Source organism: Streptomyces sp. NPDC000134 (assembly GCF_042899225.1).
GTDB lineage: Bacteria > Actinomycetota > Actinomycetes > Streptomycetales > Streptomycetaceae > Streptomyces.
Genome location: NZ_JBIAZN010000022.1, coordinates 57,672 through 115,342, shown reverse-complemented (window position 1 = coordinate 115,342; position 57,671 = coordinate 57,672). Strand labels below are relative to the sequence as shown.

The window sequence follows — 57,671 nt, the reverse complement described above, 5'->3', positions numbered from 1 at the left end:
TTGTAGGCCAGGACGGTCAGCAGGGCCAGCAGGAGCAGGCCGGCCAGGGCGACGGCGACCGGGTCGCGGTCCTTGACCGGCTTCAGCCTCGGCGGGCGGGAGCGGCGGGGCGCGGGGGCCGGGGTGTCGCGGCGTGCGGGCCGCTGGAGCAGGGTCATGCGCCGCACCTCGCTTCGGTGACCGCGATGCCGGTGGGCGGCTTCTCGCCGGTGGAGGTGGTCACGCCGTCCACGCGGGCCTCGCAGAGGTAGAGGTTGAACCAGGAGCCGTAGGAGGACAGGCGGCCCAGGGCGGTCAGCTTGGCGGGGGTCCGCTCCAGGAAGTCCTCGATCTGCGGGGTGGCGTCGGCGAGGTTGCCGGAGAGCCGTCCCAGTTCGCGGATGTCCTCCTTCAGAGGCGCGCGTCCGTCCTGGAGGAGGTCGGCGGTGACGGTGGTCAGGTCGCCCATGGCGGCGACGGCCTTGCCCAGTGGCTCGCGGTCGTCGTTGAAGCCGGTGACGAGCTTCTGGAGGGTGTCGACGAGGTCGTCGAAGTCGGCTTCGCGGTCGTTGAGGGTGGTCAGGACCGTGTTGAGGTTCTTCACCACCTCGCCGACGACCTGGTCCTTGGCGGCGACCGTGGTGCTGACGGAGCCGATGTGCCTCAGGAGGCTGTCGACGGTGCCGCCCTCGCCCTGGAGGACCTGCACGATGGAGCCGGCGAGTTCGTTGACGTCCTTCGGGGAGAGGCCCTCGAAGAGCGGTTTGAAGCCGTTGAAGAGCAGGGTCAGGTCGAGCGCGGGGGCGGTCCGGTCGAGCGGGATGGTGTCGCCGGCGTCGAGGGCGCCGGTGAGGTCGCCGCTGCCCCGGTCCAGGGCGATGTAGCGCTGCCCGACCATGTTGAGGTACTTCACGGCGGCGGTGGTCGACGCGGGCAGGGTGCGGTCGTCGCGGACGGTGAAGGTGACCTGCGCGGTGCGCCGGTCGACGACGCGGACGTCGGTGACCTCGCCGACCTCGACGCCGGAGATGCGGACGCTGTCGCCGTCGGTGACTCCGGTGGCGTCGGTGAACAGCGCCTTGTAGGTGAGGCTGTCGTCGCCGACGCCGGTGCCGGAGACGCTCAGCCCGAGGACGGTGGTGGCCAGTGCGGTGACCACCAGGAAGGCGAGGGACTTCAGCAGCGGTCCGGTCAGCGGCCGGCGGCGGGTGTGGGCCGTGCGCCGGGGGTCGGCGGTGTGCCGGAACGTCATCGCAGGGTCACCTCCGTGCCGCGCAGCACCGGCCCCGCCAGCAGGCTGCTCCACTCGGGGAGGTCGGCGGGGGCCTTGCCGGTGGCGGGTGCGAGGAGTTCGTTGACGAGGTCGTTCTCCTGCGGGGAGTTGGCCGGCCCCAGGTCCTGTCCGGCCGCCGCGGGCACCTGTGCGGCCGGTCGCGCGGCGACGCCGAGGTAGGGCACGGGGTAGCAGCGGGGGCCGCCGCCGGCGTCGTAGGAGGGGGTGTCGGTGCCGGGGCGGTAGGCGCCGCGCGAGGGCACGGTGGTGACGTCGACGCGCAGGCCGGGGCGGTCGGTGCCCTTGCCGAGGGCCTTGTCCATGGCGGGCACGAAGTCGGCGAGGGTGCGCAGGGTGCAGCCGAAGGCCGAGGAGTACTCGGCGAGCAGTTCCAGGGTCGGCCGGGAGGAGGCGGAGAGCCGGATGATGTTGTCCTTGTTCTGCCGCAGGAAGGCGGTCAGGTCCTCGGCCGTCCTGGTGGTGGCGCCGAAGGTGCCGGCCAGCTCGCTCTCCTTCTCCGCCAGGGTGCCGGTGGTGGTGGTGAAGTCGGTGAGGGCGTCGAGGATGTCCGGGGCGGCGTCGGCGTAGACCTGGCTGACCTTCACGAGCTGTCTGAGGTCGCGGTTGAGGGTGGGCAGGTGGGGGTTGAACTCGCGCAGGTGCGAGTCGAGCAGGGCGAGGGTCTCGCCGAGCCGGTCGCCGCGGCCCTCCAGGGCCTGGGAGACGGCGGAGAGGGTGGCGGAGAGCTTCTGCGGCTGCACGGCGGTGAGCATGGGCAGCACGTTGTCCAGGACCTGCTGGAGTTCGACGGCGCTGGCCGAGCGGTCCTGCGGGATGACGGCACCGGCGGCCAGGCGGCGCGCGGAGGGCGTCGCGGGCGGGACGAGGGCGACGAAGCGTTCGCCGAACAGAGTGGTCGGCAGCATCTGGGCGCGTACGTCGGCCGGTATGTCCTCGCGGGCGCCGGGCCGCAGGGCGAGGGTGAGCCGGGCGCCGTCGTCGGTCGGTTCGATCTCGCGGACCTCGCCGACGACGACGCCGCGCAGCTTCACCTCGGCGCCCAGGTGCATCTCGTTGCCGACGGCGGCGGTCTCCACGACCACCGGGTCGGAGGCGGTGAACCGCTTGTCGTAGACGGCGACGGCGAGCCACACCAGCAGGGCGGGGACCACCAGGAAGACCACTCCGGCGAGCCGGCGGCGCACCGTCGCGCCGCGTGCCGTGTGCGTTGCGGTCATGTCACCCCGCCACCTTCACGGTCGTGGTGGCACCCCACAGGGCCAGGGACAGGAAGAAGTCGGTGACGCTGATCAGCACGATCGCGTTGCGCACCGACCGGCCGACGGCGACGCCGACGCCGGCCGGGCCGCCGGAGGCGCGGTAGCCGTAGTAGCAGTGGGCGACGATCACCATGACGCTGAAGATCAGCACCTTCAGGACGGAGAGCACCACGTCCGTGGGTGACAGGAACAGGTTGAAGTAGTGGTCGTACGTGCCCCGGGACTGGCCGTTGAAGAGGACCGTGACGTAGCGGGAGGCCAGGTAGGAGGAGAGCAGCCCGATCGCGTAGAGCGGGATGATGGCGACGACGCCGGCGATGATGCGGGTGGTGACCAGGTAGGGCAGGGAGCGGATGCCCATGCCTTCGAGGGCGTCGACCTCCTCGTTGATGCGCATGGCGCCGAGCTGGGCGGTGAAGCCGGCACCGACGGTCGCGGAGAGGGCGAGCCCGGCGACCAGCGGGGCGATCTCGCGAGTGTTGAAATACGCGGAGACGAACCCGGTGAACGCGGCGGTGCCGATCTGGTCGAGGGCCGCGTACCCCTGGAGTCCGACGACGGTTCCGGTGAACAGGGTCATCGCGATCATCACGCCGATGGTGCCGCCGACGACCCCGAGGCCGCCGGTGCCGAAGGCGACCTCGGCGAGCAGCCGCTGCACCTCCTTGAGGTAGCGGCGCAGGGTGCGCGGAATCCAGAGCAGGGAGCGTACGTAGAACAGGAGTTGGTCGCCGGAGCGGTCGAGCCAGACGAGCGGGGAGGCCATGGACCTCAGCCTCCCTTCGGCGGTACGAGCTGGAGGTAGACGCCCGTCATCACCATGTTGACGAAGAAGAGGAGCAGGAAGGTGATGACGACGGACTGGTTGACGGCGTCGCCGACGCCCTTGGGGCCGCCGCGCGGGTTGAGGCCCCGGTAGGCGGCGACGACGCCGGCGATGAACCCGAAGACCAGCGCCTTGAGTTCGCTGACGTAGAGGTCGGGAAGCTGGGCGAGGGCGGAGAAGCTGGCGAGGTAGGCACCGGGGGTGCCGTCCTGGAGGAAGACGTTGAAGGCGTAGCCGCCGAGGATGCCGACCACGGAGACCAGGCCGTTGAGCAGGACCGCGACGCCCATGGTGGCCAGGACGCGGGGCACCACCAGGCGCTGCACGGGTGAGACGCCCATGACCTCCATGGCGTCCAGTTCCTCGCGGATGGTGCGCGAGCCGAGGTCGGCGCAGATCGCGGAGCCGGCCGCGCCCGCGATGAGCAGGGCGACGATGAGCGGGCTGGCCTGCTGGACGACGGCCAGCACGCTGGCGCCGCCGGTGAAGGACTGGGCGCCGAGCTGCTGGGTGAGCGAGCCGACCTGGAGGGCGATCACGGCGCCGAACGGGATCGAGACCAGGGCCGCGGGCAGGATGGTGACGCTGGCGATGAACCAGAACTGCTCGACGAACTCCCGGAACTGGAAGGGGCGCCGGAAGATCGCGCGGCCCACCTCGGCGGCGAGCGCGAAGAGCCGGCCGGTCTGCCGCAGGGCGCCGGTGATCATGCGCCGCTCCCGGTGGCCGGCATCGGGAGCGTCGCGGTGGTGCCGCCGGGCGCGGCGGCGCCGGGTGTGCCGGGTGCGGTGGGCGCGCCGGACGCGGCGTACGTGCGCTCGATGGCGGCGCGGGCGGCGGGCGGCAGCGTGTCGAGCATGCCCAGGACCCGCTCCCGGCGCCGGGTGACGGCGCGGCGCGGCGGGAGTCCGGGGGACGGCTCCAACTGCGGGACGATCTCCCGCGGCCGGTCGCCGTCCGCGCCGCCCGGTGCCGCGGCCTCGGCGGCGAGGGTGGCGGCGTCCTTCTCCTCCGACATCCCGATCGGGCCCTCGCGGCGGCCGGCCAGGAACTGCGCCACCACCGGTTCCTCGCTGGTGAGGAGCACCTCGCGCGGGCCGAAGGTGACCAGTTCGCGCCGGAAGAGCATGCCCATGTTGTCGGGGACCGTGGCGGCGATGTCGAGGTTGTGGGTGACGATCAGCATCGTCGCGTCGATCTGCGCGTTCAGGTCGATCAGCAACTGGGAGAGGTAGGCGGTGCGGACGGGGTCGAGCCCGGAGTCGGGTTCGTCGCACAGGATGATCTGCGGGTCGAGCACGAGCGCGCGGGCGAGTCCGGCCCGTTTGCGCATGCCGCCGCTGATCTCCCCCGGCAGTTTGCCCTCGGCGCCCAGCAGCCCGACGACCTCGATCCGCTCCATGACGATGCGGCGGATCTCGGACTCCTTCTTCCGGGTGTGCTCGCGCAGCGGAAAGGCGATGTTGTCGAAGAGGGACATGGAACCGAAAAGGGCGCCGTCCTGGAACATGAGCCCGAACTTTTTCCGGGTCTCGTAAATATCTCGCTCAGGACTGTTCACCATGTCGACGCCGTCGATGAGGACACGGCCGCGCTCCGGCTTCAGCAGTCCGATGAGCGACTTGAGGAACACGGTCTTTCCGGTGCCGGACGGACCGAGCATGACGCTCACCTCGCCGGCCGGCAGCGTGAGGCTCACGTCCTGCCAGATCTTCTGCCTGCCGAATGACTTCGTGAGCCCCTCGACGACCACTTCGATTCCCATATCACCTCCAAAGAGGGTGAAGCCGGTGCGCACCGCGGAGCGCACGTGGAGCCGGTGCCCGGTTCACTGACAACAGGCGGGGCGCCGGCTCCCTCCCCGTTCTTTGTCACCGCGCAGACACCTCCCGCCGCGGACTTGTCCGCCGCGTGCGGGACAGGGTCGCGCGGCCCCCGGGGCCGGGGACTCGCGCGGCCCCGCCGGCGGATGCCCGGCCTGAAGGAGGACAAGGCCGGAAGTCATCCGTCGCGCCTCCTCGGCATGGGGGCACCCACCAGGAGATCAGCGCCGCGCTCGGCACGCTACGGCCGAGTAACCTGAGGGGGCAAGAGACGGATACCGAGTTTCCCGAACGATTCGGTCCGGCCACCGCGACTTTGTCAGCGCGGCGACAAATACCGGGCCTCTTCTTGTCACTCGGTGAGCAGAACGGGCCCAGGCGGAGGCCGGGAACCCGCTTCGGCCCCGCCCGCACGGTCCGGCGCCGGACCCGGCACGGGCGCCGCCCTTAGCAGCGGGTGACTAAGCCGGACAGCGGACTGCTCACCTGGGAGCAGGTATTTCCACCTCTTCAAAGAATCTTGGTCGGCGCCATTGTTCGCTTAAGTTTCTCGCAAGTAACGTCATGGCTCGCGGATATCGAGAGCCGCGGGCCGCCCGTTCTCCCACCCCACGGTCACGGGCGCGATCCTCTTCCGCCGGTCAATTCACAAGGGAGTCCCCACCTCATGAAGAAACCTCTGACCAGAATCGCCGTCGTGGCGGGCGCGGGCGCCGCCGCCTTCGCCATGGCCGTCGCCCCCGCGTCGGCCGTTCCCTCCACGGTCTGGACCGTCACCCCGTCGCCGGCCAACTTCACGGCGACCAACAGCGGGAACATCGTCCTGACCGCCAACATCCCGATGACGTGTACGACGTCCAGCGCCTCGGGCACGATGGCCAGCGCGACCGGCAACCCCGCGACGGTGGCCAGCATCAACGCCATCAACTTCGGCACCAGCGCCCAGCCGTGCACCAGCGTCCTGGGCAACGTCACGACCGTGGCGACCACCCCCTGGACCGTCGTCGCCCAGGACTACACCGCCTCCACCGGTGTGACCAAGGGCTACGTCGGCAACGTCAAGGCCAAGGTGACCGCCGGCGCCTGCGTGTTCAACGTGCAGGGCAAGGCGTCCGCCACCTACACCAACTCCACCGGCATCCTCGCGGTGTCCAGCGTCAGCGGCGAACTGACCGTCACCTCCGCCTCCGGCTGCGGCACCGTGGTCACCACCTCCACCAAGCCCACCTTCAAGGGCAACTACGCGGTCAAGGTCACGGGCACCAGCACCATCCCGAAGATCGTCGGCAGCAACCCGTAAGCGGGGCACGGCTCGCCGCCGCCCGGCCGGTGACCCCGGCCGGGCGGCGGGCCGCCCGCACGCGGTGGCCGGCGCCGGCCACCGCGACCGTGGAACGACCCGAGCGGAGTGACACATGACAGGCCCCCGCAGCGCCGTCCGGCGGACGGCCCGCAGCCGCGCCCGGAGCGCGGTGATAGCCGCGTTCGTCGTGCTGGCCGCCACCGTGCCCGTGGCGGCCGGGGCGACCGGTACGCAGCGGATCGACGCCGCGCTGCCGTACGTATGCCTCTTCCCCTCCGGGGAGCAGTCCGCGACGGTACGCGTATCGGCGGGCCTGCCCGAACGGGTGGCGGCCGGTGAGCCGATCGAGCCGGCGGAGGTGAGCCAGACCGTCGAGCTGCCTCAGGCGGCGGTGGCGGACCTCGCGGCGCTGGGCGCGGCCGACGTACGGGCGGCGACCCGGCTCGCGGTCGGCGTCACCCAGGGCGAGGCCACCGCCGAAGCGACCTGGCGCGGCGAGGCGGAGGCCACGGCGCTGCCCGCGACCGGCCCGCTGGAGCTGACCGCCACGGGGGCCGTGCCCTCCGTGACCGGACAGGGCTCGGGCGAACTGGCCCTGACCGCGGGCGGTTTCGCGCTGGACCTGGCCCTGACCACCGCGGACGGCGGCGCCACCGACCCCGGCTCGGTGACCGTGGACTGCACGCTGGCCGCGGACGCCCCGGACGGGGGCAGGCTGGCCGCCGTGCGGGTCGGCGCCGACGAGGAGGGCGGCGGCAGCACCGCCCCGGGCGGCTCGCCGTCCGGAACACCCTCCGTCTCCGGCACGCCGGACGAACCCGGGACGCACGCCCCGGACGGCGACCCGGCGGACCGGCAGGGCGAGCGCGCCCCCGAGGTCACGCCGCCCGCGCCGGGCGGCGGCACCGCCGCCGAGCGCACCGCGCCGGCCTGCAAGTACGACGAGAAGTACCCGGCCGGGCCGATGTCGCTGAACGCCTACATCACCGGCTACTCCAACGTGAACAAGCTCCGCGGCGCCGCGTTGATTCCGCCGTTCTGCACCCTCATCACCCAGGGCGAGCCGCAGTTCGAGTTCTTCCCGGACTTCAGCGGTGCCACCATCACCCAGCACTCCACCGCCGACCTGTGGTACCAGCAGCGCAAGGAGACGCCGCCGTTCGAGGCGACGTTCCTGACCTTCGACTTCACCCCGACCACGGCCACGATGGTGCTGGAGCAGACGGGTCCGATGACCATCGACTCCAACGGCAGCACCGACTTCCTGTTCACCAGCACGGACACCTACGTCCGGGCACCGGTCGTGCTCCGGGTGACGTCCCTGAAGGTCAACGGCACCCCGCTGGACGTCGGGACCGAGTGCCGCACCAGGACGTCCCTCGCCTCCCAGGACCCGGAGCCGGAGAAGTACCCCGGTGATCACCTGGTGCTGCACGGCCGGGGCGAGCAGACCACCGGCGAGCCCGCCACCGGCTACCTGCTGCTGTCCGGCGGCCCGCTGACCGGAAAGGTCGACATCCCGGCCTTCACGGGCTGCCGCACCGCCGGCGGCGAGAACCTCGACCGCCTGCTCACGGCCTCGGTCTCCGGTCCCGGCAACTACGTCAAGATGATCCAGGGGCAGGCGTGCTTCGTCTCGGCCGACGTGCTCAACCCGGACGAATGCACCGAGGACGGCCAGCCCAAGAAGATCCCCGTAGCCGAACGCTGATCTTTCCCTCCCTCTCCCCCGAACCGGAAGGCCACATGATGCGGTTCTCCCTCAGCGCCAGAGTCGCCACCACCGCCACCGCCCTCGGCACCGCCCTCGGCGCGTTCGCCTCCATGGGCACCGCCACCGCGGCGGCGGCCGTACCGAACGGCGAGTGGGCGCCCTTCACCCGCTGTCCCGTGGACGCCTCGGCGATGCTGGCCGCCGACGGCCTGGCCCGCACCCCGCAGTGCGTGGTGTCCGCCTCGTCGAGCGGCTCCATCAAACTGGGCAAGACCACCGTGACCACGGGCAAGACCAACCTCCAGATCGGGGTCGTGCAGAACTCCGACGGCACCAGTTCCGTGGTGGCCCCCGCCGGCGGCGCCCTCATCGCCGACTCCGCGACCGTCCCCGGCGGACTGCTGGGGCTGATGTGCCCGAGCAACATCCCCGCGATCACGGCCATCTGCGAGCAGCTCAGCAACAGCACCCTCAACAAGATCACGGCGACCGTGGAGTCCGTCGGCGCCCCCTACGCCTTCGACCAGACCGCAGGCATCCTCACCGACCAGCCGATCGTGGCCATACCGGTCCGCATCCACCTGGAGAACCCGTTCCTCGGCAGCAAGTGCTACATCGGCACCGCGGCCAACCCCGTCGTCCTGCGCCCGGAGAACCGGCAGTTCCCCGAGTTCGGCATGTCGTTCTTCCAGGGTGACGGAACGCCCGCCGAGGACGGCGAGATGAGCCGCATCAACCTCACCGGGGCCACGCAGAACGACAGCACCTTCGCCGTGCCCGGCGCCAGCGGCTGCGGACTGGGCCTGCTCGGCCTGATCGACGCGGCGGTCAACGCCAAGACCGGGCTGCCCTCCCCCGCCGGGAACAACAGCCTGACCCTCAACGACACCCGGACCTACCTCGCCGGTCTGAACGCGCCCGGCACCTTCGCCCCCAACGCCGGCAAGCGCCTCGCGCAGAACTGGCACTCCGCCGTCGACTGACCGTCGCCCGAACGGCGATTCTCAGCCGTCCCGGCAGCGTTGTCACGCCCCCCGGCACCGAAATGTGCACGGACTGTGTACGTCTCACCGAACTTGTCTTAGCTTCAGCAGCCGAGACACGCGTACCTCAGGTCCGGTCGTGTGTCCCTTCCGTGAAGGCCGGGGACACACGACCGGTGCACCGTGGGCACCGGAGAGCAAGGGACGGCACTCATGCCTTCAACCACGCGACCGCCGGAAGTCGGTGAACCGCTCGAACCCCTTCCCAAGGAGTTCGCCGCCTTCATGAGACCGGAGTTACCCGGACTCATGAAGGAGATCGGCGCCGAGGTCACCAGGGCCTACCCCGTGTACGGGCGGCTGCTCAACGGCCCCAACGCCGACGCCATCCGGCAGGGCGTCGAGCAGGCCCTGTACGCCTTCGTGGACCGCGTCGCCGACCCCGGCAAGAACGCTGTGCTCCGCGACGAACTGCTGCGCAAGTTCGGCCGCGTGGAAGCCTACGAGGGCCGCGAACTCGACACCCTCCAGGGGGCGTACCGGCTCGGTGCCCGCATCGCCCTGCGCCGCGCCAAGGCCCTGGGCCAGCAGTACCAGCTCTCCCCCGCCCTGATCCTCGCCTTCGCCGACGCGCTCTTCGCCTACGTCGAGGAACTGGAGCGGATCTCCCGCGAGGGTTACGTCGAAGTGCAGTCGCGCGCCTTCTCCGAGGTGCCGGCGCGGCGCAGACGGCTGCTCCACCTCATACTCGCCGCTCCCCCGCTGCCCCAGACGCTCACCGGGCTGTGCGAGGCCGCCGCCTGGCACCTGCCCGCCGACGTCACCATGGTCGCCCTGCGCTCACCGGTGCCCGAGCACCTGGAGGCGGGGCTGGCCGACGACGTCCTGTTCGACCTGGACGTCCCGCAGCCGCACCTGCTGGTGCCCGGCGGCCTCACCCCGGAACGCCTGGCCATGCTCGAAGCCGCCCTGGGCAACTGCCACGCCGTGCTGGGGCTGACCGTGCCCCTGGCGCAGGCGGCCGACTCCATCCGCTGGGCGCGCCGCGTGCTGCAACTGATCGACGAGGGAGTGGTGGCCGACGCCCCCGTGGTCCGCTGCGCGGACCACCTGGTGACGCTGTGGCTGCTGTCGGACCCGGCTCTGGTGTCCCACATCGCGGCCGGGGAGCTGGCCCCGGTCGACGACCTCCCGGCCAGCCGCCGCGACCGGCTCGTGGAGACCCTGCGGGTGCACGTCTCCACGCGGGCGCCGGCGGAACAGGTCGGCGAGCTGCTGGGGGTGCACGCCCAGACCGTCCGGTACCGCCTGCGCAACCTGGACTCCCTGCTGGGCGACCGGCTCGCCGATCCCGACCACCGCTTCGCCCTGGAGGCCGCGCTGCGCGCCCTGCACCTGCTCTCCGGCGGCGCCGGCGAGTAGGGGGCCGGGGGCCTCACGGCCCGCCGGTGCCGTCCGGGGCGGGGGCCCGCGGCAGGCGCAGCTCGAAGCAGGCTCCGAGGGTCCGGGGGGCCAGGGTGAGGGTGCCGCCGTGGCGGTGGGCCAGGTCGCGGGCGATGGCCAGGCCCAGCCCGGTGCCGCCGTGGTCGCGGGAGCGGGCGTCGTCGAGCCGGACGAAGCGTTCGAAGACGCGCTCGGCGTCCTCGGGGGGCACGCCCGGCCCGTCGTCGTGCACGGTGAGGACGGTCCAGGCGTCCTCGCTCCGGACGGTGAGCTGGACGCGGTGGGCGGCGTGGCGGACGGCGTTGTCGAGGAGGTTGCGCAGCAGCCGTTCGTACCCGTCGGGGTCTCCGTGGGCGTACGCGGGGGCGGCGCCGTCGCAGGTCAGGGTCAACGACCGTCCGTCGGGGCGGTGCCGCTCGGTCAGCTCGGCGGCGAGGGCGGTCAGGTCGACGGTCTCGGCGTCGGCCGCGGGGGCGCGGGTGTCGAGGCGGGCCAGGAGCAGCAGGTCCTCGGCGAGGGCCTGGAGGCGGCGGGTCTGCCGGGCGGCGGTGGTGACCGCGGCGGGCCAGTCGGTGCGTTCCGGGTAGGCGAGCGCGACTTCGAGGCTGGCCAGCAGGGTGGTGAGGGGGCTGCGCAGTTCGTGGGCGGCGTCCGCGACGAAGCGGCGCTGCTGGGCGGCGGCGTTCTCCAGGCGTTGCAGGGTGGTGTTGAGGGTGGTGGCCAGGGCGGCGATCTCGTGCCCCGTGGCGGGGACGGTGACGCGTTCGCGGGGGTCGCTCGGGGTGACCGAGGCGGTGAGCACGCGGATGGCCTCGACCGGCCGCAGCGCGATCCGGACGGCGAAGTAGGCGACGGCGGCGGTCAGTACGAGGCCGGCCAGCCCGGCCGGCAGCAGCAGGCGTTCGACGCTCCCGGTGATGGCCTCGGCCGTGTCCGGGAGCACCACCACGTAGACCCGCAGCCTGGCGTCGGCGGCGACACCGAGGGCGGCGGCCTCGCCGGCGGTCAGGTCGCCGGCGCCGAGGTCGCTGGACATGACCAGGTAGGTCCCGCCGGCCCGGTCGAATCCGTCCCCGGGCCTGTCGTCGCGCGGCGCCGGCAGGCGCAGGGGCCGGATGGTCGTGAGCGCGGAGTCGCCGGCCCGGGACGGGGCGGGCAGCACGTGGCGGGTGCCGGGGCGGTAGCTCTCCATGCCTCCGCCGTAGGCGACGGCGGAGCGCCGGCCGCTCGCGACGACCTCGTACGGCACGGCGTTCCTGCGGACCGGGACCACGCCCTCGCCGAGCTGGTCGACGAGGGTCCGGAGCTGCTCCTGCGCCTGCTTCTGCGCGATGTTCGCGGCCTCGCGGGAGAGGTCGTGGTGCACCCACCAGCCGACGGCGGCCAGGACGGCGGCGGCGGCCGAGGCGGCGGCCAGGGCCGCTCGGGCCCGTACCGAGCGCGGCCACCAGCGGCGGCGCGGCTCAGTCGCGGTCACGGTCGTCCACCAGCTTGTAGCCGATGCCCCGTACGGTCTGCAGGGACCGCCGGTGGAACGCGGCGTCCACCTTCTTGCGCAGGGCGCTGACCCGCGCCTCCACCAGGTTGGGGTCCTCCGCCTCGTCGGGCCACGCGTGGTAGAGCAGGTCCGCCTTGGAGACGGCCTGGCCCGCCCGGCGGGCCAGCAGTTCCAGCACGGCGAACTCCCTGGGGGTGAGGTCCACCCGGGTCCCGGCCCGGCGGCAGACCCGGCCGGCGACGTCCAGCGAGAGGTCGCCCACCGCGAGGACCGGCGGGGCCGCGGTGGCGGCCCGTCTGACCAGGGCCCGCAGCCGGGCCACGAGCACCAGGTAGGAGAAGGGTTTGACGAGGTAGTCGTCGGCCCCCGTGTCCAGGGCCTCCGCCTGGTCCCAGTCCCCGTCCTTGGCGGTGAGGATCAGGATGGGGGTCGCGTCGCCCTCCCGGCGCAACTGGGCGCACACCTTGTAGCCGTTGAGTCCGGGCAGCATCAAGTCCAGGACGACCAGGGCGTATTCGCCGGTGCGGGCCATCCACAGCCCCTGCCGGCCGTCATGGGCGAGGTCCACGCTGTAGCCCTCGGCGGTCAGGCCGGTGTGCAGGGTGTGGGCGAGGTCCACCTCGTCTTCGACCACCAGTATGCGCATGCGGTGCAGCCTCGCACAGCGCCGGGCCGCCTTCCTGATCGTCCGGTCAGGTTGGATCAGCAGCCGGTCAACGAGGTCCGGGCACCCTGGCCGGGCGTTTCCGCCGCTGCTGAAAGGCCCCGCCGCCGATGACTCTCGACACCCGTGTCCCCGCCGCGCCCGGCGCGGTCCTCCCTCCCGTACCGGTCCGTCGCCGATCACCGCGCCCGGCCGCGGCCGTCGTCGTCGGCGCGCCCATGGCGCTGACCGTCGCTCTGGGGCTCTGGGGAGTCCGCAGGCAGAACACCCTCTGGGGCGACGAGGTGGTCACCCGGCAGCTCGCGCGGCGCGATCTCTCGCAGATCTGGCACACCGCCCAGCACGTGGACCTGGTCCACGCCCTGTACTACGCCGTGATGCACGGGGTGTTCGGTCTCTTCGGCGACGGGCTGACGGCGCTGCGGCTGCCGTCCGTGCTGGCCATGTCCGTGGCGGCGGGCGGAGTGGGGCTGCTGGCGCTGCGCCTGGCGGGTCCCCGGGCCGCGCTCTGGACCGGGCTGGTGTTCCCGGTCCTGCCGCAGGTGCAGAAGTACGCGCAGGAGGGCCGCTCGTACGCCATGGTCTGTGCCCTGGTCGCCTGGGCCACCTACGTGCTCGTGGCCGGTGTTCGGCACCGCGGCCGGTGGCGGTGGGCGGTCTACGGCTCCCTCATGCTGCTGGCCTGCCTGCTCCATGAGTTCGCGGTCCTCGCCCTGGTCGCGCACGGTGTCACGCTGGCCGTCTCCCGTGTGCCACGGCCGGTGGCCAGGGCGTGGGGCGTGGCCGCCGCGGGCGTCGTGGCCGCGCTGGTGCCGCTGGCGGTGCTCAGTGCGGGGCAGTCGGAGCAGGTGTCCTGGATCGACGGGCCGGTGCGGCCGCGGTACTTCCTGGTGGTGGCGGTGGTGGGCCTGGCGTGCGCCCGGACGGCCCTGGGGACCAGGGGGCCGGTACGGCTTCCCGCGCTGGCCCTGCCGATCCTGGTGCTTCCGGGTCTGCTGCTGCTCATCGCCTCGCCGTTCAAGCCGCTGTTCGTCGACCGGTACGTGCTCTGCGCCGACATCGGGGTCGCCCTGCTGCTGGGCGCCTGGCTGGACCGCTTCCACCGGCGGTCCTCCCGCACCGCGTGGATCGCGGTGGTCGCCGTACTGGCCGCGCTCGTCCCGCCGAGCATCGCGCTGCGGACGCCGCAGAGCCGGAGCAACGACGCCACCGCCGTCGGCGCCGCCGTGCGCGAGGCGGGCCGCCCCGGCGACGGGCTGCTGTACCTCTCCGGCCGGCACCGGGTCCTGACCGGGGCCGACCCCGGTGACACCCGTTTCCTGACGGATCTGGCCCTGGCCCGGGACCCCGTCGCGTCCGGCACCCTCACGGGTGTCGAGTTCCCCGCCCGGGAGATCGCGGCCCGCATGCTGGAGTTCGACCGGATCGTCGCCGTCCGCGCGGCGGACGCGCACGCGTCGGCCGACCCTCGGGAGCGGGCGAAGACGGCCACCCTGCGGCGCCGGGCGGCAGCCGATGCCGAGTGAGAGCGCGATGGCGCTGCTCACCGACCGGCTGCGCCTCCTGGGGGACGACCTGCGCGGCGACCCCGGCGCCCGCGTCCTGCGTCTGCGGCCCGGCATGGACGGCCGCGCGTCGTACGCCGCCGTCCGTGCCCATGGGCCGCTGGTCCGCAGCCGACGCGGCCTGCTCTTCACCGCCACCTGGACGACGGCCAACGCCGTCCTGCGCAGCGGTGAGTTCAGGGCGGTGCCGACCATGGTGTCCGGCCGCAGCGGCGCTCACGCCGACGCCGACTTCGTCCACCCGCTCGACGAGGCGTTCTTCTCCCTGAACCCGCCACGGCACACCGAGCTGCGCGCCATGACCGCCCTCTGGTTCTCCCGTGAACAGACGAAGAAGGTCACCGAGCACCTGGACGAAGACGTGGACGCCTGTCTGCGGACTCTCGCCGGCCGGCACTCGGTCGACCTCGTCAGCGCGCTCGCCGAGCCCGTGCCGAAGCGCAGACCGTGCTGCGCCGCTTCTTCGAGCGGTACCCGGGAGCGACTCTCGCGGTCGGCGTGACACCCAGGGCTTCGCGTGTTCTGCATGGCCCCGCCCGGCTACCCGTCCGCCTCACCGGCCGCAGATGGCGAGCCCGGTGACGGGCGTTCTCCGCAGAAGTCCGCGTCATCGCGGTAACGGGCGACCGGCCCTGTGCCCGCCGGTGTTCAACACCTTCACGCATGCCGTGAGGGAATCGGTTGCCCGTCGCCGCGGGCCGCTCTCCAATGGTTCTCCGGCGGTGTCCCGTGAGTCAGGCGGGCGACAGGAGCAGGAGGCCGTGGTGAGCGTTGTCTTCTCGGTGGATGACGGAATCGCCGACATCACCTTGGACCGTCCCGAGCGGCACAACGCGATGACGCCGCAGATGTACCGGGACCTGGGCGACGCCTTCGCCGCCGTCCGAAGTGATCCGGCGATACGCGTGGCGATCGTGCGGGGTTCCGAGCCGACGGCGTTCTGCGCCGGCGCGGACCTCATCGACTCGGCGCCCGGACTGACGCGGGGCGAGTTCGACATTTCGGCCTGGGACGACGCTCACCAGAAGAACAGCGACGTGTTCAAGCCGGTGATCGCCGCTGTGGACGGCTACTGCCTCGGCGGTGGTCTGGAAATCATGCTGGGCACCGATATCCGGATCGCCGCCCGGACAGCCGTGTTCGGGCTGCCGGAACCCGGTGTCGGACTGGTGCCCGCTGGCGGAACACTGGTCAGACTGATCCGGCAGATCCCCTACGCCTGCGCCATGGACCTGCTGCTGACCGGCCGACGCCTCACCGCGGCGCAGGCCCTGTCGTTCGGGCTCATCAGCAGGGTCGTCGAGCCCGCTGAGCTGCTCACGACGACCAGAGAGGTGGCCACCGCCCTCAGCAGGCTCAGCCAGCGCTCCCTGCACGTCATCAAGATGGCCGTGACGAGACTGAGCGACCTCCCGCCATCGGCGGCTTTCCGGGCCGAGGCGGCCTACGGCGGACTGGCCTTCCGCAGCGCGGACGCGGCCGAGGGCCTGGCCGCCTTCGCGGAGGGCCGCCCGCCGGTCTTCCCCAGCACCGAGAAACCGGGGGCTCCGTCATGACCGCTGCCCCGGAGCCTAGCCAGGTGCGCGGCCCGTCGCATCCGCCGCTCCTCCAGCACACCATCGGGGAGGTCCTGCGACGCACCGCCCGGGAGTTCCCGGACCACGAGGCCGTGGTCGAATGCTGGAGCGGACGCAGGTGGACCTACCACGATCTGCTGGCCGAGGCCGAAGCACTGGCCCGGGGCCTGCTTCTGGACGGCGTCGCCAAGGGCGACCGAGTGGGGGTCTGGTCGCCGAACAGCGCCGAGTGGATCATCACGCAGTACGCGACCGCGCTGGTGGGCGCGATCCTCGTACCGGTCAATCCGGCCTACCGGGCTTCCGAGATGACCCATGTCGTGCGCCAGTCCGGCATGAGCGCGCTGGTCACGGCCGCCGAGTACAAGGGTTCCGTCTATCCCGACCTGGTGCGGGACGTCTCGGCGCGCTGTCCCCGGCTGCGGTGGACGGTCGTGGCCGGCGGCGACGAGTGGCACGAGCTGCTGCGCCGGGGCCGGACCGCCGGGGCCGGGCCGCTCGCCGAAGCCGAGCGGAGGTGCGCTCCCGCCGACGCGATCAATATCCAGTACACCTCGGGCACGAGCGGACTGCCCAAGGGAGCGACGCTGACCCATCAGGGACTCCTCAACAACGCACGGGACGTGGGCGCGGCGCTGGGCTATGACGAGAGCGACCGGCTGTGCCTGTCGGTGCCGCTGTTCCACTGCTTCGGCATGGTGCTGGGCTCGCTCGCCTGCCTGACCGCGGGCGCGGCCGTCGTTCTGCCCTCTCCCGGATTCGAGGCCCCGGCCGCGTTGGAGGCGACGGAAAGGGAGCGCTGCACCTCGCAGTACGGCGTCCCCACCATGTTCCTGGCCCAGGTGGCCGACCCCGGCTTCGCCCGGTACGACCTGTCCTCCCTGCGCACCGGGCTCATGGCGGGCGCGCCCTGTCCGCCGTCCCTGCTCCACGAGGTGGTCACGCGCATGGGAGTCGCGGAGATCACCACGTCCTACGGCCTGACCGAAGCCTCGCCCACGGTGGTCCAGTCTCCGCGTACCGCGCCGCCGGCCCGGCGCTTCGCCACGGCCGGAACGCCGCTGCCGCATGTCGAGGTGAAGGTGACCGACACCGAGAGCGGTCGCATCCTGCCGCGCGGGGACGTCGGTGAGATCTGTGTCCGCGGCTATCTGGTCATGCGCGGATACTGGGAACAGCCGGAGCAGACCGCCGCGGTGATCGACGAGGAGGGCTGGCTGCACACCGGTGACCTCGGCACGGTGACACCGCAGGGGTGTCTCGCCGTCACCGGGCGCATCAGCGACATGGTGATCCGCGGGGGCGAGAACGTCTATCCGCGCGAGGTGGAGGACTGTCTCCTCCAGCACCCCGATGTCGTGGAAGTGGCGGTCGTCGGCGTCCCGGACGCGAATTACGGCGAGCAAGTGATGGCCTGGATCCGGCAGCGACCGGGAAGCCGCCCGCTGGACGCCCCGGCGGTGCGCGAGTTCTGTGCCGGCCGGATCGCCCACTACAAGATCCCGCGCTATGTCCGGCACACCGCGGAGTTCCCCACCACGGCCAACGGGAAGATACGCAAGGTAGCGCTGCGGGAGGCGGCAGAGGCTGATCAGCCGGAGCAGGGCGGGTAGGCCGGTGCCGGACCGGCTGCCGGGCGCCGCGCGGCGCCGGTGGCCCCCGGCGGTCCCCGCCCCCGCCTCGTCAGCGGCGGGTCGGCAGCACTGGACGTCCGAGCCGCTCATGCGCGGCGGCCAGCGCTCCGGACGCGAGCGCGGCCAGCAGCGACAGCTCGCCGGCCAGGACGACGCCGGCCAGGATCTCCGCCAGCCGCAGCGCCCCCTCTCCCGCGGGCGGCGCCGCGTCCGGAACGATGCCGAGGAGCGTCAGTGCTTCGCGCTGGGTGTCCAGCACGGTGCCGCCGCCCGCGGTCGCCAGCGGGACATCGGGCAGGTACACCGAGGCGTAGACGCCGCTGCCGCGGTGCTCCAGGCAGGTGACGCCCTGGCACGCCTCCGCGACCTGTGCCACGTCCTGCCCGGTCGCCAGGAAGAACGCGGCGGTCATGTTGGCGTAGTGCGCGTTGAACCCGCCTTGTGCTCCCGCCATCGCCGAGCCGAGGAGATTCTTGCGGTACTGGACCTCGCAGAGCTGATCGGCGTCGGTCTTGAGTACCTCGCTCAGCGCCGTCTCTCCCAGCTCCACCTCGGCGAAGACGCGCTTCCCGCGTCCTTCGAGCAGGTTGACCGCCGAGGGCTTCTTGTCCGTGCAGTAGTTGCCGGACAGCGCCACGCAGCGCGCCCCGGTGGCCGGCTCGATCAGTTTGTGCACCAACTGCTCGCTGGCCACCGTCGCCAGGTTCATTCCCATGGCGTCACCCGTGGTGAAACGGAACCGCAGGTACACCGAGCGTCCCACGGGCTGCGACCGTACTTCGACGAGGTCCAGCCGGTCGCTGACCTTGCGCGCGGCGCTCCGCAGGTCGCTCTCGTGGTCCTCGACCCATGAGATGACCCGGCGGCTCTGTTCGATACCGGACGTCACCAGGACCGGTGCCCGGGTGATGCCGATGTCCTCGGCCGCCACCGTGGCCCCTCCGCTCTCCCGCAGGGCGCGGCAGCCCCTGGCGACGCTGGCGACGAGGGCTCCCTCCGTCGTGGCGAGCGGGACGAACACCTCCTCGTCCCGGACGTACTGCCCGTGCAGCGGCAGGGGTCCCACCACTCCCACGGGCACCTGGACGGTGCCGATGAGATTCTCGCAGCGGGCCCGCTCCAGGGTCATCGTGTGCCGGCCGATGGCGGTCAGCCGCGTACCGCGGGTGTTCTCCAGATCTTCCCGTCGCCGCCGCGCCGCCGCGTCCGCGGCCTCTGCGCGGGCGGAGGCTGATGGCACTTGTGATTTCATTTCACTTTCCTCTCAGGGCTGGTAGGCGTAGTACGGGACGGCGAGGTCCTGGAAGCTGCCGCCGTACTTTGTGCCGGTGCGTTCGATCACGAACTCGCCCGTCGGCCGCAGGTGTCGGCCGGGAACTTCCCTCCGGTCGTGCAGCGCCTCGTAGGACGCGCGCTCGAGGTCCACCGGGTCCCGCAACGCGTCCGCGAAGCCGATCCGGTGGGCGGCCGCCTGCCAGCCGGGCACCGCGTGTACCGGCACCGCGAGCGCCGCGTCCCCACTCCCGTAGCCCACTGCCAGCATCGACGCGCCGACGAGTTCCTCTTCGTTCGCCGCCGCCTCTTCGAGCCCCGCGGCGAGCCCTGCGGGCAACGACGCGGCGTAGAGGTTGCCCACTTGGTCCAGCAGGGAGGCTCCCCGGTCCAGCTTCTGCCGTGCCGACTCCTGGAAGGCGGGCTGCTTGCGCAGGCAGGCGCTGACGGCGGTCGACGCGGGGTAGGGATCAGGCCGGCCCCCGTCGAGCACCTCGGCGAACAGGTCCGGCTCCCCGCCGACTTCGTCCAGCACGGCGTCGGAGTCGACTCCGGCCGACTCGCTCAGCCGCACCAGTTCCGCACGTCCCTCGGGGGACGCCGCCAACGCCCGGACGTGGAGGAACGACAGCGCCTGCAACGGCATCCGCCGGTAGGGCCGGTGCATGAAGACCGCCCGCACCTCCCGCAGAGCCCGCAGCGGATCGCGCCGCTGCCGTCGCCACAGTGCCTCGACACAGTGACTGACCTCGTCGAGGTAGGCGACGGTGGAGTACCGCCCGCTGAAGACGGGGAAGTCGGCGACGCGCCGGGCGTCCGGGGCGTAGTCGTCCTCGCGGTAGCGCCCCGCGGGCTTGCGGAAGTCGGGGCCGCGGCAGGCCGACGCACTCGTGACGTCGTCCAGGTCGAGCGCGAGGAGCGACGGAGAGCGCTGGACCAGCATGGCGACGGCACCGGCGCCCTGGGTCTGCTCTCCGGAACTGCCCCGCTCGTACTCGGCGATGTCGGCGGCCACGACGACGGCGGTGCGGCCCCGCGGATCGCAGCGCCCGAAGCGGGCGGCTCCGACCAGTGCGTACATACCGCCGAGGCAGGCGTGTTTGTACTCGGGTACTTCCAGGTCACGGGTCAGTCCCGGCAGGCCGCGGCGCCTCAGTTCCCGGTCGACCATGCCCGCGACCGTGACCGTGCCGACGGCGTTGTCGCTGCTGGATTCGGTGCCCAGGGCGATGTAGCCGATGCGACGCACATCGACGTCCTCGCGGAGCACCAGGCGCAGCACGGCGTTCGCGGCCATCGTGTAGACGTCCTCATGGGGGCCGCACATGCGGAAGCTGTGTCCTGTGACGGACCTGACCTTGTCCCACTTCGTGTCCGTCCAGTCGCACCACTGCTGTAACCGGACGCGCTGCCTCGGCACGTAGCAACTCATCGAGCTGATGCCCACGGCAGGGTCCACCGGGCACTGGCCGGATCGCGACATGTCCACCACTCCTTCCGAACGGCTCCCGCACCGTCGGTGCGGTGCGGATCGTGCGCGGTACTCCTTCACTCCTGGCCTGCCGCGCCGATTCGGAACCTGTCGGGGGACGGCACTGCGTGAACGCGTTGCACGGCGGGAACCGGTCGCTCCGGTGGTTCACTCCTCCAGGGTCCGCAGCCGCACCGAGTACCGTTCGCCGACGTCCTCCACGAACTCCGGGCCCCCGCCCGCCGGGACCCTCCGTTCCCACCAGTGGTCGCTCCCGGGCCGGACCAGCGGCCCCTCGCGGATCACCTCCCGGAACCGGTCGTCGATGAGCCCGACCCGCCGGGCGAAGGGCTCGTACGTGGTGCCGTGCCGTGCCTCGGGGTCGCCGAGGACCTTGTGCAGCAGGTTGCGGACGGAGAGGTCGTTCAGGTACTCGGAGAAGTCGAGCGGGTACCCGTGCTCGCACTCCTCGACGAACTCCTCCCACATGCCGAGGGCCTGCGCCGGGCGGGGCGGCAAGGCCCAGCCCGCGGCGCGGGCGATCCGCTGGAACCGCTCGGTGAAATCGGGGTCGGCGAGGGTCACTTGAACTGGCTCCAGAAGTACTCGACCGGGTCGCCCTTGGGCCGGAAGAAGGTGGAGATGGTGCCCGAGGAGTTCATGTAGCCGAAGTATCCGGTCTTCGGGTCGACCCGGAACATTCCGCCGCTCGGGTGCGGCAGGGAGATGGACCCCTTCGGTCCGGCCCCGGACATGAACTGCTGGGCGGCCTCACGGTAGCGCGTCCGGCCGTTGGGTCCCTTGAACTCCGGCATGTTGCCGCCGCCGTCGACGGCCTTCAGCTTGCCCTTGTTGCCCGCCTGCACGCCCAGGACGTGCTTGGAGTAGTGCCGGTTCGCCGACTGGACGGAGTTGAAGTTCGGCCGGCGGGCCGGGGAACTCATGCCCTTGCGCAGCTCGTTGTGCCCGAAGATGGCCGCCATGGCCGAGGGCACCTGGTATTCGTCGCTGTAGACGTCGTACCCGTGCTTGGCGACCCAGATGTCGAACTGGTTGCCGTAGTCGCAGCCCTCGGTCCCGGGACCGCCGCTCCAGCAGTCGTCGTCCCAGATCCAGCCGGCGTACTCGACGGCGTGCGGGACGTTGCTGATGGCGCCGTAGAAGACCTCGCCGACCCCGCGGCAGACCTTGGACAGGATGCCCCAGTCCTTGCAGCCGTCGTCGATGTGGACGGCCTTCTTCTGCGAGGAGTTGCCGCCCCCGCCGCCCGAGGAGCCGGTCCCGCCGCCGCTGTGGCCGCCACCGCCGCCACCGCCGCTCGCGGTGCCGCCGGTGTACTCCGGGCACTGCGGGTTGATCAGGCTCGGGCAGGCGTAGACGGGCTTGACGGCCTCGCCGGGGCGGCCGTTGCCGGGGGTGCCGTCGGGGCGGGTCGGGCAGGCGACGCCGAACTGCGGGCCGCAGGCCAGGCCCAGGCCGCTGGCGTCCGCCTGGGTGACCGGGTTCTGCGAGGCGTAGCTGTAGCCGTTGAGGGTCTGCGGGATGTCGGTCTGCAGAAGCGGGTCGACGCTGATGAACTGGCCGATGGAGGGGTCGTACTCGCGGGCGCCGAGGTGGGTGAGCCCGGTGGCGGCGTCGGCGGACCTGCCGAGGAATCCCTTGTCGTCGGGCCAGTTCGCGGTGCCGCTGCCCCGTTCGGTGCCGAAGGGGGTGAGGTAGCGCTTGGTCAGCGCCTGGGTGTCGGAGGTGATGGCCACCGTGGCGGTGTCGTGCTGGTCGCCCGCCAGGTAGGTGATCTTCTCGGTGCCGGACTGGTTGCTGCGCAGGGCGACGGTGGTGTCCCCGTGCGTGTAGTAGCGGTCGGCCCAGGTCTTGCCGCCCTTGACGTGCACCTCGGTGGCGCCGAGGTGGAGGACGGTCTCGCCGCCGCTGGAGGTGTCGCGGCGGATCAGCAGGTTGCCGTCGGCTCCGTAGAGGTAGTCGGTGGCGCGGGCGGCGCCGGCGGGGTCCTCGGTGAGCCGGGTGAGTCTGCCTTCGCTGTCCCAGTCGAGCTTCTGCCTGGTGCCGCCGTCGGGGCGCGCGGTGGTGTTGCCGTCGGCGTCGTAGGCGTACTCGGTGCTCGCGCCGGCGCAGGTGCCGGTGGTGGTGGCGAGGAGGGTGTGGGGCTGGGTGGTGCCTTCCTTGTAGCAGTAGGAGGTGGTGGTCGTCGAGCCGTCGGTGCCGTGGGTGGTCTCGGTGGTGCGCTGCCCGGCCGAGTCGTAGGTGTAGCTGGTCCAGTAGGGGGCCGCGCCGCCGAGGCCGGCGGTGCTGCGTCCGCTCGCCGCGCAGTCGCCGGTGGCGGGGGTCCACGCCTCGGTCAGGCGCTGGTAGCCGTCGTGCGCGAAGCACTGGGTGTCGGCCTTGCCGGTGCCCGCGAGGGTGGTGCTGTCGGAGATCTTGGTGACGTTGCCGGCGTCGTCGTAGGTGTAGCGCAGGTTCAGCGCGTCGTAGGCGTGGGACTGGGCGTGGACCTGGGTCCGGAGGAGGCGGTGGGTGCCGTCCTCGTAGCCGTTGGCGACGTCGACCTTGTCGGTGCCGGTGGCGTCCGAGACGCCGAGGCGCAGGGTGGAGACCTGGCCCAGGTCGGTGTAGGTGGTGCCCAGGACGATGCCCTTGCCGCCGGCGGTGAGGGTGGTGGGCAGGCCCTGCGCGGAGTAGTCGTACTCGATCGTCTCCGCCGCGAGGCCGCCGGCCGCGGGCTCGGTGGTCTGCTCCAGGGTGCCGTCGGTCTTGTAGTGGGCGGTGGACTCCAGCACGTTGGAGGGCACGGCCTTGGAGGTCACCAGGGCGTCGTCGGCGGGCAGGGTCAGCTTGGAGCCGGTGATGTTGTACCGGCTGTCGTACTCGGTGACGGCCTGGGTGTACGCCTTGCCGCCGGCTCCGCCGACGTACCGGGTGGCGGCGGCGGGCTTGCCCTTGCCCGAGGCCACCGTGTCGTAGGTGAGGTGGGTGAGCTTGTTGGCGTCCGTCTTCTGCGCGGCGAGCACGGCGGAGTCGGTGAGATCGGCGCCGGCGGCCGACTTCCAGGTGTCGGTGACCCGGCCGAGCACGTCGTACGCGGTGATCACGGCCTGGCCGCCGGCCGACTTCGACCACGCCTCCTGGTCCAGTGCCGTGTACCCGGTGGTCGTGGTGCCCTTGTCGGGGTCGGTGGCGGAGACCTCGCGGCCGTGCAGGTCGTAGCCGTAGGACCAGACCGCGCCGTCCGGGCCGGTGATCGTCTTCTGCTTGTCGCCGGGCGTGTACGTGAACCGGGTCCGCGCGTACTCGGCGCCCACGCCGCCGCCGTACTCGCTGTCGGCGGGCGAGGTGCTCGCGTACTGGCGGGTCTCGACGGTGCGGCCGAGCGCGTCGGTGACGGTGCGGCTCGCGGAGCCGCCGGTCACGGCGCTGGTGGCGGTGGAGTCACCGGTGTAGGTGGTGGTGGTCTGCCACTTCTGCACGCCGCCGACCAGGAACGTCGTCGTGGCCGGGCGTCCGGCGGCGTCGTACCCGGTCCGGGTCAGGCTGGGCGCCTCGCCGTACTCGGCCTGGGTGTACGTCCCCGAGGGCGCGGCGCTGTCGAAGATGTCCGCGTACGCCTCGTAGGCCAGGCCCCGGCTGTCGTACCGGGTGTCGGTGAGGATACGGCCGCCGGTGGCGCCGGGCTGCTGGGTCTGCAGGGTGCGCAGCAGCGAGTCGTAGATGGTGTACGAGGTGGAGTAGGTGCTGCCGTCCGCCCGCAGGGTGCCCATGGAGGTCCAGGACGGGGCGTTGCTGGAGACGGAGTAGCCGAAGACGTAGGTGGCGCTCTGCCCGCCGGAGCGGTTGCGGTTGGGCAGCCACACCGATGTGGTGCGGCCGAGCGCGTCGTAGGCCGTCTCGGTGATCCGGTTGTTGGGGTCGAAGGTCTTGGTGGTCAGGCCCCGGGCCGGGTCGATGTAGGCGTAGGTGCTGTAGAGCTTGGCGTCCTTGGTCTGGGTGCGGGTGAGCGGGCCGGTGTCGGCCGGGGTGTAGGTGACCGTGGTCGGGTTGCCGGCCGGGTCGGTGGTGGTGAGGGGGCGGCCGAGGGCGTCGTAGGTGATGCGGCTGACGGTCGCCCAGGCCGACGGGGCGCGTTCGCCGCCGGTGACCGCGGCCGGGTAGCCGGCGGCGCGGCCGTTCCAGGTGGCCTCGCCCTTGGTGGGGGTCTGGGTCGCCGTCCAGGCGGTGGCGTCGGCCTTGTCGAAGACGGTGGCCGTGTCGGTGACCACGTCGCCGGCGGTCGCCGCGGTCGTGGGCAGGGACAGGTCGGCCTCGGCGACCGAGCAGGCCCGGCCGACCGTGCGGGTGCGTGAGGTGAGGGAGTTGATGCCCAGGCTGTCGTTGCGGGCGTACCAGGTGCGGGTGCAGGTCTCGTCGCCGGACTTGCCGGTGTCACCGGTGTCGTCGGACTTCACGGCCATGCCGTAGTCGTCGTAGGTGGTGGTGACGGCGGTGGAGCGCCACTTCTGGGCGGCGGTCAGGTAGGTGTGGGCGGTGGCCCTGCCGGTGCGCACGTGATACGCCTCGGTGTCGGCGTAGGACTTGTGCTGGGTGGCGGTGCGCTTGGACCAGGGGTCGTTGACGCTGACCGATACGGGGGTCGCGCCGTTGTAGGTGATCTCCTGGCGGAGGAACCCGGCGTACTGCTCGCTGTCGGTCTGGTCGGGCACGTCCAGGCCGGTGAGGTCCTTGCCGGGCACGGTGGCGGTGCGGCGGGCGTCGGGGTCCGGCTTGCCGTCGGCGGCCAGGAGGCGGTCGCCGTTCATGCCCTGGAGGTAGACGGCGGTCTTCTTCGACAGGTTGGCGCCGGAGCCCTGGGTGACGGTGACGGTGCGGTAGCCGCGCCAGACCGACCAGGTGCGTTCGTCGGCGGGGGTGAAGGGCGAGTCGTTGTAGTGCCAGGCCGGGCCGTCGTAGGCGTAGTGGCTCTCCATGGTGGCGCCGTGGCCGGTGGGGTCGCTGGTGACCACGTCGGTGACGCGGTACTTGTGGAACCAGTCGAGGGAGGCTTCCTCGGCGCCGTTGACGTGCCAGTACTGCGGGTAGCAGGACGTGGTGTTCCGGTCCTCGGCGGCGGGCATGGCACCGCCCCGGACGCACTCCTGCCCGGAGAGGGTGACGTCGGTGACGGCGCCGGTCTCCGAGGTGACCGTGCGGATGCGGGGCCGGGTCAGCGGCAGGACGTCGTCGCGGTCGCCGTCGACGCGGTTGGGCCGCATGTCGTAGGTGAAGGTGACCGGGGCGAGGGCGATGTCGGTGCCGTCGCGGCCGGTGCGCTCGACGCTTCTGAGGGTGAGGGTCTGGTCGGTGGTGTCGCCGATGTCGCCACCGTCCAGGTACTGCTGGGTCAGCTCCCAGGTGTCGACGGCCGTGAAGGCGCCGGTGGCGGCGGACCAGACGGAGGTGTCGATCTTCGTGAGCCGTTTGCGGGTGAAGAAGGACGGGCCGGTGGCGGGGCAGTCCTTGCCGGCGGCGCAGATCGAGTCGAAGGGCACGTCCGGCCAGTTGGGGGCGGTGGCGTCCGTCAGTTCGGAGCAGTCGGAGGCGGTGCAGCGCTCGGCGTACCCGAAGTCGACCTTGCCCGAGGTGACCCCGGTGAACAGGGCGTCGGCCCGCTGGCCGTAGAGGATCTTCGTGAGGTAGCCGCCCCGGGTGTAGGAGGCGGTGGCGGTGCTCGCGCCGTTCTTGGCGTAGGAGTTGGTCTCCTTGGTGTACCAGTACGACATGGCGTTGTCGTGCGGGTCCTCGACGTAATCGAGGTTCCACCGCCATGCCTGGGTGAGCGCGCGGCCGGCGAACGCGCCGCCCTGGCTGTAGCCGGGCTCGCCGGAGTCGTCGCCGAACACCGGGACCGTCCACACCGAGTTCGTGCGCTCGGAGCCGGCGCCGGGGAGCTTGTCCAGGCCGAAGACGTACCGGGTGCCGTCGCCGGTGGTGACGGTCCAGTGCTCGCCGTTGTCGTCGCCGTTGTCGGCACCGGTGGCGAGGGTCACCGTGGAGGCGTCGTCGTTCTTCAGTCTCCACTTGCCCGTGGTGTCGTCCTTGACCAGCTCGGAGGACTTGCCGTTGAGGACCAGGCTGGCGTTGTCGAACTTCCAGCACAGGTCGAACTTGTCCTTCTGCCCGTCCTCGTCGCAGGAGCCGTAGGTCCGCTCGATGTAGGAGTGGGCGGAGGTGTTGAACCCCTCGCCGACCGGGGTGGTCTGGTTGTTGGTCGACGCCGTCCGGCCGTCCACCGACCCGGAGTCGTAGGCCAGGGACAGGTCGGGAGAGGGGCCCGGCGCCGGGGGGACCTCCATCGGGTAGGACCAGGTGAAGGCGCCGGAGGAGCCCCCCGCCTCCCAGGTGGCCGAGGGCGACAATTGGGTGGCCGCGTAGGTGCCGGTGCCGGCGGCGGACTCGCCCGAGGTGGTGGCGGCGAGGGCCAGCACGGTGGGCGCGCCGGCCGGCAGGGCGACCGTGCCGGTGACGGTCCGCCGGGTGATGTCGTTGGCCGAGGGCACCTCGGTGGTGGTGCGGCACCCGGGCTTCTCGGGCGTGCTCAGCGCGCACCCCGGCAGCTTCACCAGGCCGAGCCGTCCCGACCAGTTGCCGCCGTACGCGGAGGCGAACGCGCCGTAGTCCACGCTGATCTCGGCGGCGCCGGCCCCGGTGGCCTCGGCGGTGAGCAGCACGCCGCGGACACCGGCGTCGGCCGCGGCCCGGTGGCCGAGGACCCGCACCCGTGCGGTGCCCTCGGCGGGCGACTCGGCGGCCTCGGGTGCGGCGACGGCGACGGGCAGGGCGCCGACCGGGGTCGGGGCGGCCCGGTCGGCGGCGGCCACCGGCACCCGGCCGGCGGCGGCGCGCGGCCAGACGGCCCGCTGCTGGGACCGGGCCCGCTCGGCCTGGGCGGCGTTGCGGGCGCGGGCGGACGCGGCCCGCTCGCGTTCGGACCGGGCGCCGAGCCCGGTCACCGCCTCGGTGTCGGTGATCTCCCGCTGCCACAGGGGCTTCAGGCCGTCCGAGGCTTCGGCGGCCTGCGCCACCGGGGTGGGACCGAGCCCGGTCACCGCCACCGCCACCGCCAGGAACAGCCCGTGGGCGGCGCGGACGGGCCGGCGGCCGCCTCGGGACATACGTCGTGCGAACACCAACAACCCCCATCAGGGTCACGGATCGGCTGAGGAAGAGAGCGGCCGGGTGCGGGCGCCGCGCGGTGCGTGTCGGGGAACAGCGGTACGGGGAGGGTGCGGCCGGCGCCACGGGGCGCCGGCCGCGGTGCCGGGTCAGCCGGACACGTCGTCGTTCTCGTCGCCCTGGGCGACGCCGACCAGGTCCCCGACCTGGTCGCCGTCGGCGGCGGCACCGGCCCAGACCCTGATGTCGGTGATCCGGCCGGGCAGGTAGTGGCTCCAGGTCTTGTTCACGAAGCCCTTGCCGGCGGCCAGTTCGCCGGAGCCGATCACCGCGGTGTACGCGGTGTCCACCCCGTTGCGGGTGCCGGCGAGGTAGAGCCGGATCGTGCCCTCCTGGGCGTCGTACACCCCGGTCAGGCGGACCGCGCCGCCGGAGGCGGCCTCCTCGGAGTCGACGGCGGTGAACGAGCCGTCGGTGTCGAGCCGGCCGAACCGCCAGAACCCGACGGGCCGGGTCAGCAGGTCACCGGTCTCCTCGTCGACGTACTCCTCGACGCCGGTGCGCTGGTACCACAGGCCCCAGGCCGAACCGTCCGCGGTGCGCTGGCCGAGGACCTGGGCGGTGTAGCCGTCCGCCTTGCCGTCGAGGACCCTCTGGTCCAGCTCGACCTCGGTGGTGACCGTGAAGGACTCGCGGTCGTCGACGACCGGGCCCGGCGCGGTGACCGCGTCGTCGGTGCCGTCCAGCACGATCGCGTCGTCGGTGACCGCGGCGCCGCCGGTCATCCGCAGGGCCCGGCCGTAGCCGCTGACCGTGTCGGCGAGGTCGGCGGTGCCGGTGCTGCCCTGCGGCTGCCAGGAGGCCACGAGTTCCACGGCACGGGCGCTCTCGTCCGGGGTGAGCAGCTTGGCCACCTTGGCGACCTCGGCGTCCGGCAGCGCGCTCTGGTAGGCGGCGACCTCGTCGACGCGGCCCTTCCAGTAGTTCATGTACGTGCCGTTGTAGCCGCCGGCGCGGCCGATCTGGAAGCTGCCGTCCACCACGGTGGGCCGGGCGGCCTCGGGGACCGGTACCGGGTCGCCCTGCCGTCTGCCGTTGACGAAGAGGCTCAGGGTGTGGGCGTCGCCGTCGTAGACGCCGGCCAGGTGGGTCCAGGTCTTCAGGGTGATGCCGGGGGTGGCGTCGGCGTTGGCGCCGATGTACTTGCGGGTGCCGTTCTCCCACCAGTGCGTCAGGAACACCCAGCGGCCGATGCCCGGCGAGTAGTACAGCGAGAAGCCCTTGTTGTCGCTGCCGGTCTGGGACAGCACCGTGCGGAAGGCCGTGTCGTCCGTCGGGTAGGCCCAGGCCGACACCGTGAAGGAGGACCGGGAGTTGACCACCGGCCCGGCGGAGTCGGCGTATCCGGTCTGCTGGGCGGCGTTGGCGGTGTCGTTCAGCCACAGGGAGCGGCCGTTGCCGCCGGTGCGGGAGAACGAGGACCAGCCCGCCCCGGAGGTGCGCAGGGCGAGGGGGTGCCGGCTGCCCGGTGCCGTGCCGGTGTCGGCCGCCGCGGTCGCCCCGGAGCCGGGGGCGGAGTCGTCGAAGTGCCAGAGCCCGGCGGGGCCCTCGCCCTCGGCGACGTTGAAGCGGACCGCGGTGGTCTCACCCGACTGCCCGCTGCCGACGCTGTCCACGGCGCGGACGTAGAGGACCTGGACGCCGGAGAGGGCCGGTTTGACCGAGCGGGTGAGGGTGCCGGTCGCGGAGACCTTCGTCCAGGATCTGTCGGTGGCGAGCTTGTACTCGAAGGCGACGACATTGGCGTCGGCGGAGTTCTTGGTGAATGTGAACTGGCCCGGGACACCCGGCCCGCCGGTCGCCGCGCCGCAGCCGTCCCCGTCCTCGGGGCAGACCGCGTACAGCGCCCCGGCCGCGGTGGTGACCGCCGGTGCCTTCGGACGGGTGGAGTCGACCGTGAAGTAGCACCAGCCCTTGGTGGTCACCGTGCTGTGGCTCTCGATCTGGGCGGCGCCGTCGTCGTAGTAGGAGCGGGTGAACACGGCCATGCGGTACGCGGTGTTCTGGGCGAGGGTGACCGGGGAGTCCACGCTCACCGTGGCGTTGTCGCCGACGTAGCCGCTGGAGGGGCGGACGGGTTCGGTCGCCACCGCCGTCCAGCCGTCGGAGGTTCTGCGCTGCACGTAGAAGTGGGCGCGCAGGCTGGCTCCGCCCTCGCCGCCGGAGGCGGCCTGCACCCGGGCGCTGAACCTCGGGGTGGGGTCGGAGATCCACGCCGGGTCCGAGGCGTCGGTCTCGCAGGAGGACGCCGCCGTCGGGCTGGTGGGCACGTCCGGCAGCCCCACGTAGGTGACGGCGAGCACCGCGTCGTTGCGGAACCGCTTCCAGGCCGAGGCGTCCGTCTCGTCCTTGGCCTTGAGCATCAGCGTCAGCCGGGAGAACTTGCCGTCGGCGAAGCTCCTGACCGTCGGGGTGAGGTTCTCGTAGCTCTCCTTCGGGTCGTCGTTGAACTCGATGGGAGCCGCCGGGGTGTCGGGGTCGCAGGACGAGCCGCGGCCGGCGGACACGTTCCGGTCCCCCAGCAGGTCCAGCGGGGTGGGCCGGGAGGCCCAGGTGGTGGACGAGGAGATGTTGTTGGTGCGGTAGAGCTGCACCCACCTGGGGTCGCACTGGAACGCCCACGGCTCGGTCACCCGGAAGGTGGCGTCCAGCACCCGCTTGCCCTTGAGGTTCGCCGGGGAGAACTCGAAGTACAGGCGCTGGGTGTAGCCGGGGCCGCAGTAGTAGCCGCCCCAGGTGCCGCACTTGCCGACGCCCTTGCCCAGGTCGTCCTCGCCGTTGCCCCATCCGTAGGACGCGTAGCCGTCCGACCGCAGCAGCGTGCGCTCGGCCTCGCCCCAGCTCACCGTGGGGTCGATGTAGAGCGGGTAGTGCGCGGCCTCGGTGTCGGCCAGCAGGGCCGGGTCGGGGGTGACGGTGAGCGAGTCCGCGTCGACTTGTACGTCCATCGGCTTCACCGTGTCGCCGGCCATCGGCTCGGCGCCGGGCTGCGCGCCGTCGCCGCCCTCGCCGGGGGCGGGCGGGGTGTCGGCGGTCCGGTACGCCGACTTCAGCGCCGTGGGCGTCGGTGCGGCGGCGGCGCCCGCGGAGTCCCACATCTGGGCGCGGGGGGCGCGGAACACCCGGTTGCCGTCGGCGTCCACGGCGTTGTAGCCGCCGCTGTTGTTCTCGACGACGCTCAGCCCGGAGGCGCGCAGCGAGTACTCGACGCGCTTCAGCGCGGGCTGTGCGGCGGCCCCCGGGGTCTTGACGACCAGGACGTGCCGGAAACCCTCGGTGGAGGCCGTCACCAGCAGGTCGACGTCCTTCAGGACCTCGCGGTACACCGCCCTGGTCCCGTCCAGCTCGGGCTCCGGCAGGGCGCCGGGCCAGCCCAGGGCCAGGGACCGGCCGCCTTCCTCGATGCGGGCCAGCGGCCGGCCGGCGCCGCCGCCGGAGAACTCCATGTCCACCGCGGCGGCCCTCGGGGCCACCGTGCCGTCCGCCCGGCGCACCAGGGTCGCGTCCGGTGTCCGCCACCCGCCGTCGGCCGTCGCCACCCGCACCGGCACCGCCGACTGCTCCAGCGTGAACGTCTCGCCGTCCGGGTTGGCGTACACGGTCGTGTCCTCGGACCGCTCGCCCACCACCTCGACGCGCTCGCCCGTCTCACCGGCCCGCGCCAGCGCCCGCGCCGCCTCGTCCGGCGCGGGGCCGGCGGCGGGGGCGGAGTCCGCCGCGGCGGTCGCCGGGGTTGCCGCGGGCAGGGGGCCCAGCAGCAGCGCGGCAGTGGTCAGCACCAGTAGTCCACGACGCGGTCCACCGCGTCTTCGGGAACGCCTCCGCACCGGGCCCCATCCCTTCGTCGCATGCCACCTCGTGGCACCCCAGCCCTTGATCGCCGTCACATGGAACATCAACTTTCTGCACATGACAAGCACAGACTTGAGGCCGGTAAACGGCCTCTGACCTGCGTAAACGCTGGGTGGTCACCGGGTGAACACCCGGGGCCCTCCAGCGTGCGACGGCGCCCGAAAACGCCGGCGGCCCGCCGGCGGGGAGCCGGCGGGCCGCTGCGGGGAAAGGGTCAGGCGGCCCTGCGGCGTACGCCCGCCGCGGCCACCGCCGCGCCGAGGAGGCAGAGCACGCCGGCGACCAGGACGGAGGTGTGCACGCCGTTCATGAACGCCTGGTGGCTGCCGTCGACGACGGCCGCCCTGAGCTGGGCGGGCATGCCGTCGGAGACCGGCGCGACACCCATCGCCACCGCGTCCTTCGCCTCTTCCAGCCCCGTGGCCGCCCGCTCCGGCACCCCGGCGGAGCTCAGCTCACCGGTGAGGGTGGAGCCGACGCGGCTGCTGATCAGCGACACCAGCACGGAGGTGCCGAGCGCGCCGCCGATCTGCAGGGCGGTCGCCTGCAGGCCGCCCGCGACACCGCCGTCCCTGACCGGGGCGTTGCCGACGATGGCGTCGGAGGAGGACGACATCACCATGCCGACGCCGAGGCCGAGCGCGATGAACGGCGGCCACATCGTGGCGTACGAGGAGTCGGCGCTCCAGGTGAGCATGGTGAAGCAGGCGACGGCCTGGAGGGCCATGCCGAGCGGCATGGTCAGCCGCGGCCCGAACCGGTCGGTGAGCGCCGCGCCCAGCGGGGAGGCGACGACCGAGGCGAGGCTGAGCGGCAGGGTGCGCACACCGGCCTCGACGGGGGTGAAGCCGCGGACGTTCTGCAGGTAGAGCATGACGAAGAAGATCACGCCGAGCAGCACGAAGAAGTTCAGCGCGGTGATGACCGTGCCGATGGTCAGCGCCGGGTTGCGGAACAGGCGCATCGGCAGCAGCGGGGCGGCGACGCGGGTCTCGTAGTAGCCGAAGACGAGCAGGACCACCACACCGGCCCCGATGGCGCCCAGGGTGCCGCCGGAGGTCCAGCCCCAGGTCTCGCCCTTGACCACGCCGAAGACGACGGCGAGCAGACCGAGGGCGAGCAGGACGACGCCGGGGATGTCGAACTTCTCGTCCTTGGCGGTGTCGTTCTTGCTCTGCGGCAGCACGAGGACGCTGAAGAGGATGGCGATGACGCCGATGGGGGCGTTGATGTAGAAGACGGACTCCCAGTCGACGTGCTGGACGAGCAGTCCGCCGACGATGGGGCCGAGGGCGGTGGAGACCGAGGAGACCATGGCCCAGATGCCGACCGCCATGCCGAACTTCTTCGGCGGGAAGACGGCCCGCAGCATGCCGAGGGTGTTGGGCATCAGCAGCGCGCCGAAGAAGCCCTGCACGGCGCGGAAGGCGATGACGCCCTCGATGGACCCGGAGAGGCCGATGGCGACGGAGGCGAGGGTGAAGCCGGCCACGCCGATCAGGTAGAAGGTGCGGCGGCCGAAGCGGTCGCCGAGCTTGCCGCCGAGGATCAGGGCGGCGGCGAGGGCCAGCAGATAGGCGTTGGTGACCCACTGGAGGTCGGCGGTGGACGCGTTCAGGTCGCGGCCGATCTCGGGGTTGGCGATGGAGACGACCGAGCCGTCGAGGCCGACCATGAACAGGCCGAAGGCGACGGCGATCAAGGTGAGCCACGGGTTGCCGCGCCGGCCGGCCGCCCGGTCCGGGGGCGGGGCGTGCTGCGGCGGGGCGGAGGGGTTGGCGGGAGCGGAGGGCATGACTGTGCCTGTCCTTCACGGGGTCTGGAACGAAACGCGGACGGAACGCGGGGGCCCGCCCGCGGGGCATGGGGAACCGGTGGCCGAAGCGCGGGAACGCGCCGGCCCGCCACGGCACGCACCGGTCCGGGCAGGGACCGGTGGCGCGGGATCAGTGGCGGGGGCGCAGGTGCCGGTCGAGTGAGTCGAGCGCGCCCAGGGCGGAGCCGAGGGCGTCCAGCTCACCGTCGGTCAGTGCGCGCAGCGCCCGGCTGAGGTGGGCGCTCATCAGGTCCTCGACCTCGGTGAGCGCCTGCCGGGAGGTCGCCGTCAGATGCAGGTGCGCGACCCGCTTGTCGGACGGGTCCTGGCGGCGCTGGAGGAGACCCTGCTCGGTCAACTGGGTGACCAGCGCGCTGACGTTGTTCGGCTTCATCAGCAGGGCCTCGGCGGCGGCGCGGACGGTGACGCCGTCGTGTTCCTCGACGTGCCGCAGCAGGGCCAACTGCGCCTCGGGCGGCTTGGGGTGCGCGTAGTGCCGCGACACCTGCCGGTCCAGGGCCCGAGCGAGCGACGGCAGGGACGACCCGAGGCGCGCGGCCACGTGGTCGATGTCCTGCGCGGACGCGGTGTTCTCGGGCATACCCGGCAATGTATGTATGGACCTATACCTATGTCAAGTCAGGTACTTGCCCGGCCGGGCGGGCGCCGGACCGGGCCGGGCGGGCGCCGGGCCGGGCTGGCGCTGGGCCGGGCAGGCGCTCCGCCGAACTGGGCTGGGCTAAGCTGAAGCGGAACATCGCTCCCGTTACGGGGCGATCCGACCGGAGGGAGAGCGCGGTGGCCACCGCGGACGAGGCCGGCCGGCCGCCGGCCCGGGGCAAGCGGGCCGACGCACAGCGCAACCAGCGCAAACTGCTGACCGCCGCCGCCGAGGTGTTCGCCGTCTCGGGGGTCGACGCGCCGATCCGTGAGATCGCGGCGCGGGCGGGCGTCGGCATGGGCACCATCTACCGCCACTTCCCCACCCGGGCGGACCTCGTCGTCGCCGTCTACCGGCACCAGGTGGAGGCGTGCGCCCAGGCCGGGCCCGAGCTGCTCGCCCGGACCGGCTCGCCGTACGCCGCGCTGCGGGAGTGGATCGACCTCTTCGTCGACTTCCTGGTCACCAAGCACGGCCTGGCCAACGCGCTGATGCCGGACGCGGAGGGCTTCGAGACCCTGCACACCTACTTCGTGGACCGGCTGCTGCCGGTCGCCGAGCGACTGCTCGACGCCGCGGCCGAGGCCGGTGAGATCGAGCCCGGCACCGACCCGTACCACCTGATGCGCGGCGTCGGGAACCTCTGTGTCGGCCGGGACAGCGACCCCCGCTACGACCCCCGCCCGCTGATCGCCCTCCTCCTGCGCGGACTCCGGCGAGCGCCGCGGCCGTCCTGACCCGAGGGGTCAGTGGCCGCCGGTGAGCTGTCCGGCGAGCCTGCCGTGCAGGGCGGCGCTGGGCGCGTCGAACCCGACGAGGGTCACCTTCTTGCCGCGTTCGGCGTACTTGGCCCCGACGGTGTCCAGCGCGGCGACGGACGAGGCGTCCCAGATCCGGGTGCCGGAGAGGTCGATGACCACGTCGTCGGGGTCGTCCCGGTAGTCGAACCGCTGGACGAGACCGTCGGCCGAGGCGAAGAACAGCTCGCCGGTGACCGCGTACACGACCCGCCCGCCGTCCGGGCCGGCGACGGCCGAGACGTCGATCCGGTGGGCGACCCGCCGGGCGAAGATCATCATCGCGGCGACCGACCCGGTCACCACGCCGATGGCGAGATTGCTGGTGGCCACCACGACGATCACCGTGAGGATCATGACGGCCGTCTCGCCCGGCGGCATCCGGCGCAGGGTCCGGGGCCGTACCGAGTGCCAGTCGAAGGTGCCCACCGACACCATGACCATCACGGCGACCAGCGCGGCCATCGGGATGTCGGAGACGACGGGGCCGAAGACGACGCACAGCACCATCAGGAAGACCCCGGCGAGGAAGGTGGACAGCCGGGTGCGGGCCCCGGACACCTTCACGTTGATCATCGTCTGGCCGATCATGGCGCAGCCGCCCATGCCGCCGAAGAAGCCGGTGACGAGGTTGGCGACGCCCTGGCCGATGGACTCGCGGGTCTTGTCGGAGCGGGTGTCGGTGATGTCGTCCACCAGCTTCGCGGTCATCAGCGACTCCATCAGCCCGACCAGCGCCATCGCGAGCGCGTAGGGCGCGACGGTGGTCAGGGTGTCCAGGGTGAACGGCACGTCCGGCAGGCCCGGCACCGGCAGGGCGGACGGCAGCTCGCCCTGGTCGCCGACGGTCGGCACCGCGATGCCGGCGGCGACCGTGACCACCGTCAGGACGACGATGGAGACCAGCGGAGCCGGGACCACCCGGGTGACCCGGGGGAAGAACACCAGCAGGGCCAAGCCGGCGGCGACCAGCGGATAGACCGCCCAGGGCACGTCCCGCATCTGCGGCACCTGCGCCATGAAGATCATGATCGCGAGGGCGTTGACGAACCCGACCATCACCGAACGCGGCACGAACCGCATCAGCCGGGCCACGCCCAGCGCGCCCAGGACGATCTGGAAGACGCCGGCCAGGATGACGGCGGCGACCAGGTACCCCAGCCCGTGCTCGCGGTTGAGCGGGGCGATCACCAGGGCCACCGCCCCGGTGGCGGCGGAGATCATCGCCTTGCGGCCGCCGACGACCGAGATGACGACCGCCATGGTGAACGAGGCGAACAGGCCGATCCGGGGCTCCACCCCGGCGATCACCGAGAAGGAGATGGCCTCGGGGATCAGCGCCAGGCCCACCACCAGACCGGCCAGCACCTCGGTCCGCAGGACCTTCGGGGAGGCGAGCCAGTCCGGCCGGGACAGGCGCGGGGTGCGGGCCGGGGACAGCGGTGAGGACATGCGACCGTTTCCGTTCGGGCGCGGCGGTCCGGCTCTTCGGACGGACACGTGCGCGTCGTGCGTACTGACGAGGGGCCGCCGGGCCCCCTCCGGCAGCGGCAGGGAACTCTACCCCGGCGTCCCGGCCGGGGCGTCCGCCGGTACCCGGGCCGCGGGGCGGGCGGACCGGGCGCGGTGGAGCTGGGCGTACCGGCCGTCGGCGGCGAGGAGTTCGTCGTGGGTGCCGCGTTCCACGATGCGGCCGGCCTCGACGACCAGGATCTGGTCGGCGGCCCGGATCGTGGACAGGCGGTGGGCGATCACCAGGGCCGTCCTGCCCTCCAGCGCCTCGGCGAGGGCCTCCTGGACGGCCGCCTCGGAGGTGTTGTCCAGGTGGGCGGTGGCCTCGTCGAGGATGACCACGCGCTGGCGGGCCAGCAGCAGCCGGGCGATGGTCATCCGCTGGCGTTCGCCGCCGGAGAGCCGGTAGCCGCGCTCGCCGACCACCGTGTCCAGGCCGTCGGGCAGGGACCGTACGAGGGTGTCCAGCCGGGCCCGGCCGAGCGCGGCCCACAGGTCGTCCTCGGCGGCGTCCGGCCGGGCGAGCAGCAGGTTGGCGCGGACGGTGTCGTGGAAGAGGTGGCCGTCCTGGGTGACCATGCCGACGGTGTCCCGCAGCGACCGGGCGGTCAGGTCGCGGACGTCGACGCCGCCGACGCGCACGGTGCCGGAGCCGGCGTCGTACAGGCGCGGCACGAGCTGGGCGATGGTGGACTTGCCCGCGCCGGAGGAGCCGACCAGGGCGACGGTCTGCCCGGGTTCGGCGCGGAAGGAGACGCCGTGCAGGACCTCGGCGCCGCCCCGGGTGTCCAGGGCGGCGGTCTCCTCCAGGGAGGCGAGGGAGACCTTGTCGGCGGACGGGTAGCCGAAGCGGACGTCGTCGAACTCGACGGCCACGGGGCCGTCCGGGACCGTGCGGGCGCCGGGCTTCTCGGCGATGAGCGGTTCCAGGTCGAGCACCTCGAAGACCCGCTCGAAGCTGACGAGGGCGCTCATCACCTCCACGCGCGCCCCGGCGAGCGCGGTGAGCGGCGCGTACAGGCGGGTGAGCAGCAGCGCGAGGGAGACGACGGCGCCGGGCTCCAGGCTGCCGCGCAGGGCGTAGAAGCCGCCGAGGCCGTAGACGAGGGCCAGGGCGAGCGCGGAGACCAGGGTGAGGGCGGTGATGAACGCGGCCTGCGCGGTCGCGGTGCGCACCCCGATGTCGGCGACCCGGCCGGCGCGGAGCGCGAACTGGGCCGACTCCTCCTCGGGGCGGCCGAACAGCTTGATCAGGGTGGCGCCGGGCGCGGAGAACCGCTCGGTCATCCGGGTGCCCATCGACGCGTTCAGGGCGGCGGCCTCGCGCTGCATCCGGGCCATCCGGGTGCCCATCCGCCGGGCCGGGACCACGAAGACCGGCAGCAGCACCAGCGCGAGCAGGGTGATCTGCCAGGACAGGCCGAGCATGACGGCGAGGGTGAGCAGCAGCGTCACCACGTTGCCGACCACCCCGGACAGGGTGTTGCTGAAGGCGCGCTGGGCGCCGATGACGTCGTTGTTGAGGCGGGAGACCAGCGCTCCCGTACGGGTACGCGTGAAGAACGCGACGGGCATGCGCTGCACATGATCGAACACGGTCGTGCGCAGATCGAGGATGAGTCCCTCCCCCAGCGTCGCCGACAGCCTCCGGGAGAGGATGCCGAGCACCGCCTCCGCGACCGCGATCGCGGCGATCAGCAGGGCGAGCCGGACCACGGTGCCCTCGTCGCCGCCCGACACGAGCGCGTCGACGACGTGTCCGGCCAGGACGGGGGTGGCGACGGCGAGCAGCGCGGTCACCACCCCGAGCAGCAGGAAGACGGTGATACGGCGGCGGTGCGGGCGGGCGAAGGCGCCGATGCGGCGCAGGGTGGCGCGGGCGAAGGGGCGGCGGTCCCGCTCGGCGTTCAGCACGCCGTGCAGTTGGGTCCAGGCGGTGGTCTCCATGCTCATGCCGATGACGCTAGAACCTCGACCTTCCTTGGGGTCAAGGACCGGCCGCTGTCCACCCGTAAACCGCCGTCCCCGTGGCTGCCACCCGCCGTTGGGCCGGGGCGGGGAGGCTTCCGGGGTGTGACAGAAGCCGTGACAGCAGCGACAGCGGTACGACGCCCCGACGCTCCCCCGGCACCTCACGCACCGCCGGTCCCCGAAGCCCTGCCGGTCCCCGAAGTACCGCCGATCCCCGGAGCCCCACCGGCCCTCGAAGCCCCACCGCTCCCGGAAGCCTGGCCGGCCCCCGGAGCCCCACCGCTCCCCGAAGCCCCGCCGATGCCCGGAGCCCTCTCGCGGCGGTTGTGCCGTCGCCTCCCCGTCCGGCAGGTGCTCTGTCTCGTTCCGCCGCTGCTCGTCGCCGTGGTGGCGGTGCGGCACCGGTCGGTGCTCGCGCAAGGGTTCGGCCATCTCGCCGAGGCCCGCTGGCCGTGGCTGCTGGCCGCGGCCGGCGTGACCTGTCTGACCTGGGTGGCCGCCGCCTGCACCCGGCAGGGGGCGGTGGTGGAGCGGCTGCCCCGGCGGCGGTTGCTGGCCGCCCAGTTCGCGGCGGGCGCGGCCAACCACCTGCTGCCCACCGGGCTGGGCGCGAGCGCGGTCAACCTGCGGTTCATGACGGTGTGCGGGGTGCCGCTCGCCCGTTCCTCGGCGGCGCTCGCCCTGTATCTGCTGGCCGAGAGCGTCGGCCGGGTGGCCCTGCTGGGCGCGCTGCTGCTCGCGTTCCCCGGGGCGCTGCGCCTGGGGGCACTGCTGCCCGAGGGCTTCCTCGGGCCGCTGCTGCTCGCCGGGGCGGCGGCGCCGGTGGTGGCGGCGGGCGTGCTGGCGCCGGCCCCCCGGGTGCGCGCGGCCGTGGCGTCGTTCCTGCGCACGGCGCTCGGCGAGGCGCGTTCGGTGCACGCCCGGCCGGCGCGGGCGCTGGCCCTGTGGGGCGGTGCGCTGGCCTTCCCGGCGTTGCAGGCGGCCGGGCTGGCGCTGGTGGGCCGGGCCCTGGAACTGCCGGTGCCGGCCGCGCACCTGGCGGTGGCGTACCTCGCGGCGACGGTCGCGGTCGCGCTGGTGCCGGCCCCGGGCGGCATCGGCTCGGTCGAGGCGGCGCTGGTGATGGCCCTGGTCGCGGCGGGCGGCCCGGTTGCGCTGTCCACGGCGGTGGTGCTGGCCTACCGGATCATCACCGTCTGGCTGCCGCTGCCGCCGGGGGCGCTGACCCTGGCGGCGCTGGTGCGGCTGAAGGTGATCTGACGTCCCGGTGGCCGAAGCCGCACCCCGCCCGGCCGGCGCGGTGCGGCCCACCCGGCGGGATGCGGCAGGATGAGCGGTCGCGCCGCTCGGACACTGTGCCGAGCGGCGTGCAAGTCCTACCGGAAACGAGCAGGTGACGACGTGACGAGACTTCACATCCGGCCGTCGGCGAGCACTCTCGCCGCCGTTGCCGTCCCCGGAGGTGACCGGTGACCCGCGACCTCACCGTGGACGACCTGGTGTTCGCCGGCATCGCGCTGGCCGCCGGGCTGATCGGCGCCTTCCTGCTGCGCATGCTGCTGCGCTGGCTGGGCGAGCACGCCGGCCGTACCCGCTGGAGCGGCGACGACGTGATCGTGGACGCGCTGCGCTCGGTGGTGCCGTGGGGCGCCGTGCTGGGCGGCACGGCGGGCGCCGCGGCGGCGCTGCCGCTGACCCGGACGGTGCAGCACAACGTCAACCAGGTGCTGACGGTCCTGTTCATCGCCGTGGTGACGGTGTCGGCGGCCCGGGTCATCGCCGGGCTGGTGCGGACCGTGACCACGTCCCGCTCCGGGGTGGCCGGCTCGGCCACGATCTTCGTCAACATCACCCGGGTCCTGGTCCTCGCCATCGGCTTCCTGGTGGTGCTCCAGACCCTCGGCATCTCCATCGCGCCGATGCTCACCGCGCTGGGCGTGGGCGGTCTGGCGGTCGCCCTGGCGCTCCAGGACACCCTCGCCAACCTCTTCGCGGGCATCCACATCCTCGCCTCCAAGACCGTGCAGCCCGGCGACTACATCCGGCTCAGCAGCGGCGAGGAGGGCTATGTGGAGGACATCAACTGGCGGCAGACCACCGTCAGCGACCTGTCCAACAACCTGATCGTGATCCCCAACGGGCAGCTCGCCAAGACCAACATGACCAACTTCATGCGGCCCGAGCAGCGGCTGACCATCACGGTCCAGGTCGGGGTGGCGTACGACAGCGATCTGGAGCTGGTGGAGCGGGTGACGTCCGAGGTGGTCACCGAGGTGATGACGGAGATCACCGGCGCCGTCCCGGAGCACGAGCCGGCGGTCCGCTTCCACACCTTCGGCGACTCGCGGATCGGCTTCATGGTGATCCTGGGCGTCGGCGAGTTCAGCGACCAGTACCGGATCAAGCACGAGTTCATCAAGCGCCTGCACCGGCGCTACCGCGACGAGGGCATCCGCATCCCGGCGCCGGCCCGGACCGTCGCGCTCCAGCAGGGTGCCGTGGTCTTCCCGCACCAGCGCAGCGGCGAGGAGATCACCGCGCGCTGAACGGACGCCGAAGAGGCGGGGGCCGTCCGAATTCTCCCGGCGGCCCCTGTCGAGTCACGGTCGATCACGAGATATCTTGATGTCGAGCAATGTTGCAGACGTGGAGCGGAGCACCCGGTGACTGACTCGACCATCATCTATACGCACACTGACGAGGCCCCGGCCCTGGCGACATATTCCTTCCTGCCGGTGATCCGGGCCTACGCCGCGCAGGCGGGCGTCGCGGTGGAGACCCGCGACATCTCGCTGGCCGGGCGCATCATCGCCGTGTTCCCGGAGTACCTCACCGAGGACCAGCGCATTCCGGACGCCCTGGCGGAGCTGGGCGAGCTGGCCAAGACCCCCGCGGCCAACATCATCAAGCTGCCGAACATCTCGGCGTCGATCCCGCAGCTCAAGGCCGCCGTCGCCGAGCTGCAGAGCCAGGGCTACGCGCTGCCGGACTACCCGGACGACCCGAAGACCGACGAGGAGCGCGAGATCCGCGCCCGCTACGACAAGGTCAAGGGCTCCGCGGTCAACCCGGTCCTGCGCGAGGGCAACTCCGACCGCCGCGCCCCGGCGTCGGTGAAGAACTACGCCAAGACCCACCCGCACCGCATGGGCGCCTGGACCGGCGAGTCGAAGACCAACGTCGCGACCATGGGCGAGAACGACTTCCGCTCCACCGAGAAGTCCGTGGTCATCGCCGAGGACGGCACCCTGCGCATCGAGCTGGTGGGCGACGACGGCTCCACCACCGTGCTGCGCGAGTCGGTACCGGTGAAGCAGGGCGAGGTCGTCGACGCCTCGGTGCTGCGCGTGGCCGCGCTGCGCGAGTTCCTCACCGCGCAGGTCGCCCGCGCCAAGCAGGAGGGCGTGCTGTTCTCCGTGCACCTGAAGGCCACGATGATGAAGGTCTCCGACCCGATCATCTTCGGTCACGTGGTGCGCGCCTTCTTCCCGAAGACGTTCGCGCAGTACGGCGAGACGCTCGCCAAGGCCGGGCTGACCCCGAACGACGGCCTGGGCGGCATCTACAAGGGCCTGGAGTCGCTGCCCGAGGGCGCCGAGATCAAGGCGTCCTTCGACGCCGAGCTGGCCGAGGGCCCGGAGCTGGCGATGGTCGACTCCGACAAGGGCATCACCAACCTGCACGTCCCCTCCGACGTCATCATCGACGCCTCGATGCCGGCCATGATCCGCACCTCCGGCCACATGTGGGGCCCGGACGGGCAGGAGCACGACGCCCTCGCCGTCATCCCGGACTCCTCCTACGCCGGCGTGTACCAGGCCGTCATCGATGACTGCCGCGCCAACGGCGCCTACGACCCCGCCACCATGGGCTCGGTCCCGAACGTGGGCCTGATGGCGCAGAAGGCCGAGGAGTACGGCAGCCACGACAAGACCTTCGAAATCCCGGTGACCGGCACCGTCCGCCTGGTCGACGGCGACGGCACCGCCGTCATCGAGCAGGCCGTCTCCGCCGGTGACATCTTCCGCGCCTGCCAGACCAAGGACGCCCCGATCCGCGACTGGGTCAAGCTGGCCGTCACCCGCGCCCGCGCCACCGGCGACCCGGCCGTGTTCTGGCTGGACGAGACCCGCGCCCACGACGCCAACCTGATCGCCAAGGTGAAGCAGTACCTGACGGAGCACGACACCGAGGGCCTGGACATCCGGGTCCTGAACCCGGTCGAGGCGACCGAGCTGTCGGTGGAGCGCATCCGCCGCGGCGAGAACACCATCTCGGTCACCGGCAACGTGCTGCGCGACTACCTCACCGACCTCTTCCCCATCCTGGAGCTGGGCACCAGCGCCAAGATGCTGTCGGTGGTCCCGCTGATGGCGGGCGGCGGCCTGTTCGAGACCGGCGCCGGCGGCTCCGCGCCCAAGCACGTCCAGCAGTTGGTCAAGGAGAACTACCTGCGCTGGGACTCCCTGGGTGAGTTCTTCGCCCTGGTGCCGTCCCTGGAGCAGTACGCCGAGACCACCGGCAACACCCGTGCCAAGGTCCTGGCCGACACCCTCGACCGCGCGACGGCGACCTTCCTCGACGAGGACAAGTCCCCGACCCGCCGCGTCGGCGGCATCGACAACCGCGGCAGCCACTTCTACCTGTCCCTGTACTGGGCGCAGGAGCTGGCGCGGCAGACCGACGACGCCGACCTGGCGAAGACCTTCGCGCCGCTGGCCGAGAAGCTCGCCGCCGACGAGGCGAAGATCGTCGAGGAGCTGAACGCCGTGCAGGGCGAGCCGGCCGACATCGGCGGCTACTACCAGCCCGACCCGGCCAAGGCCGCCCGGGTCATGCGCCCGTCGGCGACCTGGAACGAGACGCTGGCCTCCCTCGCCTGACCCCCGCCAGTCCCCCCGGGCACCCCGCCCCCTCCCCCGCGCGGAGGGGGCGGGGTGCCCGTCTTCGTGACCGACCGGAGCGGCCCCGCCCATGACCGACGCCCCGTCCTTCGCGCTGCTGCCCGGCGCCGCGCACTCCCCCGTGATCCTGCACGTCCCGCACTCCGCCCGGCGGGTCCCGCCCGCCGTCCGGTCCGGCATCGTGCTGGCCGACGCGGAACTGGACCGGGAGCTGGACCATCTCACCGACGCGCACACCGCCGAACTGGCCGAGGCGGCGGCCGCCCTCGCCGGGACCCGGCCGTGGCGGTTCGTCAACCGGCTCTCCCGGCTGGTCGTCGACCCCGAGCGGTTCCCGGACGAGCGCGAGGAGATGACGGCCGTCGGCATGGGCGCCGTCTACACCCGGACCGCGCACGGCGCCGTGCTGCGGCCCGCGGACACCGACCCGGAACCGCTGATCGAGCGGTACTTCCGGCCGTACGCGCAGGCGATGACCGAGGCGGTCGCCGGCCGGCTCGCCGCCACCGGCCGGGCCGTGATCGTCGATGTGCACTCCTACCCCAGCGAGCGGCTCCCGTACGAACTGCACGGCGACGGACCACGCCCGCCGGTCTGCCTGGGTACCGACGCCTTCCACACCCCGCCCGCCCTGCTGGCCGCCGCGCGGGAGGCGTTCGCCGGGTGCGGGGGGACGGGGCTGGACAGCCCGTTCGCGGGGACGTACGTACCGCTGGAGTTCTACGGCGAGCGGGCCGAGGTCGGCGCGCTGATGGTGGAGATCCGCCGCGACACCTACATGAGCGAGCCGGGCGGCCCGGCCGGCCCCGGCCTGGACCGACTGGCCGGGGCGCTCGCGGCGCTGGTCGACGCCGTCTCGCGCTGACCGGCGGGTGCCCGTCCGCGCCGGCGGGCGGGCACCCGCGTGCCGCGGGTCAGGCGCGCAGCCACTCCGTGACGACGACCTCGCCGCCCGCCCGCAGGCGCAGCGCGAACGGACCGGCCGGCGGGACGTCGGCGGTGAACCGGCCCAGGTCGTCGGCGGCGAGCGCGTGAGCGCTCTGCGGTCCGCTCAGCACCTCGATCCGGGCCGGCTGCGGCGGCATCACCTGCCCGATCAGCCCCTGCGCGCTCACCTCGACGTCGAGGCTCACCTCGCCCGCGTGGAAGGTCAGCATCCGCGGCGGATCGGTCTCGCCCCGCACCGGGATGGCGTCGACCAGCGAGTCGAAGGCCAGCTCGGCCAGGCGGGCGTCCAGGTCGTGCAGCGCGAACGCCTCGACGGCGACCCGGCTCAGCTCGGCCGGCACCGGGTCCAGGATGGCCGCCGCCCCGCGCAGCTCCTCCTCCAGCAGCGACTCCTCGAAGCCCTCGTCATCGTGCGTACCCCGCTCGTTCATACCGCCTCCCGTGATTCGAGCCGGGCCCGCAGCCGGCGCAGACAGCGCTGGCGCGTCGGGCCGATGCTGCCCACGGCGATGCCCAGGGCCGCCGACACCTCCTGGTAACTGGGCTGCGGCGACGCGATCAGCACGCGCAGCAACTGCCTGCACCGCTCGCCCAGCGCCTCGAACTCCTGCCACAGCGTGCGGACCCGCTCGCTCTGGGCGGCGGCCTCCTCGGAGTCGAGCACGGCCTCCTCCGGCGTACGGTCCTCGCTGATCCGGTCCAGTACCTGCGGGTCGTCGGTCGGCGTCCAGCGGCGCGACGCCCGGAACACCTTCAGGCACTCGTGCCGCGCGGTGCTCGCCAGCCAGGAGCCGGCCTTCTCCGGTTCCCGGAGCCGGCCCAGGTGCTGGGCGAACCGGAACCAGGCCGTCTGGTACACCTCGTGCGCGTCCGCGTCGGACAGCCCGTGCGCGCGCACCACCGACCAGACCAGCGGGCCCAGCCCCTCCACCAGCGCCTTCCAGGCCCCCGCGTCACCGTCGGCGGCGGACTGGACGAGCGCGCCGACATCTGTACGGTCCACGGTCCCACCCCTCGTGTACGAGACGTCATCGTACGCCGTGGAGGGGGCCGTTCCGCCCGTCATGCGGCCTCGTTCGGCGGACCGACGGGCACCGGGCGCCATGTCGGCGGCAGCAGCGCCGGTACGTGCGCCCCGCGCACCTCGGCGTACTCGGCGTTGGCCGCGAGGAGTTGGCCCCGGGCCTTGCGCGGGTCGGTCTCGCCCTCGGCGGTCATGTGGGCGGCGACCAGGCCGGCGGCCACGGGGGCGGCGAAGGAGGTGCCGCTCCACTGCGCGTACCCCTCGAACATCACCTGGTCCGGCTTGCCGGGGACCTCGCCCGGCTCGCTCAGCACCCCGGTGTGCCGGGGCTCCTGGCAGGTGCAGGTGTAGCCGAAGCCGAACCGGCAGGCGTCGTAGGTGGAGTGCTGGTAGACGTACGGGACGGGCGTGCGGAAGCCGGTGAGGGCGCCGACGAGGCGCTCGCCGGGGGCGTACGCCTTGACCCAGGCGCCGTGGTTGGTGAAGCAGGCGCCGTACTCGCCGTCGCCGCGCAGCGCGCCCACCGACAGCACCGCGGACTCCCAGCCGGGCAGGTCGGCGTAGGCGGCGGGCCAGAACGGGGTGGCGCTGCCGTTGTTGCCGGCGGCGGCGACCAGCAGGGTGCCCTGGTCGCGGAGTTCCTCCATGAACGCCTGGATGCCGAGCAGGCCGTCGGTGCGGCCGTTGGAGGTGCCGGCGGAGAGGCTGAGGACGGCGGGCCAGCCGTCCCGGTCCACGGCCTCGAACAGCTTCTCGCCGAACTCGTACTCCAGGATCGCCCCGGCGTCGTTGAGGGTGTTGCGCACGATGATGTCCGTGTTGGGCGCGACGGCCGCGAGGAGCCCGGCGATGAACGTGCCGTGGCCGACGTACTGCTGGAGCACTCCGGTGTCGTCGCACTCCTGGAGCTGCGCGTCGCCCCGGGTGTGGGCCAGCAGCGGGCAGTCGCGGTGGTCGGCCATCAGGCCGGTGTCGATGACGATGACGCCGACCGCGGTCTCGGCGTCGTAGGGCGTGCCGGCCGGTGCCGGGTTGGGCCGCTCGGTGCGGGCCACGGGCACCGGTTCGTCGCCGGGGCAGGCGTTGACGGCGATGTGCACCACGTGGTTGCGGCTGACGAGTCTGCGTCCCGTGCGGCCCTCCGCCGCCCGCAGGGAGCGCAGCGCGTTCGCCACGGCCGGGTCGCCGCTGTGGTCGCCCCGGGCGGGGTCGCCGACCTGGATGCGGGTGACGCCGGTGCGGTTGGTCTCCGGGCCGGCCCGGCGCACGTGGTCGGCGGTGAGGTGGGGGGCGGCGGTGAAGTGCTCGCGGACCGTGTCCTCGACCAGGCGGGCCTCCTCGCCGTCGCGGGCGAGTACGACGCCCTTCTCGTAGAAGAACTCGGCGGAGTCGTCCGGGCCCATCGCCAGGGGGACGTCGGGCATCGAGCGCTGGATCTGGTCGAACTGCTCGCGGAATCGCTGTGGTGCCATGGCGGGTCCTCCTACTGAGGCGTCGGTCGTCAATCAGAGTCCGCACGCTGCCGATTGATACAGACCCGAATCTGTGTGGCGCGGTTGCGGAGCACTACCATCCATGGGGTGACAGCGGGAAGCGACTCGGTTCTCGAACTGCTGCCGATGGTGTTCGCCGCCCCGAACGAGGCACTGGCGAGGGCGGAGAAGGTGCTGGGCGCCGCTCCGCCGCCGCTGCACGCCTCGGTCGCCCACCAGGTGATCGGCATCTGGCAGCGGGACTTCGGCGACACCCGCCTGGCCCTGGACCACCTGCGGCGCGCCCGTGACCTCGCGGCCGGCGCGGACTCCGCGGACCGGGAGGCGGACGTGCTGGCCACCCTCGGGGTCGCGCTGGTGCACGCGGGGCGCACCCGGGAGGGCCTGGCCGCCTTCGAACGGGGCGTGCGCCGGGGCGCGGGGCACACCAGGGCGCGGGTGCGGTACCGGCGGGCGTACGTGTGGTGGGTGCTGGGCCGGCACGGCGAGGCGCTGGAGGACGTGCGCCGGGCGATACCGGTGCTGCGGCAGGCCGACGACACGATCTGGACGGCGCGGGCGCTGACGCTGCGGGCCACCGTCCATCTGGCGCTGGGCGCGGTGGACCGGGCGGACGCCGACTTCACGGCGGCGGAGGCACTGTGGGACACCACGGGCCAGGAGCACGACAAGGCCGACGCGGTGGAGAGCCGGGGGCTGGCCGCGTTCCGCTCCGGGGACATCCCGGCCGCGCTGAAGCTGCTGGACGAGGCCGAGGAGCGGTACGCGGCGCTGGGCACGCCGACGTTCGTGCTGAACATCCGGCGCTGCGAGGTCCTGATGGCGGCGGGGCTCGCCCCGGAGGCGCTGGCCGAGGCGGACACCGCGATCGCGGTGCTGGACGGCATCGGCGGGCAGTCCACCCGCAAGGCGGAACTGCTGCTGGTGGCGGCGCGGGCGGCCCGGCTGGCGGGGGACGCGCAGACCGCGATAGCCCGCGCGGCCGTCGCCGTGCGGCTGTTCGCGGCGCAGCGCCGCACCTGGTACGAGACGCACGCCCGGCTGGTGCTGATCGAGGCCCGGGTGGCGACCGGGCGGGCCTCGGGGCGGCTGGTCGGGGAGGCGGCGGCGGTGGCGGAGAAGCTGGCCTCGTTCGGGTCGCCGGCCGCGCCGGAGGCGTCGCTGCTGGCGGGGCGGATCGCGCTGGGCCTGGACTGGACGGCGGACGCGGAGCGGCATCTGTCGGTGGCCGCCCGCAGCCGGCACAACGGGCCGCCGCTGGCCCGGATGACGGGTTGGGCGGCGCAGGCGCTGCGGGCGCGGGCCGCCGGGTCGGCGCGGGGGGTGCTGGAGGCGTGCCGGCGCGGCCTGGACGTGCTGGACGACCACCGGATGACGCTGGGCGCCTCGGAGCTGCGGGCCCGCGCCACCGCGCAGGGCGCGGAGCTGGCCGCGCTGGCGCAGCGGGCCTCGCTCGCCTCGGGCGGGCCGCGGCGGCTGCTGGTGTGGAGCGAGCGGTGGCGGGCGACGGTGCTGGCCGCGCCGCCCACCCGGCCGCCGGCCGACCCGGCGCTGCTCAGCGACCTCACCGCGTTCCGGGTCATCGCGGCCCGCGCGGAGGACGCCCGGATGGAGGGGCGGCCGGTCGCCGCGCTGGAGCGGGAGCAGCGGCGGCTGGAGCGGGAGGTGCGGTCCCGGACCCTGCACATGCGGGGCGAGGCGCCGGGCGGCGGCGACCGGTTCGACGTCGGCCGGCTGCTGGCGGCGCTCGGGCAGGACGTACGGCTGGTGGAGCTGGCCGTGCTCGACGGGCGGGTGCAGGTGCTGCTGTGCGGCCAGGGGCGGGTGCGGCGGTTCGAGGGCGGGCTGCTCGCGGAGGCGGAGCAGGAGGCCGCGCATGTGCAGGCGGGGCTGCGGCGGCTGGCCCACCCGGGTGCCCAGGCGCGGCTTCCGCTGGTGGAGGCGGCGGGGCGGCGCCTGGAGGAGCTGCTGTTCGGTGCGGCGGCGGCGCAGCTCGGCTCCGGCCCCGTGGTCGTGGTGCCGCCGGCGCGGCTGCACATGGTGCCCTGGGCGCTGCTGCCCGCGCTGCGGGAGCGGGTGCTCAGCGTCTCCCCGTCGGCGAGCAGTTGGCTGCGCGCCCGGCGGACCGCGCCGCCGCCCGGGGGCCGGCACGTCCTGGTCCGCGGTCCGGGGCTGGCCAGCGGGGGTGCGGAGGTGCCGCTGCTCGCCCAGGGGTACGGCGGTGGGCGCGGCGCCGGCGGGGACGGGCGGCCGGTGGTCCTGGAGGGGGACGGGGCGCGGGTGCCGCGGGTGCTGCGGGAGCTGGACGGGGCGGCGCTGGCGCACATCGCGGCGCACGGCGCGTTCCGGGCGGACAGCCCGCTGTTCTCCTCGCTGCGGATGGCGGACGGGCCGCTCATCGTCCACGACTTCGAACGCCTGGACCGCAGCCCGTACCGGATCATCCTGTCCTGCTGCGAAACCGCCCGGTGCGCGTCCGTCGGCGCGGACGAGCTGCTCGGGCTGGTCACGGCCCTGCTGCCGCTCGGCACGGCCGGGGTGGTGGCGTGCAGCGCGCCGGTCAACGACGCGGCGGTGGTCCCGCTGATGCTCGCCCTGCACAAGGGCCTGGGCGCCGGGCTCTCCCTGGCCGAGGCGCTGCGCGACGCGCGGGCCTCGCTGCCGGGCGACGCGGTGCACCAGGCGACGGGGTGGGCGTTCTCGGCGTTCGGGGCGGCCTGAGCCTCACGCGGGCTGCGCCTCGGGCAGCTCCACCAGCCAGGGCAGGGTGCCGCGGTCGCCGACGCCGAGGCGGGCGTAGGCGCTGTAGAGGTGGTTGCCGACCGTGCGCACGGAGAGGGTGAGCCGCTCCGCGATCTGCCGGTTGCTCAGTCCGGCGGCGGCCAGGGTGACGATCTGCCGCTGCCGGGCGGTGAGTTCGCCGAGGACGAGGCCGGACAGGGCCGGGGTGCGGGCGCCCTGGCAGCGCCGGGCGAGGGCGACGGCCCGGGTCCGGGCGGTGCGCGCGGCGCCCGGGTCGCGGTGGACGGCGGCGGCCTGGGCGTACGCCTCGGCCGCGAACAGCAGGAACCCGCGCCGCCGCAGGTCCTCGGCCGCCCGGTCCAGGGCGGGCCCGTCGCCCCGGGCCAGGGCGTCGGCGTGTGCGGCGAACACCCCGCCCAGTTGTCCGGCGGCCCGCTCGGGCGCCCCGAGCCGTACGGCGTCGTAGGGGTCCTGGGCGACCGCCGCGACCGCGCCGGCGAGGTCCCCGCGTGCGGCGGCGGCCCAGACCGGCGCGGCGGCCGGGTCGCCGGCCGCCGGGGGCCCGGTCTGGGCCGCCGCCAGGGCGAGTTCGGTACGGCAGTCGGGGTCGTCCGGGGTGTGGCGCAGGCCCTCGCGGGCCCAGGCGGCGGCCTCTTTGAGGCGGCCGCCGAGGCGGGCGAAGCGGGCGCGGACCGCGGCGTCGGGGGCGGGCAGTCCCATGCCCTCGGCGACCAGCCACTCCCCCACGGGCGCGTCGGCCGGGCGGACGTCGGACCGCCGCGTGCGGCGGGTCAGGGCGGCCGTCTCGGCGGCGAGGGCGCGGGCGCACCGGTCGTCCGAGGCGCGGGCCAGCCTGCGGGCGCGCAGCCTGCCGGCCGTGGCGCGCAGGACGGGGCCGTGCAGGGGGTGGGCCAGGCGGGTGCCGCCGTCGGCGTCGACCTGGACCAGCCCCTCGGCCTCCAGTCGTTCCAGGACCCGTACGTCGAGGCCGTCCAGGTCCCAGTGGAGCGGCAGGGGTTCGGCGAAGGCGAGCCGCTGGAGGGTCTCGCGCGCCTCGTCCGGGACACGGTCGAGGTCCGGCGCGAGGCGTTCGCGCACGGCCGCGGTGACCGGCACCGGTCCCCGCCACGCCCATTCGCCGGTGTCCGGGGCCGGGCCGGGCGGCGTCCGGTCGCGCATCGCCGTCAGCAGCTCGCGCAGCAGCCGCAGGTCGCCCCGGCACAGGCGGTGCAGATGCCCGGCGGTGAGCGGTTCGGGCGCGGTGCCGACGGCCGCCGCGAGCAGGTCGGCGGTGTCCTCGCGGGGCAGCGGCCCGACGGCGAGCCGGGGCAGGAGGTCGCCGGTCCACAGCCGGGAGACGGCCTCCGGCGCGGCGGCGCCGTCGGTGGCGACGACCAGCAGCCGGGTGCGACCGTGCACGGCCGACTGGTGGACCAGGGCGGCGGAGGCGTCGTCGAGCCAGTGCGCGTCGTCGACCACCAGCAGCCGCACCCCGGCCAGGAACCGGGCGGCGCGGTGCAGCGTGACCGGCTCGGGCAGCAGGTGGGCGAAGGCGGCGAAGGGCAGGTCCCGGGTCTCGGGCGTGCCGGCCACGCGCAGGTGGTCGGTGCCGCGGACCGCCTCGGTGACCAGCCGGGTCTTGCCGTACCCGGCCGGGCCGGTGACCACGAGGCCGGGGCGGCCGGCGGTCACGGACCGGCGTACCAGCTCCAGTTCCTCCTCGCGCCCGGTGAACGGCCAGGGCGCTGCGGGCGCCTGGGCGCCCGGGGCGGGGATCGTCGCGTCGCAAGTCGTCACGACAACAGGAGCCGGAGTACTCATTCCTGATACAGGGCGACTTGAGTAGCCCTCGACTCAGGTGCCGGGACCGGCCGGGCGGCACGCTGTCGTCCATGACCGCTCGCTACTGCTCGCTCGCGCAGCAGCCCGCTCCCGCGTTTCCGCCGGGGCTGGCCGCCGAGCGGCTCGGCGCGCTCGTCGGCGGGCGGCGGATGTGGGTCGACGGCACGGTGCTGCACTACTACTTCTTCGACGCCGACACCGACGCCTCGGTCATCACGGTCCCGGGGACCGGCCGGACCGGCCGGGTGCCGTGGGCGGGGGACGCGGCCCAGTGCGACGTGGTGCGGGACGGCTTCCGGCAGTGGCAGGACCTGGGCATCGGGCTGGTCTTCACCGAGGTCGGCGACCGCTCCGAGGCCGAGCTGCGGATCGGGTTCCAGGAGGGGGACGGTTCCTGGTCGGCGGTCGGCAAGGACGCGCTGCGGGTGGGGACGCACGAGCGCACGATGAACTTCGGCTGGGACCTGACCGCGCCCGGGGAGCGCGGTACGGCCCTGCACCAGATCGGGCACGTGCTCGGGATGCTGCACGAGCACCAGAGTCCGTTCGCCGGGCTGCACTGGGACGACGAGGCGGTCTACGCCGAGCTGGCCGGGCCGCCGCATCACTGGAGCCGGGAGCGGACGTACGCCAACATCCTGCGCAAGCTGGACGCCGACGAGGTCAACGGGGCCGTCTGGGACCCGCAGTCGGTCATGCAGTTCCCGTTCCCGCCGGGGCTGATCCTGGAGCCGGAGCAGTACCGCGCGGGGGTGCATCCGCCCGGCACGCTGTCCGCCGCCGACAAGGAGTTCGTCCTGCGCTGGTACCCGCCGGCCGACCCGTCCGGGCCGCCCGCGCTGGTGCCGTTCCGTTCGGTGCCGCTGGGGCTCGGTCCGGGCGAGCAGGCCGACTTCGTGATCGAACCGCCGCAGACCCGCGAGTACACCGTGGGCACCTTCGGGGACGGGGACGCCGTCGTCGTGCTCTTCGAGGAGCGGGACGCCGAGCCCCGCTACCTCGCCGGGCGGGACGACGGGGGGACCCCGCACAACGCCACCATCAGGGCGCGGCTCGTCAAGGGCCGCCGCTATGTCGTCCGAGTGCGCCTGTACTCCTCGTGGGGTCCGGGCCAGACCGCGGTCATGTGCTGGTGACAGCACGGCCGTGAGCCACCACAGACCGGCGCCGGGGGAGCGGCCGGCCCGTCGCCTCTGGGGGAGGGAGACGGGTCGGCCGCGTCGCGCCGGGTCCGCCGTACGGGGGTCGGCGGACCGACGCGCGAAGGCGGCTCCGCACCACGGGGCCGCCTTCGCGGGGGGCGGGCCGGCCGGGGCGGTCCCGGGCCGACGGCCCCGGGTCGAAAGGCGTCCCGCGCGGTAGGGTGAAAGCACGTGCGCACCGGTGAGACGAGGCGCGTGATGGAACCTTGGCTGATCTGGCTGATCGTCGGGGCCGTGCTGGCCGTGGCGGAGATCTGCACGCTCACCGCCGCGCTCGGCATGCTGAGCGTCGCCGCCGTGCTCACCGCCGGGTCCGCCGCGCTCGGTGTCCCGCCGCCCCTGCAGTTCCTCCTCTACGCCGTCCTCGCCACGGTCACCGTGCTGTTCGTGCGCCCGGTCGCGCTGCGGCACCTGACCCGGCCGCAGCCGGCCCGGTTCGGCATCGACGCGCTGGTCGGCAAGGCCGCGTACACCGTCACCGAGGTGACGGCCACGGGCGGCAGGGTCCGTATCGACGGGGAGGAGTGGACGGCCCGCCCCTACGACGAGACGCTGGTCATCGCGCCGGGAGCCACCGTCGACGTCATCCGGATCAGCGGCACCACCGCCTTCGTCTACCCCCGGGACTGAAGCCATGGACGTCACCGCGCCTGTCATCGCCGGCCTGATCGTCGCGCTCATCGCGATCTTCACCGTGGTACGGGCGGTGCGCATCGTGCCCCAGGCACGCGCCCGCAACGTCGAGCGGCTCGGCCGCTACCACCGCACCCTGACCCCGGGGCTGAGTCTCGTCATCCCCTTCATCGACCGGGTGCATCCGCTGATCGACCTCAGGGAGCAGGTCGTCTCCTTCACCCCCCAGCCGGTGATCACCGAGGACAACCTGGTCGTGGAGATCGACACCGTGCTGTACTTCCAGGTCACCGATCCCCGGGCGGCCTTCTACGAGATCGCCAACTTCCTCCAGGGCGTCGAGCAGCTCACCGTCACCACTTTGCGCAACGTGGTGGGCTCGATGGACCTGGAGAAGACCCTCACCTCCCGCGACACCATCAACAGCCAGCTCCGCGGCGTGCTGGACGAGGCCACCGGCAAGTGGGGGCTGCGGGTCAACCGGGTGGAGATCAAGGCGATCGACCCGCCGCAGTCCATCAAGGACGCGATGCAGAAGCAGATGCGGGCGGAGCGGGACAAGCGGGCCGCGGTCCTCGGCGCCGAGGGACAGCGCCAGTCGCAGATCCTCACCGCCGAGGGCGACAAGCAGGCCGCCGTCCTGCGCGCCGAGGGCAACCGGACCGCCGCGATCCTCCAGGCCGAGGGCCAGTCCCGGGCGATCGACGAGGTGTTCCAGGCGGTGCACCGCAACGACCCGGACCCGAAGCTGCTCGCCTACCAGTACCTCCAGGCGCTGCCGCAGTTGGCGCAGGGGCCCGGCAACAACTTCTGGGTGATCCCCAGCGAGATCACCACCGCGCTCCAGGGGGTCTCCCGGGCCTTCGGCGAGGTGCTGCCGCCGTCGCCGGCCACCCGTGAGAAGCCGGCCGACGACGGCATGTCCGCCAAGGCCGCCGACGACTCGGCGCGGGCCGCGGAGGCCGCGGCCGAGGCGCTGGCCGACGCCGCGCGGGCCGACGCCGCCCCCTCCCCCGCCCCCGGTTCTGGTCCCGGTCCCGGTCCGGGCGCGGCCCCGCCGCGCTGAGCGCCGCCGGCCGGCGGGTGCGCTCAGCCCGGGTCCTCGGCGAAGAAGTCGATGATCGCGGCGTTCACGGCCTCGGGCCGCTCCAGATAGCCGTAGTGGCCGCAGCCGGGGATCTCCGTGTAGCGGGCGCCGGGGACGGCGTCGGCGATCTCGCGGCACAGGTGCGGGCGGACCACCAGGTCGTCCTGGAAGCCGATCACGAGACAGGGCCGGTCGATCGCGCGGTAGTGCGGCAGCCGGTTCGGGATCAGGTCCAGACCGAGCTGGGCGCGGACCGCCGAGCGGTCGACCATCGACAGTTCGAGGACGCCTAGCCAGTCGCGCAGCCGCTCGTCGTCGTTGAGGGTGCGCGGCGAGAGGTTCTGCAGGGCCTGGGTGTAGGCCGCGTACGCGGGCGGGATCTTCGTACCGCTGTCGGCGAGTTCGATGTCGCCGGCCGTCATCGCGGCGATCAGTTCGTCGGTGCGGCCGCTGCTCGCCATCAGCACCGCCCGGGTGACCAGGTCGGGCCGGGCCAGCAGCAGTTCCTGGACGACGATGCCGCCCAGCGAGTAGCCGACCACCCGGCAGGGCCCGGCCCCGAGGTGCTCGATCAGGCCGGCGACGTCGGCGGCCATGTCGTCCAGGGTGAAGCCCCCGGGGCAGGTGTCGGTGGGCGGGATGCCCCGGTTGTCCAGGGTGATCACCTGGTGCCCGGCCGCCGTGAGCGCCGGTACCTGGTGGGTGCGCCAGACCCGTCCGGGGGCGCCGGTGCCGGTGACCATCACCACCGGGGTGCCGGTCCCGTACACGTCGTAGCCGAGGTTGATCCCGTTGATCCGCGCGACGGGCATCGGTGTCTTCCCTTCCTGAAGTCGGGCGGGGCCGGGCCGCCGGCGGGGGGTGCGCCCGCCGGCGGTCCGGCCGTCAGGGCCGGGTCACCGGCCGGTCCACACCGGTTCCCGGTGCTCCGCGAAGGCCCGGGGGCCCTCCACGGCGTCGCTGCTGCGCATCCGGCGTTCCTCCCAGACGTACCGGGTGGCGAACGCCTCCGGCAGCGGCTGGTCGAGGGAGCGCATCACCGACTCCTTCACGGCCCGCACCGCCAGGGGCGCGCTGCGGACCAGGTCGTCCGTCCACTCGGCCACCCGCCGGTCCAGTTCGCCGGGCTCCGCGACCTCGTTGACCAGCCCGAAGCGCAGGGCGGTCGCCGCGTCCATCCGGCGTCCGGTGAGCAGATACCCCATGGCCTGCTTCAGGGGCATCTGGCGGGCCAGCCGGAAGGCCCCGCCCGCGCCGGGCACCAGCCCGAGCCGGACCTCCGGCAGCGCGAACACCGCGTCGTGCGCGGCGATCACCAGATCGCAGGCGAGCACCAGTTCGAAACCGCCGCCCAGGGCGTACCCGTTGACCCGGGCCACCACCGGCTTGGACAGGTCGAACCGCTCGGTGAGCCGAGGCCAGCCGGGCCGGCCCCGGCTGCCGAACGTCGTCGGCGGCTCCCCCTCCGCGTCCAGGCGGGCCCGCTCCTTGAGGTCCTGCCCGACGGAGAAGGCCCGGTCGCCGGCGCCGGTCAGCACCACCACCCGGACGTCGTCGTCGTCCTCGACCTCGTCCCAGACACCCGCGAGTTCCTCGTGGGTGCGCAGGTCCATCGCGTTGAGCACCTCGGGACGGTCGAGGGTGACGTGGGCGACGTGGTCCTTCTTCTCGTAACGGACCCGTGGCCGGCCGTCGTCGCTCACGCCGACCCCGCGGCGAACCGGCCGACCTTGTGGATCACGTCCTCGCCGTACAGCCGCAGCGCCTGCTGGAAGGCGAACTCCGCCATGTAGGCGCGGAACGCGTCCTCCGGTTCCTCCGCCAGGTTGAGCATCCGGCGGTTGGCGAGGACCGCCTCGCCGTCGAGCCGGTCCAGGCTCCGCTCCACGGCGGCGTCCAGCTCGGCCGGTTCCACCACCTCGTCGACGAGCAGCTTGGCCTGGGGTTCCGTGGCCCAGATCCGGCGGCCCTCCAGGATCACCTGCCGGGACAGCCGGGGCCCGACGTACCGGCTGAACCGGAAGTTGGACGCGCCGGGGATGATGCCCTCCTTCGCGGCGGGCAGGCTGAGGTAGGCGTCGGACGCGGCGATCACATGGTCGAAGGCGAGCAGCAACTGGGTGCCGCCGCCGATCGCGAAGCCGTCCACCACCGCCACCCAGGGCTTCTCCACGTACCGGACGTGCCACGCGCCCGCGTCGTCGGTGCGCAGACCCCTGATGAGCTTGTGGATGTAGCCCAGTTCCCGGCGGAGCAGGAAGTCGACCAGGGAGATGTCGCCGGAGCTGAGGTTCTTGAGGTTGATGCCGGCGCTGAACACCCGGCGGCCCCGGTAGCGGGGGTGGCTCATCTCGCCGCCCCGCAGCAGGCCCACCCGTACGGACGGGTCGAGCAGGGCCAGGTCGACGGCGGTCTCCATGTCGTCGACCTGCTGGTTGTCCTCGGCGTTGAGGCGGTCCTCCCGGCACATCGTCAGCCGGGCCACCCCGTCCCGGCGCTCCAGCCGTACGGCCTCCATCTCCAGCACGCCGGTGCGCTGGAACTCCGGCAGCAGGCGCAGCGCGCGGGCCGTCGGCCGCAGCATGGCGTCCATCAGGTGGGGGCCGGCGACGGGTGAGCGCAGCACGGCCCGCAGGAAGATGCCCTGGTCGATCTCGTGGCCGTCCTTGTCGGCCTGCGTGCGGCCGCGTTCCCGGGCCAGCAGACCGGCGTCCGGCACCAGGCCGGGGAAGGCGGCCGCCGCGGCCTCGACCAGTTCCTCGATCCGCAGCGACCGGGAGCGGCCGTCGGTGAGCCGGTCGTAGACGGCGTCGACATGGTCGTCCAGGAACCGGGAGCGCGCCGCGCGGGCGGCGTCCTTGGCCGCCTCCGCCTCGGCCCGCTGCCCCGGGGTGCGCTCCGTCGGCGAGGGCAGCGACGCCAGGGCCGCCGTCTCCCGCCCCGCCGCCTCCGTCAGGGCCGGCCACCCGTCGAGGGCGGCCGGGGCTCCCTTCGGGTCCGCACTCATGCGGCCTCCTCGGCCGCGGTGCGGCGCAGGCTGCGGTCGCAGGCGGCCAGGTGCGGGCCGAGCGCGTCCTCGAAGCTGGTGGTGACCGCGTCGAACAGGAGCTGGCGGCGGATGGCGAGTTCCTTGCCGGACAGTCCGGCCAGCCGCTGTGCCGTCGCGGCGGCGGCGCCGTCCAGGTCGTCGGTCAGCTCGTCGGCCACGCCCAGCATCAGCGCCTCGGACGCCTTGACCGGCTGCCCGAACAGGACGGCCCGGCGGGTGCGGGCCGAGCCGGCGAGCTGGACCAGCCGGAACATGGCCAGCCCCGGCCAGGTCGACTCGCCGTCGAAGGGCAGCAGCAGCCGGGTGTCCCGGGTGGCGATCCGGATGTCGGCGGCGAGGAAGACGTCGAGGGCCTGCCCGCCGCAGTCCCCGGAGGCCAGCGCGACCGTCGCGGCCGGCAGCCGCTCCAGGCGGCGCAGCGCCCGCTCCCACTTGGTGACCAGGGCGACGGTCAGCCCGTCCGTCCAGTCGGGCGCGGGCGCGCCGCTGACCTTGAGGGTCACCGTGCCGGCCTCGCCCCGGTCCTCGGCCCGGTCGCACAGGGCGGTGATGTCCCGGACGGCCCCGATCGACAGCGGCCGCGTCCCGTCGATGCTCAGCGTCAGTGCGTCG

At 73.2% G+C, this 57,671-nt stretch carries 42 protein-coding genes (2 of these 42 cut by a window edge); 17 read left to right on the top strand and 25 right to left on the bottom strand.

The genetic code is table 11. From position 1 onward, the window contains the following. The 6 genes in view from ACFY32_RS28170 to ACFY32_RS28145 are tightly spaced (at most 5 nt apart) and all read right to left on the bottom strand, a layout consistent with a single transcriptional unit that may run on beyond the window. Positions 1–158, bottom strand: the 5' portion of a protein-coding gene (locus tag ACFY32_RS28170) for an MCE family protein (protein ID WP_390675629.1). It extends 940 nt beyond the left edge of the window; the window shows 158 of its 1,098 coding nt (coding positions 1–158); it begins with the start codon at positions 156–158; the stop codon falls past the left edge of the window. Next, positions 155–1,231, bottom strand: a complete 1,077-nt coding sequence (locus tag ACFY32_RS28165) for an MCE family protein (protein ID WP_390675628.1) — start codon at positions 1,229–1,231, stop codon at positions 155–157. The genes ACFY32_RS28170 and ACFY32_RS28165 overlap by 4 nt, the downstream gene beginning before the upstream one ends. Then, entirely contained in the window at positions 1,228–2,490 is a 1,263-nt protein-coding gene (locus tag ACFY32_RS28160; RefSeq protein WP_390675627.1) for an MCE family protein, read from the bottom strand. The genes ACFY32_RS28165 and ACFY32_RS28160 overlap by 4 nt, the downstream gene beginning before the upstream one ends. 1 nt (position 2,491) lies before the next feature. Next, positions 2,492–3,298: an ABC transporter permease gene (locus ACFY32_RS28155; protein WP_359200831.1), complete on the bottom strand. Its 807-nt coding sequence runs from the start codon at positions 3,296–3,298 to the stop codon at positions 2,492–2,494. A 5-nt stretch (positions 3,299–3,303) separates the two neighbouring features. Continuing rightward, positions 3,304–4,068, bottom strand: coding sequence for an MlaE family ABC transporter permease (locus ACFY32_RS28150; RefSeq protein ID WP_390675626.1), 765 nt, complete (start codon positions 4,066–4,068; stop codon positions 3,304–3,306). Next, positions 4,065–5,123, bottom strand: a complete 1,059-nt coding sequence (locus ACFY32_RS28145; protein ID WP_359200829.1) for an ATP-binding cassette domain-containing protein — start codon at positions 5,121–5,123, stop codon at positions 4,065–4,067. Before ACFY32_RS28145 ends, ACFY32_RS28150 begins: the two co-directional genes overlap by 4 nt. Before the next feature lie 725 nt (positions 5,124–5,848). Between ACFY32_RS28145 and ACFY32_RS28140 the strand changes: the two genes are divergently transcribed. The 4 genes from ACFY32_RS28140 to ACFY32_RS28125 all read left to right on the top strand — a co-directional run bounded on the left by ACFY32_RS28140 (position 5,849) and on the right by ACFY32_RS28125 (position 10,603). Beyond that, positions 5,849–6,481, top strand: coding sequence for a hypothetical protein (locus ACFY32_RS28140; protein ID WP_359200826.1), 633 nt, complete (start codon positions 5,849–5,851; stop codon positions 6,479–6,481). 115 nt (positions 6,482–6,596) lie between these two features. Continuing rightward, positions 6,597–8,195 carry a DUF6801 domain-containing protein gene (locus ACFY32_RS28135; protein WP_359200824.1) on the top strand — a complete coding sequence of 533 codons (1,599 nt, stop codon included), beginning with the start codon at positions 6,597–6,599 and terminating at the stop codon, positions 8,193–8,195. A gap of 38 nt (positions 8,196–8,233) precedes the next feature. Further along, positions 8,234–9,181, top strand: coding sequence for a hypothetical protein (locus tag ACFY32_RS28130; protein WP_359200879.1), 948 nt, complete (start codon positions 8,234–8,236; stop codon positions 9,179–9,181). 213 nt (positions 9,182–9,394) lie between these two features. Beyond that, complete coding sequence (locus ACFY32_RS28125) at positions 9,395–10,603, top strand: helix-turn-helix domain-containing protein (protein WP_359200822.1); 1,209 nt, start codon at positions 9,395–9,397, stop codon at positions 10,601–10,603. Positions 10,604–10,616: 13 nt separating this feature from the next. On the opposite strand, the gene ACFY32_RS28120 is transcribed toward ACFY32_RS28125, so the two are convergent. Both ACFY32_RS28120 and ACFY32_RS28115 read right to left on the bottom strand, forming a co-directional pair. After that, a complete protein-coding gene (locus ACFY32_RS28120) occupies positions 10,617–12,101 on the bottom strand; it encodes a HAMP domain-containing sensor histidine kinase (protein WP_359200820.1) in 1,485 nt (494 codons plus the stop codon). Next, entirely contained in the window at positions 12,088–12,768 is a 681-nt protein-coding gene (locus ACFY32_RS28115; protein WP_359200818.1) for a response regulator transcription factor, read from the bottom strand. Before ACFY32_RS28115 ends, ACFY32_RS28120 begins: the two co-directional genes overlap by 14 nt. A 128-nt stretch (positions 12,769–12,896) precedes the next feature. On the opposite strand from ACFY32_RS28115, the gene ACFY32_RS28110 reads away from it, so the two are divergent. The 4 genes from ACFY32_RS28110 to ACFY32_RS28095 all read left to right on the top strand — a co-directional run bounded on the left by ACFY32_RS28110 (position 12,897) and on the right by ACFY32_RS28095 (position 17,541). Then, a complete protein-coding gene (locus ACFY32_RS28110) occupies positions 12,897–14,312 on the top strand; it encodes a glycosyltransferase family 39 protein (protein WP_390675625.1) in 1,416 nt (471 codons plus the stop codon). Next, the gene (locus ACFY32_RS28105; RefSeq protein WP_390675624.1) at positions 14,302–14,853 is read left to right on the top strand and encodes a hypothetical protein; all 552 of its coding nucleotides are present in this window, start codon (positions 14,302–14,304) and stop codon (positions 14,851–14,853) included. The genes ACFY32_RS28110 and ACFY32_RS28105 overlap by 11 nt, the downstream gene beginning before the upstream one ends. A 142-nt stretch (positions 14,854–14,995) precedes the next feature. Continuing rightward, positions 14,996–15,907, top strand: coding sequence for an enoyl-CoA hydratase/isomerase family protein (locus tag ACFY32_RS28100; RefSeq protein WP_390675623.1), 912 nt, complete (start codon positions 14,996–14,998; stop codon positions 15,905–15,907). After that, a complete protein-coding gene (locus ACFY32_RS28095) occupies positions 15,904–17,541 on the top strand; it encodes an AMP-binding protein (RefSeq protein ID WP_390675622.1) in 1,638 nt (545 codons plus the stop codon). The genes ACFY32_RS28100 and ACFY32_RS28095 overlap by 4 nt, the downstream gene beginning before the upstream one ends. A gap of 70 nt (positions 17,542–17,611) precedes the next feature. Here ACFY32_RS28095 and ACFY32_RS28090 read toward each other — a convergent pair whose 3' ends face one another. From ACFY32_RS28090 to ACFY32_RS28060, 7 genes are all read right to left on the bottom strand, one after another. Next, positions 17,612–18,802 carry a 3-hydroxy-3-methylglutaryl-CoA reductase gene (locus ACFY32_RS28090; protein WP_390675621.1) on the bottom strand — a complete coding sequence of 397 codons (1,191 nt, stop codon included), beginning with the start codon at positions 18,800–18,802 and terminating at the stop codon, positions 17,612–17,614. A gap of 24 nt (positions 18,803–18,826) precedes the next feature. After that, positions 18,827–20,317 (bottom strand): hypothetical protein, encoded by a 1,491-nt coding sequence (locus ACFY32_RS28085; RefSeq protein WP_390675620.1) that lies wholly within the window; start codon positions 20,315–20,317, stop codon positions 18,827–18,829. A 156-nt stretch (positions 20,318–20,473) separates the two neighbouring features. After that, a complete protein-coding gene (locus tag ACFY32_RS28080; protein WP_359200795.1) occupies positions 20,474–20,890 on the bottom strand; it encodes a hypothetical protein in 417 nt (138 codons plus the stop codon). Further along, positions 20,887–27,465: an RHS repeat-associated core domain-containing protein gene (locus ACFY32_RS28075; protein WP_390675619.1), complete on the bottom strand. Its 6,579-nt coding sequence runs from the start codon at positions 27,463–27,465 to the stop codon at positions 20,887–20,889. The genes ACFY32_RS28080 and ACFY32_RS28075 overlap by 4 nt, the downstream gene beginning before the upstream one ends. Positions 27,466–27,615: 150 nt before the next feature. Continuing rightward, positions 27,616–31,305 (bottom strand): LamG-like jellyroll fold domain-containing protein, encoded by a 3,690-nt coding sequence (locus ACFY32_RS28070; RefSeq protein WP_390675618.1) that lies wholly within the window; start codon positions 31,303–31,305, stop codon positions 27,616–27,618. 287 nt (positions 31,306–31,592) lie between these two features. Continuing rightward, complete coding sequence (locus ACFY32_RS28065; protein WP_390675617.1) at positions 31,593–33,173, bottom strand: MFS transporter; 1,581 nt, start codon at positions 33,171–33,173, stop codon at positions 31,593–31,595. A 151-nt stretch (positions 33,174–33,324) separates the two neighbouring features. Beyond that, on the bottom strand, positions 33,325–33,795 hold the full coding sequence (locus tag ACFY32_RS28060; protein ID WP_359200787.1) for a MarR family transcriptional regulator: 471 nt from the start codon (positions 33,793–33,795) through the stop codon (positions 33,325–33,327). 197 nt (positions 33,796–33,992) lie between these two features. Between ACFY32_RS28060 and ACFY32_RS28055 the strand changes: the two genes are divergently transcribed. Beyond that, positions 33,993–34,592: a TetR/AcrR family transcriptional regulator gene (locus ACFY32_RS28055; RefSeq protein ID WP_359200785.1), complete on the top strand. Its 600-nt coding sequence runs from the start codon at positions 33,993–33,995 to the stop codon at positions 34,590–34,592. 9 nt (positions 34,593–34,601) lie between these two features. Here ACFY32_RS28055 and ACFY32_RS28050 read toward each other — a convergent pair whose 3' ends face one another. Next, positions 34,602–36,104 carry a SulP family inorganic anion transporter gene (locus ACFY32_RS28050; RefSeq protein WP_390675616.1) on the bottom strand — a complete coding sequence of 501 codons (1,503 nt, stop codon included), beginning with the start codon at positions 36,102–36,104 and terminating at the stop codon, positions 34,602–34,604. Positions 36,105–36,212: 108 nt separating this feature from the next. Then, positions 36,213–38,117 carry an ABC transporter ATP-binding protein gene (locus tag ACFY32_RS28045; protein WP_390675615.1) on the bottom strand — a complete coding sequence of 635 codons (1,905 nt, stop codon included), beginning with the start codon at positions 38,115–38,117 and terminating at the stop codon, positions 36,213–36,215. A gap of 318 nt (positions 38,118–38,435) precedes the next feature. Between ACFY32_RS28045 and ACFY32_RS28040 the strand changes: the two genes are divergently transcribed. The 4 genes from ACFY32_RS28040 (at position 38,436) to ACFY32_RS28025 (ending at position 43,904) form a co-directional block, all read left to right on the top strand. Beyond that, positions 38,436–39,395, top strand: coding sequence for a YbhN family protein (locus tag ACFY32_RS28040; RefSeq protein ID WP_390675614.1), 960 nt, complete (start codon positions 38,436–38,438; stop codon positions 39,393–39,395). A 209-nt stretch (positions 39,396–39,604) separates the two neighbouring features. Continuing rightward, positions 39,605–40,681, top strand: coding sequence for a mechanosensitive ion channel family protein (locus ACFY32_RS28035; protein WP_359200777.1), 1,077 nt, complete (start codon positions 39,605–39,607; stop codon positions 40,679–40,681). 117 nt (positions 40,682–40,798) lie between these two features. Next, positions 40,799–43,018 carry an NADP-dependent isocitrate dehydrogenase gene (locus ACFY32_RS28030; protein WP_359200775.1) on the top strand — a complete coding sequence of 740 codons (2,220 nt, stop codon included), beginning with the start codon at positions 40,799–40,801 and terminating at the stop codon, positions 43,016–43,018. Positions 43,019–43,109: 91 nt separating this feature from the next. Then, positions 43,110–43,904, top strand: coding sequence for an N-formylglutamate amidohydrolase (locus ACFY32_RS28025; RefSeq protein WP_390675613.1), 795 nt, complete (start codon positions 43,110–43,112; stop codon positions 43,902–43,904). A 49-nt stretch (positions 43,905–43,953) separates the two neighbouring features. Here the strand turns inward: ACFY32_RS28025 and ACFY32_RS28020 are convergent, their stop codons facing one another. From ACFY32_RS28020 to ACFY32_RS28010, 3 genes are read right to left on the bottom strand one after another with little or no spacing between them, the layout of a single operon-like run. Then, positions 43,954–44,418, bottom strand: a complete 465-nt coding sequence (locus tag ACFY32_RS28020; RefSeq protein WP_390675612.1) for a hypothetical protein — start codon at positions 44,416–44,418, stop codon at positions 43,954–43,956. Beyond that, entirely contained in the window at positions 44,415–45,053 is a 639-nt protein-coding gene (locus tag ACFY32_RS28015) for an RNA polymerase sigma factor (protein ID WP_390675611.1), read from the bottom strand. Before ACFY32_RS28015 ends, ACFY32_RS28020 begins: the two co-directional genes overlap by 4 nt. After that, on the bottom strand, positions 45,050–46,483 hold the full coding sequence (locus ACFY32_RS28010) for a S8/S53 family peptidase (RefSeq protein ID WP_359200767.1): 1,434 nt from the start codon (positions 46,481–46,483) through the stop codon (positions 45,050–45,052). Before ACFY32_RS28010 ends, ACFY32_RS28015 begins: the two co-directional genes overlap by 4 nt. 147 nt (positions 46,484–46,630) lie before the next feature. Here ACFY32_RS28010 and ACFY32_RS28005 point away from each other — a divergent pair, with 147 nt between their 5' ends. After that, positions 46,631–49,225: a CHAT domain-containing tetratricopeptide repeat protein gene (locus ACFY32_RS28005; RefSeq protein ID WP_359200877.1), complete on the top strand. Its 2,595-nt coding sequence runs from the start codon at positions 46,631–46,633 to the stop codon at positions 49,223–49,225. 3 nt (positions 49,226–49,228) lie between these two features. Here the strand turns inward: ACFY32_RS28005 and ACFY32_RS28000 are convergent, their stop codons facing one another. Continuing rightward, positions 49,229–51,067 (bottom strand): LuxR C-terminal-related transcriptional regulator, encoded by a 1,839-nt coding sequence (locus ACFY32_RS28000; RefSeq protein WP_390675610.1) that lies wholly within the window; start codon positions 51,065–51,067, stop codon positions 49,229–49,231. A 71-nt stretch (positions 51,068–51,138) separates the two neighbouring features. On the opposite strand from ACFY32_RS28000, the gene ACFY32_RS27995 reads away from it, so the two are divergent. From ACFY32_RS27995 to ACFY32_RS27985, 3 genes are all read left to right on the top strand, one after another. Next, entirely contained in the window at positions 51,139–52,224 is a 1,086-nt protein-coding gene (locus ACFY32_RS27995; RefSeq protein WP_359200763.1) for a hypothetical protein, read from the top strand. Positions 52,225–52,488: 264 nt separating this feature from the next. Beyond that, positions 52,489–52,920 (top strand): NfeD family protein, encoded by a 432-nt coding sequence (locus ACFY32_RS27990; RefSeq protein ID WP_359200761.1) that lies wholly within the window; start codon positions 52,489–52,491, stop codon positions 52,918–52,920. Between the two features lie 4 nt (positions 52,921–52,924). Continuing rightward, positions 52,925–53,989 carry an SPFH domain-containing protein gene (locus ACFY32_RS27985; RefSeq protein WP_390675609.1) on the top strand — a complete coding sequence of 355 codons (1,065 nt, stop codon included), beginning with the start codon at positions 52,925–52,927 and terminating at the stop codon, positions 53,987–53,989. Between the two features lie 23 nt (positions 53,990–54,012). Here ACFY32_RS27985 and ACFY32_RS27980 read toward each other — a convergent pair whose 3' ends face one another. From ACFY32_RS27980 to dpgB, 4 genes are all read right to left on the bottom strand, one after another. Continuing rightward, a complete protein-coding gene (locus ACFY32_RS27980; RefSeq protein WP_359200757.1) occupies positions 54,013–54,822 on the bottom strand; it encodes an alpha/beta fold hydrolase in 810 nt (269 codons plus the stop codon). An 84-nt stretch (positions 54,823–54,906) separates the two neighbouring features. Beyond that, entirely contained in the window at positions 54,907–55,713 is an 807-nt protein-coding gene (gene dpgD, locus ACFY32_RS27975; protein WP_359200755.1) for an enoyl-CoA-hydratase DpgD, read from the bottom strand. After that, complete coding sequence (gene dpgC, locus ACFY32_RS27970; RefSeq protein WP_359200753.1) at positions 55,710–57,017, bottom strand: (3,5-dihydroxyphenyl)acetyl-CoA 1,2-dioxygenase DpgC; 1,308 nt, start codon at positions 57,015–57,017, stop codon at positions 55,710–55,712. The genes dpgD and dpgC overlap by 4 nt, the downstream gene beginning before the upstream one ends. Continuing rightward, on the bottom strand, positions 57,014–57,671 hold the 3' portion of the coding sequence (gene dpgB / locus ACFY32_RS27965) for an enoyl-CoA-hydratase DpgB (protein ID WP_359200751.1). It continues 5 nt past the right edge of the window; 658 of the gene's 663 nt are visible here — the last part of the coding sequence; its start codon lies off the right edge, out of view; its stop codon occupies positions 57,014–57,016. The genes dpgC and dpgB overlap by 4 nt, the downstream gene beginning before the upstream one ends.

Excerpts from the sequence above, each read along its gene's own strand:
- ACFY32_RS27990 (WP_359200761.1), top strand. The coding sequence starts at position 52,489 with ATGGAACCTTGGCTGATCTGGCTGATCGTCGGGGCCGTGCTGGCCGTG.
- ACFY32_RS28050 (WP_390675616.1), bottom strand. The coding sequence starts at position 36,104 with ATGTCCTCACCGCTGTCCCCGGCCCGCACCCCGCGCCTGTCCCGGCCG.
- ACFY32_RS28005 (WP_359200877.1), top strand. The coding sequence starts at position 46,631 with ATGGTGTTCGCCGCCCCGAACGAGGCACTGGCGAGGGCGGAGAAGGTG.
- ACFY32_RS28065 (WP_390675617.1), bottom strand. The coding sequence starts at position 33,173 with ATGCCCTCCGCTCCCGCCAACCCCTCCGCCCCGCCGCAGCACGCCCCG.
- ACFY32_RS27995 (WP_359200763.1), top strand. The coding sequence starts at position 51,139 with ATGACCGCTCGCTACTGCTCGCTCGCGCAGCAGCCCGCTCCCGCGTTT.
- dpgC (WP_359200753.1), bottom strand. The coding sequence starts at position 57,017 with ATGAGTGCGGACCCGAAGGGAGCCCCGGCCGCCCTCGACGGGTGGCCG.
- ACFY32_RS28160 (WP_390675627.1), bottom strand. The coding sequence starts at position 2,490 with ATGACCGCAACGCACACGGCACGCGGCGCGACGGTGCGCCGCCGGCTC.
- ACFY32_RS28015 (WP_390675611.1), bottom strand. The coding sequence starts at position 45,053 with ATGACGGGCGGAACGGCCCCCTCCACGGCGTACGATGACGTCTCGTAC.
- ACFY32_RS28115 (WP_359200818.1), bottom strand. The coding sequence starts at position 12,768 with ATGCGCATACTGGTGGTCGAAGACGAGGTGGACCTCGCCCACACCCTG.
- ACFY32_RS28150 (WP_390675626.1), bottom strand. The coding sequence starts at position 4,068 with ATGATCACCGGCGCCCTGCGGCAGACCGGCCGGCTCTTCGCGCTCGCC.
- ACFY32_RS28075 (WP_390675619.1), bottom strand. The coding sequence starts at position 27,465 with ATGTCCCGAGGCGGCCGCCGGCCCGTCCGCGCCGCCCACGGGCTGTTC.
- ACFY32_RS28010 (WP_359200767.1), bottom strand. The coding sequence starts at position 46,483 with ATGGCACCACAGCGATTCCGCGAGCAGTTCGACCAGATCCAGCGCTCG.
- ACFY32_RS28085 (WP_390675620.1), bottom strand. The coding sequence starts at position 20,317 with ATGTCGCGATCCGGCCAGTGCCCGGTGGACCCTGCCGTGGGCATCAGC.
- ACFY32_RS28040 (WP_390675614.1), top strand. The coding sequence starts at position 38,436 with ATGCCCGGAGCCCTCTCGCGGCGGTTGTGCCGTCGCCTCCCCGTCCGG.
- ACFY32_RS28125 (WP_359200822.1), top strand. The coding sequence starts at position 9,395 with ATGCCTTCAACCACGCGACCGCCGGAAGTCGGTGAACCGCTCGAACCC.
- ACFY32_RS28060 (WP_359200787.1), bottom strand. The coding sequence starts at position 33,795 with ATGCCCGAGAACACCGCGTCCGCGCAGGACATCGACCACGTGGCCGCG.
- ACFY32_RS28025 (WP_390675613.1), top strand. The coding sequence starts at position 43,110 with ATGACCGACGCCCCGTCCTTCGCGCTGCTGCCCGGCGCCGCGCACTCC.
- ACFY32_RS28105 (WP_390675624.1), top strand. The coding sequence starts at position 14,302 with ATGCCGAGTGAGAGCGCGATGGCGCTGCTCACCGACCGGCTGCGCCTC.
- ACFY32_RS28145 (WP_359200829.1), bottom strand. The coding sequence starts at position 5,123 with ATGGGAATCGAAGTGGTCGTCGAGGGGCTCACGAAGTCATTCGGCAGG.
- ACFY32_RS28110 (WP_390675625.1), top strand. The coding sequence starts at position 12,897 with ATGACTCTCGACACCCGTGTCCCCGCCGCGCCCGGCGCGGTCCTCCCT.
- ACFY32_RS28155 (WP_359200831.1), bottom strand. The coding sequence starts at position 3,298 with ATGGCCTCCCCGCTCGTCTGGCTCGACCGCTCCGGCGACCAACTCCTG.
- ACFY32_RS27985 (WP_390675609.1), top strand. The coding sequence starts at position 52,925 with ATGGACGTCACCGCGCCTGTCATCGCCGGCCTGATCGTCGCGCTCATC.
- ACFY32_RS28165 (WP_390675628.1), bottom strand. The coding sequence starts at position 1,231 with ATGACGTTCCGGCACACCGCCGACCCCCGGCGCACGGCCCACACCCGC.
- ACFY32_RS28095 (WP_390675622.1), top strand. The coding sequence starts at position 15,904 with ATGACCGCTGCCCCGGAGCCTAGCCAGGTGCGCGGCCCGTCGCATCCG.
- ACFY32_RS28135 (WP_359200824.1), top strand. The coding sequence starts at position 6,597 with ATGACAGGCCCCCGCAGCGCCGTCCGGCGGACGGCCCGCAGCCGCGCC.
- ACFY32_RS28020 (WP_390675612.1), bottom strand. The coding sequence starts at position 44,418 with ATGAACGAGCGGGGTACGCACGATGACGAGGGCTTCGAGGAGTCGCTG.
- ACFY32_RS28000 (WP_390675610.1), bottom strand. The coding sequence starts at position 51,067 with ATGAGTACTCCGGCTCCTGTTGTCGTGACGACTTGCGACGCGACGATC.
- ACFY32_RS28045 (WP_390675615.1), bottom strand. The coding sequence starts at position 38,117 with ATGAGCATGGAGACCACCGCCTGGACCCAACTGCACGGCGTGCTGAAC.
- ACFY32_RS28140 (WP_359200826.1), top strand. The coding sequence starts at position 5,849 with ATGAAGAAACCTCTGACCAGAATCGCCGTCGTGGCGGGCGCGGGCGCC.
- ACFY32_RS27980 (WP_359200757.1), bottom strand. The coding sequence starts at position 54,822 with ATGCCCGTCGCGCGGATCAACGGGATCAACCTCGGCTACGACGTGTAC.
- ACFY32_RS28130 (WP_359200879.1), top strand. The coding sequence starts at position 8,234 with ATGCGGTTCTCCCTCAGCGCCAGAGTCGCCACCACCGCCACCGCCCTC.